The following is a 57,671-nucleotide window of genomic DNA, read 5'->3' as shown; positions in this document are numbered from 1 at the left end:
GATACCATAATAACAGACGACGATAAAATTTATTAATTTCCATATTTTTTATTAAAAAATAACAAAATTGATGAAAATACTATAAATCAATCGATTGATATATATGGAGCAGTTGATTTATAACACTTTCTCAATATTACTTGAGCACTAGTGGTAAAATATGTATAATATATACTTTCTGTATTTACAGAAATAGGTTAAATACATACTTTCCTTATTAGAGTATAATACTCATATTACTATTAATCATATAATAAGTAAATATCTACTTATAATATTAATAGTATTATGTCTATTAGTGCCTTAATATCTTATTTTATATATTTATATTATTTAAGTATAATATACGGAAATACAATTCCGACTACTGTAATATTACACTAACAGTAATTCCACTAAAAATAAAGAATAGGGGAACATGTTTTTTAATATAAAAGATTACTCAATGGCGAAATAGAAAAATAAGGTTTGATTTGGCAATGTTAAAAATATTATTAAAGTATCTTTATTTTTTCACCAAAACAATCCTTTATATCGTTTAAATTATTAAATTTTATTTTTCTTTTTAATAATTATAAATTTTACAGAAATTTATTTGAAATAATAATCCAAATATTAAATTTCATCAATTGTTGATTGTGATCACAGTACTGTTCAACCCTAAAACCCTGGAGTAATCAATTTTTTCTGCAATTTTATTTAAAACACTTATATTATCAAATTGAAGCTCAGCATTTTCGACAACTGGATTGAAGTCAATACCATTATCTTTTACTGCAATTAGAATATTATCCTCATTTTTTCTAACGATAACATCTATAGCATCAACACTTTCATTGATATTTATGATGTTTACAATCATTTCCTCAATAGCCAAACTAACTAAAGTGGCTGATTTATTGCCTTTCAGGTAATCCTGAACTTCACGTGACAAATTAATAGCCTCTTCAACATTGCCTTGAATGGTATGTTCAAATACTCTTGCATCATCGTTGTGTTTGTTGATGAAAAATCCTGTGTATTCCCCATTGGTCTTTTTGTTGAGAAGTCTTGAATAAATGAAGATGAAGAGTATTGTTAATGCTTCTGCAATTGCAAATGAAATCCAAATTCCATCTGCTCCAAACACATAGGTTAATATGATTGCAAGGGAAATTGGTAATACAAGACCTTCAAGAAACGAAATAATTGTGACAATTGATTTTTCTGAATGGCTTGAGCATAAAATGTATACATGAATGTAATTGCAGTTCCGAAATAGCTTATTGCGAATATCCTTAATGCATTCAATACGACAGGAATATGAGTTACATTTTTAACGCTATACAAGAACAATATTGCTTGAGGATAAACAATCAGCAAAACGGAAAGTGCCAAGCTTGAAACCAATACAATTTTCAATGATCTTTTAACTGAAGCTAAGCGCTGGAGCCTACCTTCTTTTGATGAAATTATTATCTGAGGAAAATATAGATAATCCCATATTTAAAACTGGAAAATATGGCAAGGCATACATATCTAATCATGAAAACATTTATTTTAACTTTAGCCATTGCGATAAATTGGTTTTATGTTCAATATCCGATAGGGAAGTAGGGGTTGATGTTGAATTTAATGACCCTGAAATCGATTTAGACATAGCTAAGAACTACTTCTACAACAGCGAATTCGAAAGCATCATGAATTCTCAAAATCCCTCAGACAAATTTTTCAGCTATTGGGTTTTAAAGGAAAGCTACATGAAATACACAGGATTGGGTTTCAATCTGAATCTTGATAGCTTTGAAATAATTATTGAAGATAAAATCAGACTGAAAAATGATGATAAAAACTTAAAATTCAATCTCTTCGATGTGGATGGTTATAAAGTTGGAATAGCCGACCATTATGATGTATCTGATTTGATTGAATATGATGTCAATGACTTGTTTTGAATGTATTTTTCTAATTAAATCATCACAGAACGCACTTTTTTTTGTTATTAAACAATTCAACTAACAATCGTTAGTTTTATATTTGTTGAAATCACTATATTAACTAACAAGCGTTAGTGTAATGATATTATGACCAAAAACAAAATTCTTGAAGTATCAATAGATCTTTTTTCAAAATATGGCTATGACGGCGTTTCAATAAGACAGATTGCAGGTGAAGTGGGAATAAGGGAAAGCTCGATTTACAACCATTATCCCAATAAGCAGGCCATATTGAACTCCATATTAAATTATTATGTTGAAGAGATGGTAAGCGATGAAATACCATTGCAGCAGGCAGATTTAAATCTGGATAGGGGATTTGACTATTTCTATAATGCTGGATGTGACGCGTTTTTATCCAAGCTTGAGGAAGACAGGATGATGAAGATTACAAGGCTCATGTTCATCGAATCATATCACAACGATGAAGTGAGAAATTTCCTTAAAGAACATATAATTGATGCTCCTGTTGCAGGCTGGATTGAATTGTTCAATCTGATGAAAAGCAAAGGAATGATTCAAAAGGACTGTGATGCAAGGCAGCTTTCAGAATCATTTTTCTATTATGGAATGTTTCTCTTGTATGAGCATTTCATTGTCAACTATCCGGAAGATGACGAGAAATTCCTCAATGACTTTTTAGAAAAAACAAAAAATCATGCGAAAATGATTTTCAATTCAGTTAGGGTGCAGGTGGTTTGATGTTTGAAATAAGGCCTGAAAATGAAAAAGACTATCTGGAAGTGGAAAACCTTGTTCGAAATTCATTCTGGAATATATATCGGCCTGGAGCTTATGAACATTTCATTGTACACAATTTAAGAGAGGATGAAAGCTTCATAAGCAAATTGGCATATGTCATAGAAAAGGATGATAAAATCATTGGCCATATCAATTATTCAACAGGAAAGATAGATTATGATGATTCATCAAAACCGGCAGTCATATTGGGGCCTCTTGCAATAGATAAGGATTTCCAGTCACAAGGATACGGTTCAAAATTGATTGAATGCACTCTCGATTTGGCAAAAAAGGAGAATATTCCCTTCGTTTTTGTTGTCGGTGATGAGGATTACTACTCAAGATTCGGATTTGAATCAGCATCAAAATATAAACTGTATCTTGAGGGAACAGATATTAAAGAGGAAAATCCTTTTTTCATGATTAAGATATTCAATGAAATTGAAATTACAGGAAAAATGGGAATATTCCACAATCCGGATGTGTTCGATGTGGATGAAGATGAAGTTGACGAATTTGACAGGAATTTTGATTATAAGGAAAAACTGGTATTAGAAGGACAATTGGGTGTTTAGATGAAATATGTTGTTATAAATGGGTCTCCAAGAAAGAAGAATACTTGGAAAGTGACCAAGCAGGCAATGAAAAATATGGACGGCGAGTTTGAAGAGATACACTTGTTGAAAAAAAAGATACCTATGTGTAACGGATGCTTCAAATGCATTATGGAAGGCGAAGACAAATGCCCTCACTTTGATAGGATTGGTCCGATTATGGAAAAGATTAAAAAAGCGGATGGAGTGATAATCACTTCGCCTGTATATGCAATGAACGTAAGCGGACTTTTGAAAAACTTCTTTGACCATACGGCTTACCTTTATCACCGCCCGGAATTTTTTACAAAAAAGGCATTAGTTATAGTTACAACTGCTGGGGCCGGACAAAAGGATGTGTCTAAATATATGGATGAAACATTAAGGCATTGGGGTGTTAATAAGGTATATAAAATATCAATGGCCTGTGGAGGAAAGGATTATCTTGAAACTAAAGATATTGACAAGACTTCAAAGCAATTCGCAAAGGATGTTGAATCCGGTAAACTGCACTCTCCAAAACTCAATGATTTGGTATTTTTCAATGTCTGGAAAGCCATGGCATTGTCAAAAGACCATATTGAAGCCGACAGAAAATATTGGTTTGACACAGGCCTTGTAAAAAACGATTTTGCTCCGGAAGTCAAGATTAACATTGCAAAAAAAGCATTCTCAAAGATAATGTTTAAATTTTTAAAGCTGGTAATAAAATAAAAAAAATAAGTGATTAGTTAAATAATTAACTAATCAGCTTTGTCTGTCTGTATTGAATGAATCCTTTGATTTGATTCCAACCAAGGAAGCGAATATTGCCAATACACAAGCTATGGTACAAATAAGACAGATTGTCTGTGAAGCCTGTACAATCATGCTTGCATATTGAGGTGCAAGCTCCAGACTGCCCATTACCCAAGCAAATACTAAGGTCAAGAGACCTAAACTCATGGTCTGGCCTATTGTTCTCATTGTTGCCTGTGAAGCGGATGCTGTCGGGGCGTCTTTTGGCGGAACTGAACTCATGATTGCATTCATGTTCGGGCTTGAGAAAAGACCCATGCCTATACCCTGCAGGACCATCGCTAAAATAACAATATAAATAGGTGTTTCCCCAGTAAGGAATGTCAATATTGCAAGGGCTACAGCGGCAATGCCTATTCCTAATGCTGCCAATTTCTGAGGATGAATCTTATCTGATAGCTTACCTGCATTTGGAGCCATAATTGCCATAATGATTGGTGTGATTATCAGTATCATACCTGACATTTGGGCATCCCATCCCCTTACGTATTGGAAATGGTAGTTAAGAATTGTTGTAACAACCATAATGGCCAAATAACTGCATAATGCCGCAATGTTGGATGATGTAAACTTCTTGTTTTTGAAAAGGTTCATATTGAATACCGGAGATTTCTGCCTAAGCTCATATGCTCCGAATACTATAAGTAAAACGATTCCTGCAAGTGTCAATATCTTACCTGTTGGTGTAATGAGTGTTGTAAATCCGTAGATGAACGCTAAAATTCCCAATGCGTATAATATTGAACCGACCTTATCGATCTTGTCATTTTCATATGTTTTCCACTCTTGAGGTATCTTTAAAACCATCAATACAATACACAATACCAAAAATGGAATCACAAAGTAAAACATTGATCTCCATCCAAGGTTATGAACCAGGAATCCGCAAATTACCGGTGAAAGAGAAGTCGCAAGATATACTCCTGTAACTGTAAAACCAAGTGCTTTTCCCCTGTTTTGAGGTTTTACTGCTTGAACTACCATTGCCATTGCAGACACGTTTAAGAATGCAACTCCTGCTCCCTGAATTACTCTAAACACTAAAAATGATTCTGTTGAAAATGCAAGGCAAGCTCCGATTGATCCTATAAGGAACACCAGAATTCCTGCCATCAATGATTTTTTAACTCCGAATTTCCCTGAAATCTGACCTGCCGGAACCGTAAATACGGCCACTACCAAGAAAAATATTGTAGGTATCCAATTCTGGATAACATTATTCATTGCAAAGTCTTGTGCTATTGCCGGAACACCAATGATTATTCCGTTTGAAAGAAAGACTGCAAAAAATGATGTTATGAATGATACAAACACTACATATGTTTCAAATTCTATCTTCATTTCATTTCCCTCTTTTAATTATTGAATGCATCTTTAGAACGAATACCTACTAAAGAAGCAAAGATTGCAATTATACATAAAATTGTGCATATTAAACTAATTAACTGTGAACTTTGAACTATTAAATTCGCATAAGCAGATGAAAGCTTTAAGCTGCCCATTATCCAAGCAAACACAAGTGTCAAAAGACCTAAACTCATTGTTTGTCCAATTGTCCTCATGGCGGATTGTGCTGCTGAGGCGTTAGGAGTTTCATTTGGAGGAACTGAACTCATGATTGCATTTGTATTTGGGGTTGTAAACAGTCCCATTCCAATACCCTGCAGAATCATAGCTATTACAATCAGATAAATAGGGGTTTGAGCATCCAAAAATACCAGAATAACTAATGGCACTGTTGCAATGCTCATTCCAATTGCCGCAAGTTTTTGTGGATGGATTTTATCTGAAAGTTTGCCAGCATTTGGGGCTAGTATCGCCATGATTATAGGAGTTATTATCAGCATTATCCTGGACATCTGTGCATTCCATCCCCTGACATACTGGAAGTGATAGTTAAGGATGGTTGTGATTGAAGCTATGGCAAGATAGCTGCATAATGCGGCAATGTTTGAAGAAGTGAACTTCATATTTTTAAACAGGTTCATGTTGAATGCTGGACTATCAATCCTGAGCTCATAATATCCGAAAATGATTAACATAATCAATCCAATAAAGAGCAATATGGCTCCAAAGCCATTCATAAGGTTGGTAATTCCGTATATGAAAAGTGAGATTCCAATTCCGTATAGAATATAGCCTGTTGCATCTATTTTACTTCCTTCATATGTTTTCCACTCTTGAGGTATTTTCAAAATCATCAATACAATACACAATATCAAAAACGGTATTACAAAGTAAAACATGGATCTCCATCCAAAGTTGTATACGAGAAATCCGCTTATTACTGGTGAAAGGGACCCTGCCAAATAGACTCCGGTTACTGTAAATCCCAATGATTTTCCTCTGTTTTCAGGTTTTACAGCCTGGACCACCATTGCAATCGCAGACACGTTTGAAAAGGCTATTCCTATTCCCTGCAATATTCTGAATATTAAAAATAGTTCTGCTGAAAATGACAAGCATGCACCGATTGAAGCCAAAAGATAGACTGAAACGCCGAATATCAATGATTGTTTTACCCCATATTTTCCTGAAATCTGGCCTGCAGGAAGGGTAAATATGGCTATTACAAGGGCAGTTAATGTTGTAATCCAATTTTGAATGACATTGTTCATTCCGAATTCTGCTGCGATTGCAGGAACTCCCAAAACTATACCAACTGATAAAAAGACAGCAAAAAATGATGTTATGAATGCAACAAACACTACATATGAATCAGAGTTTATTTCCATTACAATTCCTCCGTTAGATTCATTCCGTTTATTGCTATTTCCTTTATTCTTTTTCTTAATTCTACATCATCTTCGGTAATTCCAACTTCCCTTTCCCAATCCTTGGAAATTTGCCTTATCTTTGGAACTACATCATCACCTTTTGGTGTTGTTTTAAGCATGTACTTCCGTCTGTTTTTAGGGTTGACCTCCCTTTTTATGTAACCTTCGTCCTCCAGCTTTTTAAGTGATTTGGCTATGTTTGCCTTGCTTTGGCCGGACATATTTACAAGACCATCCTGTGAAATGTTCGGATTGTCGTAAATCATCATGATAAAACGCATTTCATGGCCCATGTCAATTTCAGCTATTCTTGAATTCAAATACTTGAATTGATTTTTGCTTATATTGTGAATCCAGGCAATGAACGGTGAATTATCATATATTCCTTCATAACTTTCTTCTTGCATAATGTTATTTTATCTTTCAAATATATTTAAATGTTTCTTTTGAAACAGTTAATTTTTAAACAATAAAAATTTTAAATAAAACAATTTACAAAATAAGGTTAATGTCACTTAATTTTATTTCCGTATTTCTGATAGCTGTTGCACTTGCAATGGACGCATTCAGCGTATCATTGACCAAAGGATTTACACAGCCGCAACTAAAAAAAGAGCAGATATTATATTACGGCCTGTTTTTCGGATTCTTCCAATTTATGATGCCAGTAATAGGATATTACTGTGTAAGCACAATCTCAAGCGCCATAGAATCTTTTGCATCAATAATCGGATTTGTATTGCTTTTAGCTATTGGATTGAACATGATTCGTGAAAGCTTATCATCCGATGATGGGGAAGTGACTGACGAATTTTCATTTAAGGAAGTGACTCTGCTTGCGATAGCTACAAGCATTGACGCATTTGCTGTTGGAATAACATTCGCACTCTTTAACGATCCTATATGGATATCATCAATAATAATCGGTATCATTGCATTCGCTTTCAGCATTGCAGGAATATTTCTAGGCAAAAAACTGGGAGACTACTTCGGTGACAAGTTCCAAATCCTCGGCGGTGTCATACTCATTTTGATAGGAATAAAAATACTTTTAGGATTATAAAAAAAGATAATTAAAAAAAATAAAAAAAAATTTAGAATTTGAAGAAATCATGAGCCCAACTGATGTTGCGTTTGAACTGTTGTGCTTTCATTTCGTATGAATCGTCCAAAGCACTGTATTCTTTTTCTAAAATTTCCTTTTTCTGATTAAGGTCTAGTGATGAATCCTTAAGTTTGTGGTATATTTCAATTTCATCTTCAATTTTTTTGAGTTCTGCTTCAAGTGATGCTTTTTCTGCATGTGCATCAGTAATCTTATTGTCTATATATGTATGACTGTAGTCTTTAAGATTGTCCTGTACATCATAAAGCATGTCGATAGCTTTTCCAACACTGATTCCATGGGCTTCCAACTGTTCTACTTTTTTCATTTGTTCCTCTGTTAATTCGATTGTTTTTTCCACCATGATAAAACCTCTGTATTTATTAATAGTATGTATTTAATAGGTTTAAAATATTGCTATTTTCACTCTTCAGAAAAGTTTCGTTGTATTGCCTGAACATTTCAATGAAATTGTTAATTTCATCTTCAATTTGGCTTAGGCTAACTATTGGTTTATGGTTTAAAAGAGTGTTTAGGGTAATTATCAATGGAATTGCTTCTCCTACATGTATGTTGTTGAAAGTCAAATCCTGATATGAAATCCTGAAGTTGCCGTTTACATGCTCATCTATTCTCAAGCCATTGGGGATTATGGAGATTTCCTCCCTTTCGATAAGCTCCTCCAAAACCTTGGTGTTTTCTAGGATATCCTCAAATTCAACCTTATCCTTTTCAAGAATAGGCTCAACAAAATCAAAGTTTATATTGTAGTCATATTTGCTGTAGCCTTGCCTGAAATAGCTGTCTACAATGAGATAGTTAATGAAAAGTTCATGGTTTTGAATGAGATATTTCCTGTTGTTGAGAATGAATTCCATAATAATAGTTAGTTAAAAATAGTATAAAAAATAGCCCCTAAGGACTATTTTGTGAAGGTTTATATTTTCTGATGGATATTTCCTTGAATTTTTTGATGAAGAATTTTGCCCAGATATAGCCAACGGTTCCTCCAACGAAGCATCCGAACACGACTCCTGCATAGATTCCGGTCAATCCCCCTCCGAAGATGAAGCAGAAGAGATATGCAAATACACTTTCAAGGATTAATGATCTGAGAAGTGTAATCAAAAGGGAATATGTTCCTTTCCCTACGCCCTGAAACATCATGGATGACATCATACCGTGTGGAATTGCAAGGACAAAGAGAGTCAGTACGCTCAATGCGTTTGCAATTTGAGGTGCCATTGCTGCACTTGCTGAAGTATATGCAAAGACAGTTGCAATCTGTTCGGAAAATATGAACATTATAGCCCCAAGGACAATTGATACTGCAAATCCAACCTTTATAGAATATGAATGGGCAGTCTTTAGGTTGTTGTAGTTATGAGCACCGTATGCAACTCCCGCAACTGTCAATACTGCGGTTCCAAGACCTATCAGAGGAATCATACATAGCTGAACGATTCTCATTGAAGCTGTATATACCGCTACGGCTGTTGTTCCTGAAGCCAATACCAGCATACTGTTGATGATTATTGCAAGTGCTGAAAATACGATGTTTTCCAATGTGGAAGGTATTGCAACCTGAAGGATGTCCAACATCAAATGACCGGAATATTCAAAGTTTTTCGGAGATAAGTCAAGGTATAAATCCTTTTTGCCCCATATCCAATAGCTCATTACAAGACAGGACAATGTAGCTGATAATACTGTTGCCCAAGCCGCTCCAGCTATTCCCAAATTCAATACATAGATGAATACTGGATCCAGAATGATGTTCATGATTGCAGTTACTGCAATTGCTATTGTTGCGCGTCTCATGTCTCCTTCAGACCTGAAAATAGCTGACGCCACTCCAGAATATACGAAGATGAACAGGAATCCGAAGATTATGTAGCTGTAGTCCATCGCATACTGGATAGTGCTTCCAGCACCCATGAACTGAAGGATAGGTACCATGAACCCTTCAATAAGGATTGTGAATATGACAGATATGATTATTGACAATAGGATTGCATGCAAACCTGCATTGTTTGCCTGCGCATAGTTCTTTGCTCCGATGTTTCTTGCAATCAGTGAATTTGCACCTGCACCTATTCCGTTTCCAAGTCCTATCAATACCATAAACAGCGGAGTGATGAAACCGATTGCAGCAAGTGCATCTGCACCAAGGCCTGCCACCCATATACTGTCTGCAAGGTTGTACAGCATTATCAGGAACATGGAAAGCATCATTGGAAGAGCCAATTTGATAATAGCCTTTTTAGGGTCACCTGTAATCATTTCAATATTTTTAGTTTTTTTAGCCATTTCAATTCTCCTTTTGATTCAGTTCCATGGTTTTAATTGCGATATCCTTTAAAACCTTTTGCAATAATTCCTTTTCAATGTATCCCTTTTCCAGAATTATCTCATCTTCCCAGCGGTCAATAATCTCAGCGGATTTCTCAAGAACCTCCTCACCCTCTTCAGTCAATGAGATAATATTCTGCCTTCTGTTGTTTTCATCAATTTTTCTAATGACCAGTCCTTTGTCTTCAAGCTTTTTAATGGATCTTGCGACTGCACCCTTATTTATGTTGCACAGTGAAGCTATTTGTTCCTGGTTCAAATTGGATTGATGTGAAATTTCAAAAAGCAAATGAAGCTGGGTAGTGTTGATGCCGAATTTTTCTATATGATGATTTACATACCTATAATATCCTTTAGCAATCATATAGAGAAGCTTTCCGACAGGAATGCTTTCAGCATCAATCTTTTCTAACTCCTCGCAGGACACCCGAAACACCTATTCCACAAATGAGTTTAATTTGTCTTCAAACAAGTCTTTTTTGACTTCTTTTGTTGTTAATGACAATGTCTTTTGAGGTTTGGTTGTAGCCTCTTCAAGCTGTTTTAGTGCGCCGTCAAATCCTTCGCCTCCTGCTGTGATGAAGAACTTGACATTGCTGAACTTGCCCTCGTTCTGTTTGATGTATGAGATTAATGGGTTTGCAGCTTTTCCTGCCCAAACCGGAGCTCCAAGGTATACCACATCATAGTCGGCAGGGTCATATTTCAAGTCTTCAAGGTCCACTATTTTTGCCTGAAGCGCATCCTTTCCACCACGTGCGAATCCTATTTTTCCTTGGTAGTTAACTTTAGGTTTTACTTCTTCAATGTCTGCATTAACGCTGTTTGCGATACTTTCTGCTAGTTTTTTTGTTGTATTTGTTCTTGAATAATAAGCTACTAATGATTTCATACTATCTTATTATGACTTCATCATATATAAATGTTGCATTGACAACTATTGCACTTGCAACATTTAATCGGAATGTTGACAAAAGAGTTAAATTATTCAAATAGTAAAAAGAAAAACAAGAACAATCCATATCCCATGAAATTTTTTTTATTTACAATAATGAAGATTTTAAAAAGGATGTAATTAATGATGAAAGTATAAATTTTTCAAGGTAGTATTATGGACAAATTAAAAATAGCTAAGGCAATATCAACATTTACAAACCCTCCAATCATATGCATTCCACTGTTCCTGATTATATCTATCGTATTGTCATTTGAAAACGGCCAGTTCAATTTTGCCAAATTCATTCTTTTGGAGTCAATCTCAATAGTATTTGCTTCAATACTGCCAATGGCAATTATCGTATTCTGGGCAAAAAAGCTTAACACAGACAGTGACATTTCAAATCGTGAAGATCGATTCACTCCATTGATTGTGGGTGTGGTTTCCTATTTCATTGGATTCCTGATATCATTTGTTTTAAATGCAGACAACTTTTTGACAGTTCTGCTTTTATGCTACAGCGTAAACACTTTCATCGTAATGCTCATTACAACCAAATGGAAAATCAGCGTACATACAACCGGTTTGAGCGGTCCGGTCGGAGCTTTGATATTGCTATTGGGACCAATCGGCGCACTTCTCGGCATACTTTATCCAATCCTGGTCTGGTCAAGGGTTCTTTTAAAAAAGCATACTCTGGCACAGGCAATCTGCGGAGCCGTTCAGGGATTCTTCCTTACAATATTCGAGATGTATCTTTTCATATACATATTAAGGTTTGATGTCGGAAATCTGGTAAGCCTATATCTTGCGTCACTCTTTGTTCTTGCAATAATTGCAACACCTGTCCTTCTTGGATTCTTGAGCTATATCCATGTGGGCAAATCAAAAATAGTATTTTATCTGTTTGAAATAATATTCCTTGTGATGTTTTTAACATTTGCGCCTTTGGATGTGACCATCATTTATATTCTGGTTTCAATCACATCAATTCTGATAAGCTACTTTGCAGGTGAAGAGTTTGTCTGGTTCAATGTCATAAATTCCTCATAGCTGTTTGACATTATTATGTCTTCAAAGAACTTTTTCTTTACTGGACCAAGATTTTCCAAAAAGTCAAAATAATATTCACTCATTTTAATTGCATCGTAGTCTTTTTTAATTAATTCATACATTGGTTTCTTACATTTTAATGGAAGGTCTCTTAAAGCAAAACGAGGACCATTAATTTTGTAAGCAATCAAATCGAATTTGTATGTATCATACCAATCATTTTTGATGAAAATGTCCATCAATATCTGTCCCGCACGCACTGTATCAAGGAACTTCTCGTCAACGACATGTGTTATTGACTGGTCATGCTTTCTTCTGTAATAGAGATACTGGCGTATTATCGAAATTCTTGTGGCCTTAAGATAAACATAATAGAAAAAGGGCATGTCCTCAAAGAATATTCCTTCCGGAAACTTGGCATCAATATCAATCAGAAATTTCCTATTGTATATCTTCTGGCAAACCCCTACAGACAAATCAAAAATTGATCCTTTGGTTTCCTGAGGCCCGAATACCCTATCGTCAAAGCTTGAATCAAAAGTTTTCAAATCAAACCAGTCATTCGGATATGTTTCATGGGTTACATCATCATAGTTAATCATTTGAAAAAAAGTTAAATCAGTGTCTTTTGATTTCGCTTCACCGTAAGCTATTTCAAATGCATCCCGGCAAAACCAGTCATCGCTGTCAAGATACATCACATATTCCCCACGGGCAATATCCAATGCTTTGTTTCGGGCATTGCCCGGACCGAGGTTTTCCTGATCAATCAGCATGATTCTTCTATCATCAAATCCGTTAATTATATCTAAAGTGGAATCTGTAGAGCCATCATTTATAATGATCAATTCAAAATCAGTCAGCGATTGTTCCAAAACAGAATCAACGGCTTTTTTAATATACTTTTCTCCATTATAAACAGGCAATATTACAGAAATTTTTGTCATCCTATCATCTGTCCAAATTGTTCTTGATTTCATCAATGTCCAAATCCAAAAACCACTTTATACAAGTATCTTTCCAATAATCCTCATTTTCCCTGAATTTATCCTGGTTCACCTTCCAGAAATTCAATGTTTGGGAATGAATTGCCCAACCGGCAATTCTTTTCTTATTGAAAATCACATCCTTGAAGTTCTTTTCAACCTGAAGCATAGTTTCATCATCTACGCTGAATCCATAATCATTAGGATTTTCCCCTAAAGCCATCAGGTACATATAGGTCCTTGCACATTTCTCACAGACATTGCAGTTGACTCCGGTCAAATCAGACCAGCATACATGCATGTTGAATCTGGCATCATGCTTATTTGAATAATCAACTATGTTGTCCAATTTTTCAGCACGGCTGAACTCACAGCCATCATGAATGACGCTGCAGCCTGAAAATCTGAACTCATTGTCTATGAATGGGGAAGAAGCGCATGGAACAATGTTTGTCTTATTCAAAAGGTCTTCCTTTGCATATGCATGAGTGGATGCAAAGAGTATCTTTTCCACCTTAAAAATATATGCCAATACCGTTGCCTGGCTCAATATGGCTATGCCATGCTGTACTGCATGCCACCAATTGCTGTCAGACTCCAGATATTGCCTGAAAGTATTATATAACCCGTTAACATTGATGAACTTTCTGAAATCTGATTTTACATAAAAATTGTCCAAATTAAAATCCCTTGCAAATTCGTCAATGTTATCTTTCATGGTATTCCATCCTTCATGATGGTCTAATGGAATGTCAGAACCCCAAAGAGTCAAAAGCATAGGCTTGCTATCAATATACTTAAGAACAGTATTTAATGAATCGACGCCGTTACTGAATAGCGCCAAATACTTGTTTTCATATTCATATTCATTGCTTTTTAAGGATTTGACAGATATTTCACCTTTGAACGGAGCTGTCCTGTACATGTACATATATCCCTGCTTCATATTTGGAATTGAATCATAATAATCCTTGTCCAATTCATTGACAATCAGTTTACAATCCAAAAGCCAAACGATTGGCAACAGATTGGAAATCAGAGGAATGACCAGAATGCTTTCAGGAACGGATTTCAGATCATCATTTCCAATGTTCATGTATTCGACAAACATCTCCTTTTTAATGAATACGTCATCCAGAAGAGGTGATGTCTCAAATTTATAGGATATCCTAGTGCCTTCAACATCAACATCTGTGATTTTTATAAATTCCTTGGATTTTAATTTTCCCTTAAGCTTATCTTGCACATCATACGAGACAATGACCTTAAGGTATTGAATCATAATGCTTCCAGTATTTTCGCTTTTATTGGCAGGATACTTCAGCCTAACTCCAAAATTAGGTGAGTTGACCTTAAATACGCTGAGATTGACGTCGAAGGATACGGCATTTTTTGTCAAATCATCAGTGATTGGATTTGCCTTTTTCATTTCAATACCTATTAGCTCAACTGTTGGGGCTGAAACATCGATATTTCCAGTTGATTTGTGAGCAAATTCCACAGTAATCCTTTTTATCTTTGAGTCATGAGGAATATTGAAATTAAAATGGTTTGCTTGAATCAGTGATGGTGTCTTGTGCTTTCCGCTTTTTGGTTCGATTTCACCGGTTTGGGCAAAGGTCGAATCGGAATTTTTGATGTTGTCCATTTCTCTGAATTGCCTATAACCAGTATTTTCCTCATTTGACTGGATTAATTTTGAAGGATACATTTCAGATGATTTCATACGAATCACAAAATAATCATTTTAAATTCTTTTTTATTTTTCTCATAGGTGCTGTAACTTTCCAGCTGTTTGAAGAAGTAATTTCATTTATAATCTTTTCCCTGCTTTTGATTTCATCATTTAAATCATCGACTTTAGCATTCAAGCTATCTATCTTTTTAGTGAGATTTGCGATTGTTTCACTTTGATTTTCATTTTTCAAAGCCATGTCCCTGATTTCTATTTTATAATCACGAATCATGCCAAGATATCTATCTGATCTAGTGATGCTTCTTCTATAATCATTAACTATAGTTTTCATGTAATTTCTAGTTTCAAAGGAAGTTTTAGACAATATTTTTGCATTATTTTCCAACAATTCCTGATAGGATATATCAATATAACATGAATCATTTACATGTCCTGTAAACTTTTCACATCTCTCAATCAGGTCTTTTCTTATTTTAAGATAATCCTTGGGATTTTCGCGGGGATTGTCAACATCAAAAATGGAATATTCATTGACATATCCGTCATATGATGAAACGTTCAAAAGTTCGCTGATTCCATCAAATCTCTCCTGCATACGCTCATCTTTGATTAGCAGCACCGGTGTTTTAAAAGCCAGACACGGTAAAGCGCAATGCAACCGGTCTGTGACGACGCAATATGCATTTTCATATATCCTCAACAGGTTTTCAGCCATGAACAGTTTCTCTTTATAGTCATATAATGAAGTCAGAGTATATACACCGCTCCCCATAGTTTCAGGAAAAGCCTTTTCATAGGAGGGTATCATGTCCTGATGTATTACATAAATCCTCCTGTCGGTTTTTTCCTTTAGGAAACTTAAAACCTCATCCGGATTATTGACATTGATGACAATATATCCATCATCATCTTCAGTTTTGATTTTATCGGCACCGGAATCCAAAGTTAAAGTCAAACAGCCGGTGAAGAAAGCATCAATGTCATTTTCTTTTAAAAAATCCACAGTATGCAAATCCCTGCATCCTACAGGACCATGTCTTTTGAAAAAATCTCTGCTTTCATCAGTCAGTATAGCTGCCTTTCGCTCCTCTGTCCTTGTCGTAAAATGCATTGAAATGAGTAACGGATCAATGTTTTCTGAAGGAGGCCATGCCTGCGGACAGTCAAGATACCATCCGTTCATTATCATCTTAACGTTGATATCCTCATCAAACCTTTCCAATTTTTCATGCTCTATATAGTAATCTACTTTAGGCAGGAATCTTCTTGCGGCAATGCTTTGAATTTCATTGCCCAAATTGGTTGTATAATCATAACACATTAATCCAAATTTCATTCAATCACACATTTTCTCTTTAATTGTATCAAGATACCTGTTCATGGTCTTATCAACACTTGAAATGTTTTTAACATCTTCCTGTGCCTTTTTTCTAATTTCAAATAACTTTTCATTTGATAATTTTGAAATCTCAATAATCTTATCCGCTAAAAGTTGAGGATTTTCCGGGTCGATGATAAATCCGTTGTCGTAATCGCTGATTATTTCAGGAATTGCCGAAACCTTGGTTGTTACAACCGGCAGGCCGTTTGCCATAGCTTCAAATATGACTGTTGGAAAACCGTCCCTATCACCATTTTCAGCTATTCTAACGGGGGATGCCAATAAATCGGAATTCAACAATATGTCTTTAACTTCAGAGGGTTTTAATTCGCCTTTGATAGAAATGTTAGTGCACTCCAAATCGTCGATTTGTTTTTGTAAATCTGATTGGAGTTTGCCGAAACCATATATCTCAAACACAAAATCTTCGCCTTCAAGCATTTTGGCGGCATCTATTAACACGTCCAAACCTTTCTTTTCAACAAATCTTGAAATTGAAATTATTCTTTTAATTTTGTTGGATTTAGGCTTTATATCTACAATTTCATATCCGGTAGCCTGTTTCGTGATGACTATCTTGCTTTCAGGGACATTGCGCTCAATGAGATAATTCTTATGATATTCACTTAATGTAAAAATGGCCAGGCAATATTTGGATCTGCTTACTTCAGCTATATTGTTAAGTTCATTGCTTCTTTCAGCAAATATGTCTACGGCATGGGCAAAGAACGTGAACGGAATGCATAGCTTTTCTGCAATTGGATATGTAATGTTATTGCAGATTGGAAATGCGTAATGGGTATGCATAATATCAATTTTATTGTCCACCAGCAGCTCTTCCAAATGCTCCATGGAATCGAATTTGATGATATCGACTTCAAAGTCTATTTCAACAAATTTCACGGCATCTGTTTTCATGAAGACCTTAACATTATATCCATTTTCAACAAGCCATTTTACTTCATTAACAATGAAGGTTTCTGAAACGTTAGGAAATGAATTTAATACATATGCAATGTTCAAATCTTTCAAATCAGTCTTATAAAACTCATTGGAATAATCCACCCTTTGTTTTAAAAGTTCAATGGACTTATTTAACTCAGATATCTTTTCATTAAGGCTGTCACATTCCTTTTTGCTTGAATCCAATTCTGATTTCAAAGATTTGATTGATTTTCCACTCTTTTCAAGCTCATCATTAAGAATCTTTTCATTGTTTTTCAGTTTCTCATAGTTTTCCTTATAAAACTTGAAGCTGTTGCTTTTGTTTAAAAACTTATCCTTAATACTCATTTAAATCATCCATTGGCATTTATGAAGTCCTCATGGCAATTTTTCATATGGGAAATATGTTAGATTGTGCTTTTCAATTTCATCAATGACCCTTTGCTTGTCTTCAGGATATTCCCTCAGATATCTGATCATGAAGCTGCACTGCCCAAGTGTTCTTAATTTCAAATAATCTATTTTGATTTCATCATCAGTATATTCGAATGCCCTGTTTATATCGTCAATGACCTGCAGCCTTTGAATTACATTAAAGTCAAAAGTCAATTTTTGCCTTGAAATTGACCCGGATCTGATGATTCTGTAATATGTGGCTTCTTCTTTTTTATCAATGAAGTAAAATTCAAAGTCAAATTTGGCATATAGCCTTGAATAGTATGATACGTCCACTCCACTTCTTAATGCCGTGTTGAATTCAACTTGCTTTGCGGCATATGTGGGAATGATTTTTGCAACTGTAACGTTGATTAGTGATTGAAAGTCAACATAAGCATTTTCAATCAATCCGTGCTGGCTGACGGAAAATGGAACTACTCTTGATTCTATCTTTTCACCAGTTTCCTCTATCACGTCCATAAAATTGGTCATGACTATTCTGTTTGGCTTGGAATACTGATAAAGCTTTTTCAAATAATTTGGACTTATAAAATCATCATCATCGACAAATGTGACAAATTCCCTTTTTGCAATTGAAAGACCCAGGTTCCTTGCATTTGAAACACCGCCAACACTGGTGAATGTAACAAGAACATTCAGTTCAGGATTTCTTTTCATGAAGTCCTCTAAAATGTAAATTGTTGAGTCAAGCTCACCGTTTAAAATAAAGATCAAGTCAAAACTTGACGGATTCAAGGTTTGCTTTTCTAGGGAATCCAAAAGGGGTTTTATATGATTTTGAGCCTTATATGAAGGTATGATGACGCTGATTCCATCTTCATATTCCCTGAAAGTTCCTTGTTTGCTTTCAGTATTTTTGTGGAATGAGATTTTATTTTTAATAGACATGATTTTCCCTTAAAATATTCATAATGACCAATAGCTTATATTTTCATTTTTTCTAATGTCTTCACTAAGGATAGATTTCAAGTCTATGACGATAGGCTTGTTTTTTGATAGATTTACAAGTTGCTCATAAGTAATTTCCTTATACCTGTCATGAGCCACCGCGATTATGACTGCATCATACTGTCCATCATAATCATTTTTCAAATCAATTCCATATATCTTTTTGACTTGATTTTCATCAGCAAAATAGTCTGAAACAGTAATATCTATTCCTAATTTATCCAATTCATTAATGACATTGATTATTTTGCTGTTTCTGATGTCATTGCAATTCTCCTTAAATGTTATGCCCAAAACCAAAACCTTGGACTTCTTAACAACAACATCATTTTCAATCATCTGATAAATGATATTCTTTATAATGAAATCGGATAGGTTTTCATTGATTTCCCTGCTCACTTCAATCAATTTAGGATTGAAATTCAATTTTTTGCTTTTGTATAGAAGATAATACGGGTCAATACCTATGCAGTGCCCTCCAACCAGGCCAGGATAATATTTTTGGAAGTTCCATTTGGTTCCTGCAGCTTCTATGACGTCCACAGTATTGATTCCCATCTTGTCAAAAATCATTGCAAATTCATTTACAAGTGCAATATTAACGTCACGAGTAATGTTTTCAACAATCTTGGCGGCTTCAGCAACTTTTATTGAATCGGCTTCATAAACTCCATTGTTCAAAACATTATCATAGACTTTAGAAATCACATCAAGGGATTCATCGTCGATTCCTGAAACGATTTTGGTAATGTTTTCAACCTTGTTTTTCTTATCGCCCGGATTGATCCTTTCAGGAGAATATCCTACCTTGAAATCATCAATGCATTTCAGATTAGATTCATTTTCCAGAATAGGAATGCATAAGTCTTCAGTCACACCGGGATATACGGTTGACTCATATACGACTATGGAATCCTTCTGCAGATTTCTTCCTACAACCTCTGATGCTGATATGACGAATCTGAAATCGGGATTGTTGTTGTCATTAATTGGGGTTGGAACAGATACTATGATGAATGATGCGGATTTCAGGTCATTTTCATCGGATGTGAATCTTATGCTTGAATTTTCTAAACTGCCTTCAGGCAGTTCACAGGTCATGTCAATTCCCCTTTTATATAACTCGATTTTTTCATCATCGATGTCGAAACCTATGACATCATATTTTTTGGAAAACAAAACGGCTAAAGGCAAACCTACATAACCTAATCCTACAATTGCAACTGTTTTATTTTTACTGCATAACTCTTCAAACATATTAACCACACCCCCTTATTTAATCTTTCTTTTAAGCTTTGCAAACTTCTGCCAAAGCCTATATGTTTTTGCGGATTTAATTTCATCCAGATTTTTTTTATACTTGTTTACCTCAAATGCCTGAGATTTCTGGATTTTTTTTCTGGTTTCTATTTCGTTTTTCAGTCTATTGTTTGAATTTCTAAGTGAATCAACTTTCCAGTTCAATTTACGATTATTATCTGATAATTCACTAATCTGTTTTTTGAATCTAACCTTGTGCCTATTCAATTGTTTGTTTTGATATCTTAAATCAGTCAGTTCATCAGTCAATACTTCAATACTGTTTCTTTTATCCAATACACGGTCTTCATTACCCTTTATTGTTTCTTCACTATTATTCAGATAGTTAGCTGCAAATTCCCATATGATGTCCAGAGTTTCTGGAGTCGGAAGGGGGTCATGTGCCTTCGGCACAGCAGGATCATGATAATAGATAACATTCAAGTAAACCGGATTTTCAAAATCATAATATTGCTTTATGAATGGGAATATTTGAGATTCCACATCATTGCATGATTTAATGTTAATATAAGCTGTTATAGGTGGAGCATAGTCCTCCCTTTTAAATAATTCAATTGAATCAAGCCTATATCTGATTTTGCTTATAATCTCCTCTCGAGAAATTCCTTCAAATTCTTTGCATAATAAGTTCATTAAGGTATCTACATGAGTTTTATAGTAATTCAATACAAACATCTGCGGATTGTTGACCAGTACCTTTGAATTCTTTACCAATGCGCCGAGCATCACTGAGGAAAATCCTCCTCCTGATGAACCGAAAAACATTATGTTATCATTCATAACCTCTTGGTTAATCGCCAATTTCTCTATGATTTCTGCAACGTCTTCCAGTGGCCAGTAATCCTTATTTCCGGCAAACCATGTAAGAGTGATGTCATCATCGTGAAACATTACCGGGTCTGCATATGCAATTACGGAATCATCAAAGTAGTTGTACCATTTCCATCTCACAAAGAACGGAGGATCAATGTCCTTTCCATCTTTGGTCTTCTTGTTTCTCGGATGGGCTCCGGGACCCATGCACATGAAATTCTTGTGTTTAGATGAAAATCTGATAATTAAGCAGTACAATTCATTGTGACGCTCTGTCATCAAACCGAATGGTACATCCTGCGGGAAATCATAGCTTTCAATGTCATCGAAATCGACCTTGATGACATTATCCACCAAATCACCCATTGATGCTGTTACTTTGTCTATAAGATCATCAGTTATATACATGCAAACACCCTTATCTATATGTAATATACCTCAATTTCTTTATTAAAGTTTTTAAACAATTTATTAGGTAACAGTTTGTTATATCCATCAGTTTCAACAGCCAATCTGAACTTATCGTCACTCATTCCTATAGCAATCCTTTTGTTAACGTATTGGTAATGCAAGAGTGCAAGATTGATGAATTCAGGGTCAATGTCATCATCAACAAATATCAGATAATCGGCATTTGTATGGCTTGCGATGGTCTTGTTGATGTCTTTTGTCTTGAAGTATATCCTGTCGATTTCACTGTATTGGTTATATGCCTTGTCAACATCATTGTTTGTGAAGCTGTCATCGTTGATTACCAGTTTCAGATATTTTTTATCATAATTGATATTTTTGAATTTAGCGATTGCCTTTTCTATATCATCGGCGCAGTCCACATAATAGACGCAGGCGACATTAATTGAGTCTTCCTTATATTTCATTCCGATGGTATCCAATATCTGTTTCCAGCGGATGGTGTATGTATGGTTTCTCAATACATTATACAGGTTATCCAGTTTCATTTCATCGTTATCATAATCGAAATCCGGCAGTTCATCCATTTTGTCGAAGAAAAATACGTTGTCACCGAAAATCTTTTCAACACCTACTGAATAGTTTGTTATGATGTATGTATAGCTCAAAGCCAATTCGAATACCCTTCTTGCAAACATTGTTTCTGAGTCTGTGATTGTATTGAAGTTCAATCCCCAGTTGGCGTTTCTGTATTCCACGGCAGTCTGCTCGTATGGAATCGGAGGATATGTGTATGGCTTGAACCTGTCAGGATAGTCTGCCCATGCCTCATAGTAGATTCTGTCGAATATCTTCAGCTTTCCGTCCCACTGGTCAATGATCTTATCGAAAATTACTTCCATAAGCGCTGACCTTTCAGGGTGGTTTGGATAATAGGAACCTGCAAAAACGACCCTTTCCTCTTCCTCGTCGGTCAGTTTCATTGGGTTGAATATGGTAGGCTGTCCTGCAAACATCAGGTTGTAGACGTGAGGATGATTGAAATCCTTTTTATATTGTTCTACACATTGCTGGGAAGTTGTAAATATGTAGTCGAAATGCCTTGCAGTATCAGCATAGGAAATCTTATCGTTTTTGTAATGGAATGGGTCCTCCTTGTTCCAGAATACGGTTGGAATGTTGTTTGCTTTACAGTATTTGAGTATGTCAAAAAGTTCATCTCTATTGCTCTGATCCTTTCTTGTATATACTTTAGGAACCTTATATCTCCAAGGATCCTTATTGATGCCGTCATAGCCTCTCCATGCGGATTCACAGAAGAATAAGTCAGGTTCCTCTTCAGCAAATACTTTCCTCCAGTTTTTAGGAGTGATAGGCAAAGGAGTGAATTCATGCCTGTAGCAGTTGAAGGTAAACTCATCGGCGATTATTGCTACCTTGATGTCCCTTAAATTCTTAACTTTAGGGCCTGATTTCTTGGTTTTCTTAATTTTTCCCTTGAATTCAGAGGATTTCATCCATGTGCTGTATGCCTTGCTGGATTTGAAATGAGCATTTTTATTTTTAAGCTCACTGTTTTCCTTTTCCAATGACTCGATTTTATCCTGTAGCTTATATATCTCCAGGAGTTCCTTCCAATTTCTTGACCTATCCATTATTTACACCAACAATTCCTATTAAAATAAATCTATAATATCGAAAACATTCGATAAATATCTTATATTATTTTAATTTCTATTATTCAATACTAATAAATATTATTAAAAAATATAAGTAAAAAAAAAGAGTTGATTGTTTATCTGAATTTATTTAAAATTCTATAGGATTTGGAAGATTTGATGCTTTCAAGCTCACTTTTCAATTTTGCAATTTCCCGGTTTTTGGATTCGAGTTCATCGTTGATGATTGAATCGTCGAAATGTCCTTTCGGGATAATGTTTCCATCATCGCCCTCATCGCCAGAATTATACAAATTATTATTGCAGAAAAGACGAATTATATCAAGGGTTTCATCTGTAGGCAACGGATTGTGAGGCCTTTCGATTTCAGGATCTTCATATAAAATAATCTTTAATGGGTTTACCCCGTATATGTCAAAATATCCGTCGACCAATGGTGGAAGCTGCAGCTTGATGTCGATTTTAGCCTTTGAGTTGATGTAATATGTTATCGGCGGAGTGTACTTTTCCCTTCTGAACAGTTCAAGAGCATCGATTCTGAATTTGTACTTTTCAATAATTTCCTCTCTTGAAAGTCCGTTGAATTCAACTTCCAAAAGTTCAAATATCCTGTCCACGAACTGCTTTCCGTAATTCATGACAAAGAATTGAGCATTATTGACAAGGACTTTTGAACCTTTTATCAATGTTCCAAGCATCACTGATGAAAAGCCGCCACCGGATGAGCCGAAAAAGAGTATGTTTTCATTAATTACCTTCTGGTTTTCAGCAAGCTTTTCAATGATTGCAGCAACATCCTCCATTTGCCAATGGTTTTCACCACCGGTAAACCAGGTAATCACTATTTCATCGCTGTGAAACATCATAGGGTCTGCATATGCAATAGTGGACTCTTCCAGGTGCTTATACCAGGACCAACGGACGAAAAATGGAGGTTTTTTCACGTTTCCATTCTTGTCCAGCACATCCCTGTTATGGGCTCCAGGACCCAAACAGATAAAATTCTTGTTTGTGGATGAAAACCTGATCATGAAGCAGTATATCTCATCATTATGGATTATCTGGAGTCCGAAAGGCTCATCCAACGGAAATTCATAATCATCAATCTCATCCATTTTAAGCTTGATGATGTTATCTACAAGACTGGACATTACATTGTCCACTGAGTCCTGCAGTTCTGCTGTCAGCTTGTATTTGCTCATGATAACAACCAAATGATTAGTTTAATTTGTATAGGTTTCCGAAGTTGTATAATGTTATGTCTTCAGGGACATCCTCAACAACGTTTTTGGTATCGAATATAATTGGTTTGGAAGATTTGTCCTTAATTAAATCGTAGTCCATTTTCTTGAACTCATCATGATCACATAGAACTAGAATCAAGTCCGCACCGTCAATCGCCTCATCAAAACCTACTAGATTTTCCTTGTCTATATGAGGGTCATGTACAGCTATTTCATAATCGTTGTCAAGCAAAGCGATTATCTCATATGCAGGACTTTCCCTGTCATCGTCAGTGTTTCCTTTGTATGATATTCCTAAAACTGCGATTTTTCCATCAGGAATAATCTTTCTGACGTTTTCAGCCACAAAGCCAGGCATTGATCTGTTGGTATCACGTGCCAACTTGATTATCTTTGCGGTTTCAGGGGCTTTTGCATATATGAAGTATGGATCGATTGCAAGGCAGTGTCCTCCAACACCAGGTCCCGGTGAGTGAAGGTTTACTCTAGGGTGCTTGTTTGCAACTTCAATAACGTCCAATGCGTTTACACCAATTTCAGCACAGATTTTGGTAAGCTCATTTACCAAAGCGATATTGACGTCACGGAAAGTATTTTCCATACATTTTGAAAGTTCCGCGGTTTTTGCTTCAGTAAGCATCAATTCACCTTTTACGAATTGGCCGTAAACTTCAGCGGCCTTTTTGGAACATTCAGGAGTGACTCCTCCAATAATACGGTTGTTGTTAACCAATTCATATATGATTTGACCTGGAAGCACCCTTTCAGGACAATGGGCAAGGTATAAATCCTCACCAATGGTAAAGCCGGCATTTTCAAATATAGGCTTTACGGTTTCATCAGTTGATAATGGAGCGATAGTGGATTCAACGATAATGGTGTTGCCCTTTTCAACAAACGGTAAAATTGATTCGCATGCGCTGATTACGTAACTCAAATCGCAGCTGTAGTTTTCGACTATGTATGGTGTTGGTACGGTAATGATAAATGCGTCAGCCTTTTCAGGAGTTAAGCTTGCCTTGTATACTCCCTTATCCAAAGCTGTCTTAATGATTTCGCCAAGTCCAGGCTCTTCGATGTGGATTTCACCTTTATTCAACATTTCAACAACGGATTCTATAACATCCACACCAACGACTTCGCAGTCATTTTTTGCAAACAATGCTGCAGTCGGCAATCCGATATATCCTTGACCTATAATACATACTTTCATAAAAATCACTCCCTTAAATTATTATATTATTTTTATCCCATGTAATTTAAATCTTTCTTAAATTTAATTATATTACTGTATATTTTTATTTTTCATCATATTTAACTACATTTATTATAAAATCGAAAAATAAACAAAATAATGTTTAATAATTCAAAAATAGCTATCTGTTTATCTTCATCTTGAGCGTGATCTATCGCAAAATATATGATTGATTTAGATATAATAAACATTGATTTCTCCATCTTCAATGAGATCATAATTTCTTAAAGGAATTACCTTGTTTTCAATGCCCTTTTCAGCGTTTAAGCTAAATTTATCGCTACCTTCTGCTATTGCAATGTCCTTGTCAAGATACTGGTAGTGCAAAATTGCCTTTCTGATAAAGTCATTATCGATGGCACCATCAATCAGGATTAGATATTGGGTGGAAATGTCTTTTTTAAGTTTATCCAAACTTGGATAGATTCCATCGATTGCGCCATATTTTTCCTTAAGACCTTTAAGGCTTTCATCAGCGATGATGTTGAGGGTCTTTTCAGGATAATCTATACTGTTGAAATCATTAATGATTGCATCCATTTCACTTTCATCATCCAGCCTGTATATGACTGCAATGTCTTCTGGGTCTTGCTTATATTCAAATCCGATTGTATCAAGGACCTGTTTCCATCTGTTCTTGTAGGTATGGTTTTCAAGAACATTGTATAGGTTATTCATTCTTTCTCTTTCATAGTCTTTGGTGAAGTCAGGTATTCCCTCCTCCCGGTCAAAGACAAAAATGTTATCATCGAATATTTTACATACTCCCAAAGAATAGTTTGTGATGATGTACACATTGCTTAAAGCTAATTCAAAAACCCTTCTTGCAAACATGGTTTCTGAGTCAGTAACTATGTTAAAATTAAGTCCCCATTTCATTTTCTTATAGATATCTGCAGTATCCTTATAATCAATAGGTGGTAGTGTATATGCCTGAAACCTTTCAGGATAGTTTCCCCAGTTTTTGAAATGCTGGCGGTCATAGATTCTCAAGTTAACGCCTTCGGCAATGAGCCTGTCGAAGATGTCATCCATAAGCCTTGCCCTTTCAGGCTTGTCCTCATAATATGAACCTGCAAAGACAACATCCTCTATTGTCTCTCCTGACATGTTTAATGGATTGAACAGCCTAGGCTGGCCTGCAAACATCAGGGAATATACATGAGGATGATTGAAGTCCTTTTTGTAATGCTTGATGCAGTTTGCAGAGGTTGTGAATATATAGTCGAACCTGCTTGCGGTGTCTGCATATGACAATCTGTGATCTTTATAATGTGGAGGGTCCTCCTTGTTCCAGAAAACTGTAGGAATTGAGTTTTTACGGCAGTACTCCAGGATTTCAAAAAGAATTGTCCTGTTTTCCTTTTCATTCAGCTTCTGATAAATCTTTTCTCTCCAAGGGCCGTAGAGACCTTCAAAGTTATGCCCGTCCCATGCTGATTCACAGAGGAATATGTCAGGCTTTTCAGTTTTGAATTTCTCCTTCCAGTCATCAGGGTTTATTGTTATTGCATTGAATTCATATTTATATGAGTCATAGGTGAACTGGTCTGCAATGAGGGCTACCTTAATGTCCCTCAAATTCTTTATCTTCTTTTCCCTTTTCAGTTTGCTTTTAATCTTATCAAGAATCATGTTATCAATTTCTAATTGTTATGGAGTAATCGCTTATATCAAAGCCATCATTTTCAGCTTCATCCATTAGTCTAACAGGATATTCATCACCTGACATCATTCTTTTAAATGAAATCTCCTTTTCATTTCCCAAAGTGATGGAATAGTAATATTTGTTCAATATGCATCTTCCCATTGAAATGGTTTCATCAACTGATTTGAAATCCAAATCATATTCATTGCCGTCAGCGGATGCCTTCAGGCCAAAATCAATAGGGTAAAATTCATAATAAAAGTCGATTCTCACATTATTTGAATCTTTTTTAATATCCGTAATGTGTATTGCGTAATTGGCGAGCCTGTCAAAGTCCCTGCTATTGATTTGCAGAATGTCATCTTTCACGTCAAAATCCTCATTGCCGTATTTTACGCTGAGCATGTGATATTTCAATGATTTCCTGTAGCTTTGTGATAGAATCACATCATCATCGATATACTGGAAAACGTCATGAATATGCTCATAGAAGTCTTCGGTTTCAGCATCATCAAGCACTCCGACTTCGCTATTTTGTGTAAGCATCCAGTAGAGATCATACAAAAGCACGTTTTGGATATATTTCAAGACCTTTCTATGCCTATTCTGTGATTCAAGTATCAGTTCATTGAAATACATCTCCATTCTTGGCGTGAAATATTCCTTTCTTGATTTTCTTGTATCAATTGTGGAGTCTTCATCTTCACGCTTCCTGTACATGTACCTTGAAGTGCCCACAACACCGAATCTGCATTTCTTAAGTATGATCTTGTTTAAAAAAAGTGAATCCTCTGATATCACCAAATCGCGGTTGAACTTATCCTCGATGGAGCTTGTCCTGATGAATGACGCACTCACTGAAACCTGAGGAAAGTCATATTCCTTCACTATGTCGACTACACGGCTTTCCATATATTTATCATAAAACTTCGCAGGTTCGCTAACACGGCCGAACGTGAATCTTGGAATTGAAATCACGTCAATTTTACTTCCCCATGACTTGAAATGCTGGTAAACATCCTTCAATGCATTAGTCTCCAATAAATCGTCGCTGTCCAAAAAGTTGACGAATTTTCCTTCAACATGGTTTAAGCCGTTGTTTCTTGCAACTGACTGTCCCTGGTTTTTCTGGTATAGGTATATGAAATTGTCCGGATATCTTTCCATATATCTGTTGCAGATATCCCCTGAGCCGTCTGTGGATCCGTCATCTACAAGAATGACCTGAACCTTATTGAACTTGAATGACTGTGACAATATTGACTGAATGGTTTCATCCAAATACTTTTCGGCATTATAGACGGCTATAATAATAGAAAATGTAAATCTGTATTTGCTTTTGAATTTATTGTTGATGATTTTACTTAAATTCATAATAAAACACTTATTCTTTGATTGTATCGATGAACCTGTTCATTGTCTTTTCAACGCTGGAGATGTTTTCCACATCTTCCTGGGCTTTCCTTATCACTTCAAAGAGTTCATCGCTGGATAATCTTGACACTTCAATGATTTTTTGAGCAAAGAGTTCAGGGCTTGCCGGCTCTGTTATAAAACCGTTCACGCCATCTTCAACTATTTCTGGAATTGCGGAAACCTTTGTGGTTACATATGGAAGGCCGCATGCCATGGCCTCAAAGATTACTGTCGGAAATCCATCCATATCCCCGTTTTTGGCTATCTTGCATGGGGCGGCCAACAGGTCTGCTTCCATCAGTTTATCCTGAACCTCATTAGGTTGGAGCTCTCCTTTAATGGAAATGTTTCTGCATCCCAATTCATCTATCTGGCTTTGCAGTTGATTGTGAAGGTCACCGAATCCATATATCTCAAAGGTGAAATCCTCATCTTCAAGAAGCTTGGCCGCATCGATTAAAACATCGAGACCCTTCTTTTCAACAAATCTTGAAATTGAAATGATGTTTTTGATTTTCCTATCCGTTCTGGCCAATGGGGCGAGTTCATAGCTTGTTGCCTGCTTTGTGATTACAATCTTATCTTCACGCACATTCCTTTCAAGCAGGTAATCTTTATGAAATTCGCTTAAGGTAAATATTGCCCTGCAGCACTCGGAATTGCTTATCTCATCAATCTTGTTTCGCTCATCATTGTCCTTTCTGAATATGTCATATGCATGGACGAACACTGTAAAAGGCATTTTAAGCCTTTCGCAAACCGGATATGTGAAGTTGGTGCACATGGGATAGATAAAATGAGTGTGTGCAATGTCTATGTCATGCTCTAAAAAGAGCGCTTCCAGTTGGGTGGTATTGGAGAACCTGTAATTTTCAACAGCAAAGTCAAGTTCAACCGGCTTGTCGGAATCCGCTTTGGTGAATATGACAACATTATATCCGTTTTCCACAAGCCATCTGACTTCATTTACAACGAATGTCTGGGAATGGATAGGAAACGCATACAGTACATATGCAATGTTTATATCCTTGGCATCCTTTTTCAGACCATCTGATTTGTCGAATCTTGTCTCAAAACTATGAATAAGAGCTTCATAATCCTTAATCTTGCTGTTTTTTGTTTTAAGCTGCTTTTTTAGGCGGCCATAGTTATCCTTGTAATAATTGTAACTGCCACTTTTTTCCAATATCCTATCCTTAAGAGACATGACTGCACCATAATCAAATAATTGTCTTTAAAAACTAAATTAAATTATATAGCTGAACTTATAAATAGCTATTGAAAAGAGGATTTAAAAAAATAAAAAAAAGTGTACTCAGCTAAAAGCTTTGAGTACCACTGGTTGGAGATAATGAAACGCTTTGTGTATCCAGAAGTTTGGAGTTGCTGTCGAATAAGTTGATTTCAGCAAAGTCCGGATAATATGCATATGCATCAGCACTGGATACATCAAGATAACCACTAGAATCAACAGTAACAGGAACCATATTTCCATGATTTAAGGTATTTCCATCTCTTGAATACCATATTTGAACGATAACGCTTTTGCCTGCATTTTCACGTCCTACATTAATATGTGCATAAGTCTTGTCTTCCAGTTCACTTCCGGTAGAAAAGGTTCCTCCCAAGATTTTCATGTTTGAAGAGGACTGTGACGGTTGGGAAGATGAGCTGGATTGTGTAGCCTGTGATGGCTGTGATGAATCTGCTGCATTGTTGTTGCTGATACTGGATGCGGCATTTTGCGCATCACTGGAATGCTGTGTTGACGCGCTGTTTCCTGAAGTCTGCAGATAAATGAATGCACCTGCCAAGACAACAGCTATAATGATTAATGCAGCTATAATGATTTTTGTGGTATTGTCAGACTTATCTCCGCTCATTGAATTAATCATTTTTTCATGACTAATTGTCTTCTTTAATGGAGCACCGCATTTTTTGCAAAACTTGGCGCCCTCTGCATTTTCACTTTTACAGTTGGGACATATCATATAACTAACAACCTCACGTAAATATTAGTTAATAATACTTTATCCACAATGTTAAATAAAGTTATTCAAAAAAAGAGTAAAAAGAAGATATATGAAATATATCTTAATCATAGAATTTTCCCAAAAAGTCTTTCATCCTTTGGTTATCTGATGAAAATACCTCTTCAGGAGTTCCTTTCTCTACAATAACTCCTCCATCCATGAAGATTATTGTATCGGCAACGTTACGTGCAAAAGCCATCTCGTGAGTAACGATGACCATTGTCATGTGCTCTGCGGCAAGTTCCTTGATTACTGTGAGGATTTCCCCGGTCAGTTCAGGATCAAGCGCTGATGTCGGCTCGTCAAAGAAAAGAATGTCCGGATTCATCGCAAGCGCACGTGCAATTGAAACCCTTTGCTGCTGTCCTCCGGAAAGCTCGCAAGGGTAAGCGTCTTCCTTATCCTCAAGACCCATTTTCCTTAAAAGGTCACGTGCATGTTCATAAACTTCATCCTTTTTTCTTTTCTGAACCCTGATAGGTGCATTGGTAATGTTCTTCATCACAGAATGGTGAGGGAACAGATTGAAATTCTGAAATACCAAACCGAATGTTCCTTCAAAATCGATTACTCCGCTGTCTTCATGTTCCAAGCCTGTAATGCATCTGAGCAATGTTGATTTTCCTGAACCTGACGGTCCGATGATACCTAGAACTTCACCTTTTTCAACATTAAGAGAAATATCCTTCAATACTACGTTGTCATCAAAACTTTTCTTAAGATTTTTAACTTCCAATAAACTCATAATATCCCTCTATTCATAATAATCCATTCTGTTTTCTAGGTGTTCCATTACAAATGCAACAAGCACGTTGAATACATAATAGAATATACCTGCAACCAACAATGCAGCGATTGAAGCATCGGCAGCCGCAATCTGTTTTGCCACTGTAAACATTTCCGGAATTGCAATAACAAATGAAAGTGATGTATCTTTTACGAGAGTTATAACTTCATTAGTTACTGAAGGAAGAATGATTTTGAATACTTGAGGCATGATTATAATGAAGAATGTTTCAAGCTTGCTGTAGCCTAAAACCTGTGCAGCTTCATATTGTCCGCTGTTGATTGACTCGATTCCTCCCCTGTAGATTTCAGCGAAATATGCGGCGTAGTTTATAGTGAATGCTATAATTACTGCAATGAATCTGTAATCACTGGAAAGGTTTATTCCGAACACATAATACGGTGCGAAAAATACTATAATCAACTGCAACATCAATGGTGTACCTCTCATTATAGAAATGTAGATCTTCATGAGCCATCTCAACGGGCCAAACTTACTCATTCTTCCTCCGGCCACAGCAAGGCCTAAAGGAAGGGAAAAAAGTAGAGTAAGCAAGAAAATTTCTATTGAGGTTACCATACCTTCAAGCAACTGTTGTATAACCATACTCAATATCATTACTACTTCTCCCTTCTAACTAAATATTTATGGTTGGATTAAAGCATCTTGGGAAATACCGTATTTTTCTGCGATTTTTACGACAGTACCATCTTTGAACATTTCATCTAATGTGGATTGTACTTTGTCTTTTAATGCATCATTTCCTTTTTTGAATCCGATACCGTATTTTTCGGTAGTGATTGATTCATTTAAGATGGAATAATCATCTGAGTTGTCTTTTTTATCGATGTCGTATTCTGCAACACCAATATCCATAGCTACAGCATCACATGCACCGGATTCTAAATCCATAAATGCGGTGTTATAGTCAGCAACTTCGGTTAAGGTTGCGAAAGTGCTTGCAATAGTTTTGTTGTCACCTTGAAGAGCAGCTAAAGCAGATGAATCTTTTTGTGTTTCTACGGTTTTACCTGATAAATCAGCGATTGTTTTGATGTTTGAATCATTTTTAACAACGAATATTTGTTTGTTGTCAAAGTAAGGATTTGACCAGGTGTAATCGTTTTCCCTACCATCGATTGTGAAACCGTTCCAGATACAGTCGATAGAACCTGATTCTAATTCAGCATCTTTAGCGTCCCAATCAATAGGTTGAGCTTTAAATGTCCAATTGTTTCTTTCACAAACTTCTTTTGCTAAGTCTAAGTCGAAACCGGTGTAGTTTCCACTGTCGTCCTTATATCCGTAAGGTGGGAATTCTGCATCGAAACCTACAATGAAAGTGTTTTCATCATTTGCTGTTTGATTGGCGTTGTTCCCTCCTAAAAAGTCAAAAAATCCTGCGCTTACAGTACCTAACATCACTAAGGATATTACGACTAAAGCTAAAATAAAACCTATCTTTTTATTCATATAAAACACCAAATAGTTATAACTATCTCAGTAGAATTTTTTCTACTATACTATTTTTTATTTTTCAATATATTTATGTATTTATATTCAAATTTACAAATAATCAAGATTCATATACTGAAAAATATCTATTCGAAAATGAGATTAATATTAATTCATTTAAAAATAATAAGAAAATAAGAAAAAAAGATTGGTGTTTAACAGCCAATTTGGTACAGTTCAAAACCCAAATCGATAATTTTCTTATCATAGATGTTCCTTCCGTCAAAGATAACCTTCTGGTTAAGTCTTTCGGATAGAATGCTGAAATCAGGGTTTCTGAACTCCTTCCATTCGGTAATGAGTATTAGAGCATCACAGCCGTCAAGGGCTCCATATCTGCTGTCTACAAATTCTATTGAATCAAGATATTCGTTGTCGACAGCCCTTCTGAACTCATCAATTGCATGTGAGTCATATGCCTTTATCGAAGCACCCTTTTCAATCAGTTGCCTTACCACAACAAGGGATGTGGCTTCACGGACATCATCGGTATATGGCTTGAATGAAAGACCCCAGATTGCAAAGCTCAAGCCTGATAGGTCCTCACCGAACCTGTCTATTACCTTGTTTACAAGAACCATCTTCTGCTCCCTGTTGACCTCTTCCACATCAGCCAGTATCCTAGGTTCGTATCCATGTTGCTTTGCGGTATTGATCAGGGACTGAACGTCCTTTGGAAAGCAGCTTCCCCCATATCCGCATCCGGCATAGATGAAATCATATCCTATTCTCTTGTCTGATCCTATTCCAAGTCTTACCTTCTGTATGTTTGCACCTGTGGCTTCACAGATGTGTGACATCTCGTTCATGAATGAAATCTTGGTTGCAAGCATTGCATTTGCAACATATTTGGTCATTTCAGAGCTTTTCACATCCATAAGGACAAACCTGTCATGGTTTTGAACGAATGATGAATATAAATCCTTTAACCTTTCAAATACTTCAGCCTTTTCAGCGCCGATTACAACTCTGTCAGGATGCATGCAGTCGTTTACGGCGTTACCTTCCTTAAGGAATTCTGGATTGGAGGCGATATCTATTTCCACATCACAGCCTCTTTTATTTAAAGCTGATTCAATCCTATCGCGAACATCAAAGCATGTTCCAACAGGAACTGTTGACTTGATTACAATCAGTGAATCGTGAGTGATGTTATCTGCAATATCATCTGCTGCAGCATAAATATAATCAAGATTGGCGCTTCCGTCTTCACCAAGAGGGGTTCCCACAGCGATGAACACAATATCAGTATCATCAAGAGCTTCCCTGATGCTTGTAGTGAATATCAAATCTCCCCTGTCATGGGAAGTCTTCACTATTGTATCCAGATTAGGTTCAAAAATAGGCAGGATATTATTGTTCAATCCGTTAATCTTTTCCTCATCAATGTCAACGCAATAAACCTTGTTTCCCATTTTTGAAAAGCATGCGCCGGTTACAAGTCCAACATAACCGGTTCCGATAACAGTAATCTTCATTGAATCACCTTAAATTTTTGATTTTCCTTAAAGGTTTGGTAATATTCCAACTTCTGGAATTTAGAATTTCCCTATTTTTCCTTCTTAATCTATTATTTTCTTTTTGTAACTTAATAACTTTCTTATTTAAATTATACTTTTCGGCCAAAAGCTTGAATTCCATGTCGCTTTCACAGGCCATCACTTCATGGAATACCTTTTCATAATTAGAATTCAAGTTGCTTTTAACATCATCTTTGCCGTCGATTTCAATCATCTTCAGGAAGTCCTGCTTCAATCTCCTTAAAAACATCGGCTTCAAATCATCCCTTATCTGGAAGAACTTACAGTGAAACGAGTCCATCTTCCAGTTGTACAGCCGATACTTGTATTTCTCATATTCCCCTTCATCAATAAATATGTCGAATATGGCATCGAATGCATCGAATATGTAAAGGATCTTTTCATCATCAGAGCTTTGAAGGGATTCGGAATGGATTCTTCTTGTATAAAGGCACTTGTTGTAAAAGATGATTTTTTCGGAATTTAGAAGTGCCCTCCAGAAGAACTTGTTGTCATGATACATTCCCCCTGCAAACTCCGCTTCGGATTTTAAAATAAGTTCACGTGAGTAGAGCTTTCCCCAGGGAGTGACGGAAAGCTTGAAAATCAAATCGCCCAAATCGGAGTAATGAAACGCCTCATTTCCAACGCTTTCATATATCTCATTCATGCTAAAATACTCGGTTTCGTAGTACCTCTTTTTATCATCATCAAAGTTTATGGCCTTAAACATTACAAAATCAGCATCAGTTTCAGTTATTAATTCATAGGTTTCATTTAAGGCAACCTCATCAAGGATATCATCGGCATCAACAAAGCAAATGAATCTGCCTGAGGTTTTTGAAAGCGCAAAATTCCTAGCTATTCCACCGCCCTTATTTTCCTGGTGGAACACTTTCATTCGACTTTCATCTTTTGCAAATTCCTCAAGAATGCTTAATGAGTTGTCTTTTGACCCGTCATCAACACAAATCAACTCAAAATCCGTGAAGGTCTGATTTAAAATAGAGCGGACTGATTCGTCCAGATAATTTTCGCAATTGTAGACGGGCATTATAACTGAAATTTCAACCATGATATTCCCCAATGTGGATTATAAAAAAATAGTATATTTAAGCTGTTTTTTAAAGCTTAAATACTATCCGTATCCGTCATAAATTTCCAAATCAGAAACAGTTTTGGATGAGGATAAAAATATTGTTCCATTGAAGTTGGCATGAACGGTGTAGTTTCCGTTTTCAAGACCTTCCAATGCAATGTTTGCCTGACCGCTGCTGTCTGTGGTTGCATTATACTTGTTTGCCCAACCGGAATCATCCAAGATTTTAACGTCAATTACTTGATTAGGGTATACGTTTCTGTATTGGTCCTTCAAGACCACGGTTACAAAGTCCCCGTTTTTTAAAGTGTGATTGCTTGTAACTTCCATTTTGGTGGCGTGTGAATTTGCAGAGATAAATACAAATGCGCCTATTGCCACAATCAAAATCAAAATTACCGCAATTATTATCTTTTTCATGTCTATCATTAAATACACCTATTTGTTATGCACTAGCAATACATCGATTTCAGCGTTTTTAAGAACTTCTTCTGTTACGCTTCCAAGAATAAACCTGTGGAGTCCGCTTTTTCCGGAAGATGAAATGATAATGAGGTCCGCTTCTTCATCTTCAGCAACCTTAATGATTGTTTCTGCAGGAAAACCTGGCTTTACGATGGTTCTGATATTGAGCTTTTCACCATCGAAGAGCTTTTTCATATACTTGACATTTTCCTGAGCCTCCTTAAGAAGTCCCTTGTTGATTTTTCTAACATTGGACCTTGACTGGAATGCAGAGGATGTCAATTTGCCTGCAACTGACAAAATGATTATTTCTCCGTCATCGGAAATCAATTTGGTTGCCCTTTCAACTTCTTCATCCGAATAACCGGATCCGTCGGTTGGAAGTAAAATCTTTTTATACATTATTTAACACCTTAAGAAATACAATTTTCAGTTTTCTAATTCTCCAATAAGTTTTTGGGCATTTTCCCAATCTGTATGGTCATCGATTTCTGTCCATTTCAATCCGTTGGTTAGGACAAAATCGATTGTTTTGATTCTGCTTAAATCCTTATAAGCAAAATCGTAGTAATTTTGAGGGTCTTCATCAATCAATCCGGAAAGGATCTGATTGAAATCTTTGATGTCCTCGCTTATCACTTTTGAAACTCCAATGAACTCTCCGCTTGAAGACGGAATGTCCAAGCCCTTTCCGATGGAGTGGATTTCACCGTTTGAAATGGACTTGTCCTCATTGAATGTTTCGTTATCTATAATCAATTTGAATGATTCCTCATTCAAATCCTTGTAATTGTCAATTATCATTCCTGTATTTTCACATTCAGCGATTCTTGAGATTATTTCAGGGTCAACAACATTGTCTCCGTTCACCAGAATGAAGTCTTCAGGATTTTCTTCTATGTATTTGCTTGCAAGATATGTGGAAACGGATGTGTTTGTAACCTCATATTTATCGTTTTCAATGCATTCTATTTCAATATCGTATTTTTCAGCTATTTTTGGACATAAGTCAATGACCTTGTCCTTGTTATATCCCACAATGACTATAAATTTTGATATTCCTGCATCAATGCAGTTTATAATCATTCTTTCAAGCAATGTGGTTTCGTTAATTTTCAATAAAGCTTTTGGAATTTCCTTGGTAAGTGGCATAAGTCTTGTGCCCATTCCAGCTGCCAATATTACACCTATCATATTTATCACTAGCTATTCAATATTCTCCCATAAGTCTCTAAATGCTATCTTTGGAGGTATCTGATTTACTATAACATCAAATACGAAGTTTACGATTACGCTTTTGATATTGTTATTATCGCAGATGTCCTTAATTGCCATGATTGAGTTCTTTCCCTCAAAGACAACTCCGCTTGCCTTCTCATCGACAATCAATCTTTGGCCGTAAAGCATTCCTAATGTGTGGTTTCTGCTTTCAAATGATGTTGATGTCAGGACCAGATCACCGAATCCGCAGTACTCCCCTGCAGTGGACTCCATGCCCCCGACACTTTTAATAATCTTGATTGTATCATCGAATCCTTTTGTCAGAACGCCATATCTTGCGTTTTCATTGACGTTCATTCCTTCACAGATCCCGTTTGCAATGGCGTTGATGTTCTTTATCACTCCGCAGATTTCAAGGCCAATCACATCATCTATTATCTTCACCTTATACTGGTCTGTTGAGAGAACCCTTTTGACTGTTTCGGCATTTTTCCTGTTTTTTGAAGCTATGTTTGAAACTGTCGGCTGGTTCAATACTATTTCAGATGCGAAATTAGGTCCGGAAAGGGCCACATACTGATCATCGAAATATTCCTCAACAAGATTTCCCATTGTCTTTAGTGAAGGATACTCGATACCCTTTGCTGTTGTAACAAGAATGGCATCATCTGAAACTACATCTTTCAGCTTTTCCAAAGTTGTTCTGAAAGCTGATGAGGGTATAGATAAAAATATTACTTTGCAGTCTTTCAAGTCATTCAAATCAGTTGTAGCAGTAATATTATCCAATAATCTTGTATTAGGATAATATTCTGTGTTGAAGCGAGTTTCATTAATTGCCTTTGCCAGATTTTCACGCCTCAATTGCAGACAAACCTCATCAACATTCTGTGCTATTGTTTGTGCCAGTGCAGTTCCCAAACTTCCGGCACCAATAACGCCTACTTTATCCATAATTTTCACCGATAAGTAACTCTTTCTTATTATTTTTATTATTATTAATTATTAAACTGTTCCATTTTTAAGTATTCATGGCATTATCTTTCTCAATACCTTGTTCAATATGCCTTCATTTCCATGCTTTTTCATCACTTCATCAAATATCTTTTCGGATGAGTTTTCGCATTCATACTGTATGAACTTCTCACAGAACCTGTCCATCAAATCTTTGGACTGGGCTTTGGTCTCTTCAATGTTCAATATAGCATCTTCAACCTCTTTTGATGTATATAGGATTGGTCCTGGAGTGTTGTCCTCAATGTCGACATATAATCCCCTGAGCTTTTCCCTATACTCAGCAAGGTCAAATGCGAAAAGGATTATTGGCCTGCCCAGTATCGCATAGTCGAACATGACTGAAGAGTAGTCTGTAATCATGATATCTGAAATAAGGTATATCTCCTCAACTGAATCGTAGTCTGTAAGGTCATATACGAAGTCATCCTCAGGCGGCTGCTTCCATCCTTCGGCCGAGAAATGGTGGAGCCTTAAAATCAGCACGTATTCATCTGAAAGTGACTTTTTAAGGGATTCCAAATCAAGCATCATGTCAAACTTGTTTTTCAATCTCCATGTAGGTGCATATAAAATGACCTTCTTGTCCATTGGAATGCCCATCTTTTCCTTTAATTTTTTAATGTCATCTTCATTGTTTTTTGTATAAAGGATATCAGTTCTAGGATATCCGTATTTTAAAAATTCCTTTTTAAAGAGGAAGCATCTTTCGGATATGTCTGCAACGAAATCACTTTGAACGGTGAGGTAATCCCAATGGCTGCATTTTTCTATGAACTCCTCTTCCCTTTTCTTGGTTGGGAAATCACCGGGAACGTCCAGTCCCAGGGTCTTTAAAGGTGTTCCATGCATGGTCTGGATTTCAATCTGGCCTGGCCTTTTGACGTAATGCTCATGGAAATTGACGTTGTTTACAAAGAACTTTGAAGTCGCAAGGTAATAGAAGTATTTCACGGAAAACCTTCTGACTCTCTTTCCTGATCCGTTGATTGGAATGTGCTCATCTCCCAAAACCCATATGCAATCCCAGTCAGGATAGTTCTCATTGATGAATTCATAGAGATATCTTGGATTGCAGCTGTATTTTGAACCCCACATGGATTCGAATATGATTCTTTTATTGTTGATAGGCAACTTGAGAAATGCCCTGTAGGTTAGTTTTGAATGCTTTAGCCTTTTTCCAGGAGTGTCCTCGTATATTGGCCAGTTCCTTATTGTATTAACCCTTAACCTGCTTTCATCTTCCCTGTGAACAATGTAATCATATAATCCTTTTTGATATGTCTCGTTATAATCGAATGCTATGTGCAGTGGAGTTTCAAAACCGTCATAGCCCACATACAGGTCATGCATTCCCTTGTAGAGGTTTTTGGTAACTCTCTTGTCTGAAAGGTCCAAATTGAACATGAGCGTATCGCCTGAAACTTTGGCGTCGCTTACATGGTATTTCTGCAGGTTCAATGCATCCTTGAAGTAAAGTTTTGCTGATTGCAAATCAGCTGATTGCTTTGACATGAGCCTGGCTGTTATTTCAAATCTGCCTCCGTTCTGCTTAACGTCTGATACCAAGGTAGTGTTTTCATACTTATAAATGTCCATGTAATAGTCCTTGGAAGGGTCAATTATTACCTGACCCTGCGGTGTGGCGAAAGCAAGGAGGTCCTTTGAAGTGTAAACGGCTGTTTCACCATCCTCATAGATTATCTTTCCCTTTATGTTCCTGAGCTGGTCGATTCCGATTGAATAAATGCTGTTCTCGCCATCCCAGTCAAACTTCATCTTGACTTCGCAGTTCAGGGAATCTTCAGGATAGTAAACAAAGAGGTCGCCATTAAATTGAGGTGAGTGTATGCACAGATTGCCGTTTTCTACTGTAACCTTATCGTAGCTTCTCTTCAATGGGAATATTTCAATGATTATCTCGTTTTTAAGTGTGTATTTGAATCTGAAATAGGTATTTTCATATATCCTAGCCTGCATGTTACTTGAATCGCGAACGTTTACCTTGGCTGATCCGGCAAAGAAGTTGTGATTGATGCCCTGTTGTGTAAATGAAACCATAATCCTGTTTTCTCCTGTAAAGTCAGGATTGTTGTAGAACTTGGAATATGGAATGTTTATCTTATAGCCTGCCTTTTTATAGGAGAACCTTCTTCCGAAACGTATGTCGAATGAAGTGAGGCTTCCGGTTTCGACATCCTCATATTCAAGAGGAATCCTTTTCCTGCTTTTTGCATTTACAAGCTCGAATGAATATTCTCTGTCAGAGTAATTGTCGATGTTCAAACCTGGAATTACACAGAATCCTCTGATTTCAACATTTTCCTCGCCGAACTTGACTTCCTGAAGGTATTTGAAATTGACGTTTTCCCTCACGTATCTGTCGATTGTGAATGGTGATTTCTTAAATAAATTCTTATCGGCGTCAAACATCACATGGCCACCTTTCTGATATACCTTTGTCACCTTCAATGTATCGAATTCGAAATTCAATACGTCATAGAGCTTCTTGAAGTCACCTTCCATAAGGTATTCGTATTCCAGTTCATCGAATTCGTTCAGGTTCTGGAACTCTTTTCTGTCAATGTTTTCATTGATGTATTCCTGAAGCATCCTGATGATTTCCTGTGATTCATCTTCCCTGAGGCTTTTGAGCTTGTTTATGAATATCTTCAAGTCTATTTTGAGCCATTTCATGGTCTTTACATGATGAAGATACTCATCAGCCACGTTTTCATCAAAGAACTTGTCAACCATTCTCATTACAGAGAGCCTGTCTGTAAGGTTCTTGGTTTCTGCTGTTGTCTGTGTGATGGATTTTGACTTTCCTTCCCTTATCCTCCACAAATAGCAGTTTTCATGTACTATTGAAACGTTATTTGCAAGAAAGTGCATAGGCATTGTTACAGGTATGTCCTCATATAATATTCCTTCAGGGAACTTGAAGCCGTGTTTGTCCCAGAAGCTGCGCTTTATTAACTTATTCCATGCTGTTGTATCATAAAAGAGTTCAGGAGATTCAGTGATGTGTGTAACTTCCTTTTTCACGTTGAATGCTGTCTGGTGGATGTTGCTCATCATTGTTCCCTTGGAGTTGAAACGCCATACGTTTCCTATGGTCATGTCGCTTCCGTTTTTAACCGCTGCTGTGTACATCCATTCGTATGCATTGGGTGAGATGACGTCATCTGAGTCAAGGAATATTATGTAGTCCCCGACTGCAAATTCGCATCCGTAGTTTCTTGCATGGCCCAATCCCTGGTTTTCCTCATAGTGATATTCTATGTTTTCGTATCTGTCCACATACCCCTTTGCAATGTCTGCGGTATCGTCAGTGGATCCGTCATCTATCAAAATGATTTGGAGGTTTCTTTCATAGCCGTCTGTAAGTTCCAAATCATTGATTGTCTGGGCCAATACGGAGTCTATGCACTCCTCTAAAAATTCATGAACATTATAAATTGGAATAATAACGCTTATTCTGGTTTTCATTTAAAAACTCCTGTAACTATACATTAATAAATATGGAAATTATTGTATTTAAAATTAGATAATTTGGGCACACTGCCTTGTCATTTTTCAAGTTGGCTTTTATTTTTCAAAAGAAAAAGGCGAAATCCCTGAATATATGCAAGCTTAAGCGGCAAATATCGAAAAATTAAAGCTCCGAATTTTCTATTTGATTAATTTTCTAAACTCTCTTAAGGGCTTTGTTATTTTCCAGCTGACTGTTGATTTAATCAGCTCATTTTCCTTTTTAGCTGAATCGAGTTCCATTTGAAGGGATTCAAGTTCTTCCTCTTTATCTTTCAATTCATGAAGGGACTGCCTTCTTTCGGCGGCCTTATTTTTGAAGTATTTTTCCTGGAAATCCAGGCAAATGCAAAACAGGTTATAGCATTCAATCGGATAATATTCCTTTACATATTCCCGGTAGCCGTCAAGGTTCAGGTTAGCCGGAAAGTTAAACCATTTTGAGCATAGGCTTCTGAAGACATCTTTAACCCCGTTTCGTGTGGTATCATCAACAATCAACGCTCCGATATTGGAGATTACATCAGTCTGCAAACTGTATTTTTCATTGGCGCTTATTGAAGAGTACAGCAATCCTGTGCAGTACATGGAGACCTCATTATCCCTGAACTTATTGTTCTTGATTTTTTTCATGTTCAAATGAATGTCATGGAAAACGACAACACATCCGTCCTTAAGCTGGGGAAGAGCAAGTATGTAAGTCAGAAATTCACCAGGCATGGCATGGACTGTGTCTATCACTATGAAATCGATGCCATCTCCAATCTCCTCATAAACATCAAGATAATCATATCCCCTGTATATCTTAAAGTTTTTCTTGTTTTCCACATCATCGGCCATGAATCCGGATAGCTTTGTGCTGTCCTTATACCAGTTTTCTGCAAGGTCAATGGAAAACAGCTGGGCATTGTCATCCTTCCAATTCAACAGGTTGACTGTGTTTCCTCCGGCAGAAATGCCGATTTCGACAATCTTTCTTGGATTATATTTTTCAATAAGATGCTTTATAAGCCAGATTTCCTCTTCGCTCATTTCCACATTTTCTGAATTGTCATTTTCGCTCAACTTTTCAGCTTTCAATTCGATTTCAGCCATATATCATCACGTAATGTATCATTATAATAAGGTTTAATGTTAATGGTACATAAATGTTATTCAAATCACATTGGAGAGCTCCAGCCAAAAGTGAATTTTCATAAATAAAGTTCGATTAATCGAATTAGATAAATCAAAGAGCATCTGAGTTAAATAATAACAAGTAAATCCTTTTAAAAATCTTGACTTAAAAGAGAATGTCTTCAATATTTTCGGATATTTTAATGTATTCATCAGAAATTTCCCTGACTTTTTTGGCCAGTTCGGATGAATCCGCCACAACTGTCCCGAATTTCGGCAATAGATTTTTCAAGACATTGGCGTTTGCCTTTTTAAATGTGTCCTCATGAATCCATATGACCGAATTGGAGTTGGATAATGCAAACATTGATGAAACGTTTGGATTGGTGGCGTCAAAGTCAATTATTGCCTTGAAATCAATGTTTTGGTATTGCTTGTCATAGGATCTTTTGAACAGTTTGTTTAATGAGTCCGGACATTCCATGTCACTTGATGCGAAATACCTATTGTAATCCTTCTTTTCGTCAAATGTAAGTGTCAGGTTGAATCTGAACGGCAGCAATTCAACATTTTCAGGAAGCCTTTCAATGATTTCGGCACAGTTTTCCTTGAAATATGCATCCCACTGGTTGTATGTGATGAATATATTGTACTTTTCACTTATTGTTTGTGCAAAGTTGATAAATGAATCTGTAATCTTTCCGGGATAAATAAGGATATTTTCTTTGGAGTTTTCGATTTCCCTTTCCTCACAGACCTTTTCATTGGTGAATATGTGCCTGCAAAGCCTTTCTGCGGCATCAATATTGTCGAAAATACAGAACTTTTTCAAAAAGTCATTATCATCATAATTTTTAGGTGTATTCAATTCGTTTATCAATGCATCAGCATCCTGAACCTTTGAAAACGGCAGTTCATCAAGCGGAATGTAGATGCCTCTTGAAGATAAATAATTTTCCTCATCATAATTATAGAGGATTATCTTTTTTCCCGTATTTGCAAAGTCAAAAAGTACGCTAGAATAATCTGTTATCAAAACGTCACAAACATTCAAAACATCATATGTCTCAAAGCCCTCAGGAAACGTAATCACATTATTGAAATTTGAATAGTCAATGTTAGATTCGTCATACGGATGCAGCTTAGCAATCAAAAGTTGATTTTCATCAAGCATTTCATCCATTTTGGCTAAAAACTCCACAATGAAATCCCTATTGTCATCGATTTTTTGAACTTCTCCCCTGTAGGTCGGCATGTATATGAAGACTTCCCTATCCTCAAATCCCAGTTTCTCTTTCACTTCTAAACGTCTTTTATCATCAAAAAACACGGCATTTCTCGGATATCCTTCAAGAATGATCTTTCCAGGATAGATTTTCTCAATCTGGTATGCCCTAAGCATGATGTCCATCATGTACTCATTCGGATATAGAAGATAATCAGAAGAAAGCAATGGGTGCTGGATATGGCCAATTGAAGCTATTTCTGAGGCATAATCGATTCCCATCAGCTTCAAAGGGGTTCCGTGCCACAGGTCAATGAAGACCTGGCCGTCCCTTTTGACATATTTGTACTGGATTCCGGAATCAGTGAAAATGTATTTGGCTTTCTCAAGAGTCTTTGAGGCTTCCTTTTCGGAGGTGATGATTCTGTCTATTTTAAGGTTGTAGTTTTTCTTGAACTCCTCAATCTTGAGCTTGACTGCAGGATTTGCAAAAACACAGATATTGAAGTCCCCATACCTTCCTGTGGAAATCTCTTCAATTATCCTTAAAATGTTTCCTGCAAAATCGCGTCCATTTCTGGATTCGAAATATATTAAACTTTCATCAATGTTTTCTTTGTAATATACATCATATATTGACGAATTGTCCTTACAATCCTTGATATTTCGAATCTTCTGTTTAAAACCCATGTTAATATGTAAGTATCTTTTAGTTAATATAATATTTCTTAGTGGAATCCTGAATATTTTCCTATATATGGAATCTTGCTAATCAGCATCACGACTATCCATAAGATGATGAAGATTGAAACTGTCAAAACGATTATCAGCAATAATGTCTGAGGGCCTGTGAAAGCATAGTTTTTAACGACTTCCCTTAAAGGCTCAATCAGAGTGTGGTGGAAAAGGTACATGCCGTAGCTTGCCATGCTGACAGAGAGGATGAACTTGCTTGTGAAGCTTCCATTCAAAAAGTTGCTTAAAGCCAGATAAAATCCGCTTTTGCTTTCATATACATATCTGAAGAAAACAAATACAGATGCGGCCTGAATGATCTGTGGAAGTCCCATGTCAATGTATGATGAGAGTATCATTGACCTTGTTGCCTCGTAGTTTTCAATTAGCTGCATCGGAACAGGCAGGATATGGCCTGACATCTTGAATAATGTTGTTAATATAAATAAAGCCAGAGCTATTGTAATGATTTTGTTTGTGCTTATCTTAAAGTCCTTGTTTGCAAGGTAATATCCTAAAACAAGATAAGCCATAGGGCTTACGAAGAGGTTCAAATCAATGTAATGCATTATTCCAAAAAGAAGAGTGATCTGATAGAATATGCAGCCAATAATTAGAACTGTGATGAAATATTCCAGTTCCCTGAATGATGAATGCCTGACGAACTTGGCCAAAATAGGAATTGCAAGATAGAGGCTTGCTATAGTCCAGAAGTACCAGTTGTAGTTCAATGGCAAATTGGAAAGCCAATGAACAAGGCCTGAAAATCCAGAAACAAAGCTCATCAATAAAAACAGAACCGCTGCATAAATAATCATGTATAAGATGAACGGATAAGTCAGCCTTGAAAACCTTCTTTTTAAAAACTCGTCTATCGGCATTTCCCTATTCAAAAGCAAAGCTCCGCTTATCATTAGAAATACCGGAACTGCAAACTCGAATATCTCAATAAAGCTCATCACATTGATGCTACCCAATGGTACATCTTTGAAGCTTTGAAACACGTGCAGGGCAACTACGCCGAAAATTGCCAAAAACCTTAAGGCATCAAAATACTTTATCCGCTGCATACTCTAAGATTTGTTCATTGACATATAAAAAATTTTAAAAAAAAAGTAATTATAAAAGAGCCTTGATGGCCTCTTTTACGTCACCCAAGTCTTCGGTAGGTTCGAACCTGCGAACGGCATTCCCTTCGCGGTCAACCAGAAACTTGGTGAAATTCCATTTGATGTCATTGTTGTCCTTGTAGTGCCTGTCGACGGCCTTCAAGACAAGTTTCAGTTTGGTTGCACCTTTTCCTGTAATGTCTGTAAAAGGCTGTTCGTTTTTAAGGTACTCGAACAATGGGTCTGCGTTTTCGCCGTTTACATCAATCTTTTCAAATATTGTGTATGGAACGAGCCATTTGGATCTGCAGACTTCAGTAATCTCTTCGGTTGTTCCAGGTGCCTGGCCTCCGAACTGGTTGCATGGGAAATCAAGGATTTCAAATCCTTCCTCGTTGAATTCATTGTAGATTTCATTCAATTCCGTATATTGTGGAGTGAAACCGCATTTGGTTGCTGAGTTGACTATCAAAAGTACTTTTCCTTCGTATTGGCTTAGGGAAACGTCGTTTCCGTCACCGTCTTTTACTGTAAAATCATATACTGACATGGTTATGCCTCCGTAATTGTATTTATTCAACTTTTGTATATTAATTTATCTATAATGTTAAACAATATTTAATCATGACACGTCAAGATAAAATTGTTAAAACAAGCATCATAGGAATCATCGTGAACCTTATTCTGGTTGCATTCAAGGCCACAATATGAATTCTGGTCAATTCCATCGCGATTACTTTGGATGCGGTCAACAACCTGACCGATGCACTGTCTTCAATCATAACAATCATCGGGACAAAGCTTGCAGGAAAGGCCCCGGACAAGGCCCACCCTTACGGATACGGAAGGATCGAATACTTTTCATCCGTAATAATCGCAGCCATCGTTCTCTGGGCAGGTATCACTGCGCTTATGGAGTCATGGCCTAAGATATTCAATCCCGACGTAACATCATATACAACAGTTTCACTCGTAATCATTGCTGTGGCGGTTGCAGTCAAGTTCGCCCTTGGAAAATACGTTAAAAATGTCGGTGAAAGCATCAACTCACAGGCCCTTGTGGCATCAGGAAGCGACGCATTTTTCGATGCAATACTTTCATTATCCACTCTGATTGCGGCAATAATCTCAATATTTTTTCACATATCACTTGAGGGAATATTGGGAGTCATCATTTCAATAGTAATCATCAAGGCAAGTATAGACATGCTTCGGGAAACCGTAGACAGCATGATAGGTGAAAGGGTAGACAGCGAGCTTTCAAGAAAAATAAAGGAATCAATCTGTGAAATTCCTGGCGTTTACGGAGCATATGACTTGACCCTTCACAATTACGGCCCTGAAAGCATGCAGGGGTCTGTTCATTTCGAGGTGGATGACAGCCTGAGCGCACTTGAAATCCACGCACTGACAAGACAGATTGCCGTAAAAATATATGAGGAGTTTTCCATTATCCTTACCGTGGGAATCTATGCAAGAAACGACAAATACTCATATATCAGAGACGAGCTTTACAACATCGCATCCGAATATGAGGAGATTCTTGAAATTCACGGATTTATAGTGTATGAGGATAAAAACCTGATTACCTTTGACATCATCGTCGACTTTGATGCCGACAGGGAAAAGGTCAAAAAAGAGGTCCTTTCTAAAATCAAGACCAAATATCCTGAATTCGAATATATCCTAATCGACGATTATGATGTTAGCGATTAAATACTTAAACTTACATAAATATTAGCAAGGTGAAAAAACAATGGAACTTAAAAATATCATTTTGGTTATCATTGCAATTCTCGTCATAGCTCTTGTTGGAGTCGGACTATATGTCCTTGACAATCAGGGAAATGACTTGAAAAACATCACTAACCTTAACGTTAGTTTGGATGATGCAAACAAAACCAATGTTACAAACGTAACCAACACTACCACAAACGCAACCAATGCAACCGTTGTTGGTGACAATACACCTAGAGCAAACGAAACTGCTATAAACAATACAACACATAAGGTATATAATCCTCAAACTGACTCATATGTGCCGGTTATCGGTGAAAAATTCGATGATGAAGTCAACAGATGGTATACCTACGACTCTGACGGTGTAAGATATTACAATACAAGAATTAACTGATGTTAATTCTTCTTTTTTTATTTTTTTCATTCAAGAAAAACTGCATTTACAAGGTTATCTCTATATGTGGTTTCATCCTTTAGGGATTCTATATGGTGAATGACGTCAAGCTTCAAATCCTCAAGCTTTATTCTGGTTTCTAGGTCATTGAAGTCAACTTCAAAGTGGATTAGACATTTCAGAATCATGTCATAGTCATAAATTGCCCAGTGGGGACCGTTTATGTCAATAAGCTGGATGGCCCACCTTGACATGATGCTGTTTATTATTTCTGATACGTTTTCCACGTCAAAGTCCTTGTCAAAAAATATTTCCTTCATTGGTACAGGCTCTCAGGTTCTATCTGATTAAAGAAGTTGCTGTTTTCAGCCAGGTTGTTTTCGTTTACAATGCCGAAGCTTACTATTTCATCCTTTCTAAGCGCCATAATCTGGCTTTCAAGGGTATCATCAGGCGGAAGTATCAGGAATGTGACCCATTCATCATCCTCTGATATGTATTTGCATGGCTCGAAAATCTGGAACTTGAAGATGAATGTAACCAGCAGATCTTCAATGTTTTCCTTCGGGCTTCTTGATGCTTCCTTTGCAAATTCCTTTTCCATTTCTAAAAATCTTTCCTTGTAATTCATGATATAACCTTAATATTCAATTTGAAATTCATTCCTGTACCTTTCCAAAAGCTCCAAATCCGGATTTATGAAACCCTCGGACAATATTAGCTGAACCGCCTGCAGGAGACCCTCATCGGTCAGCTTGTTGCAGCTTTCGAAGGCAAGCTGCCTGTAATCTGGCCTTTCTATTGTGTCTTTTAAAAACTGTTCCTTAATTTCCTCCCTCAAATCCCAGTCAAGAAAGCTTTCAAGAATGTCCTTGACTGAATTTGCAAAGGTATTTCCTATTGTTTTAGCTATTTCAACATGCTCTTCAGGCACCTGGCCTTGCAGGGATACGAATGATGAGTAGTCCTGATAGCCGAATATGGTGAATCTTCCCTCAACGGTATGGGCCGCATATTCATCGACCAGCCGGTTCAAGGGCGAGTCCGACAATATATATGTAACGAAGGATTCAGTGTACCCGTTTTTGGTGGTATCCAGTATGATGCACAGCGCACGTGTCAAAATCTCCTTTATTAAAAAGTGTGTGAGCTCATGGATCAGTGTTGTAATCTGAAGGGACTTGCGCTGACGGTCGTCAACGAATATTCTATTGTATTCAAAGTATCCCAGTGTTCCCCCGTATGACTTGAAATCAACTTCGACAAATGATTTGGCATAGAGAATTACCTTGTCGAGGATTTCCAGGTCGTCTAATTCAATATCATTTTCCTGAACCAAAATATCCAGGTTCTTGAAGGACTGCCTTTTTATGTTTCTTACAAGCGAATCGTAATCCCCACTATCGAAATCGAATCGGGATACAGATTCGGCGTTTTCCTTACAAAGAAGCCCATCAAAACTTTCATAATCGGTTGAACCTATAAACTCAAATTCCGGCTTTGATTCAATGTATTTGACGTCCACATAATCGGTTATGACTTTAAGCTTTACAAGACAATCAGGACAGTGGATATTATCAACACTGAACTTGCGGCCGCATTCCGGACATTGCTTATGGACATCCCTAACAATATCATCCAAAGGAAAACGTTCACATATAACATGGAATTCATTAACATCCTTCCTTTCAATGAACATGTCCTTAACGATTTCCTGTTTAAGAACATGTTCCTCTTCGCCTTTTGAATAGAGAACATCCTCTTCAAAATCATAGTCTGCCTTATCCGAAATAAGGTTTCCCAATGCCTGCCTTTTGTCCTCATCAAGGCGAGTGAACTTCCTTAATCTGTTGAAATCAGCCATATTATCTCATTATGAAAATGAAGTTAAGAATCCATACTACAATTGCAACAATGATTACGTATTTACCGTGTCTTTTGGCCTTTTCCTCATCACGTGTCATGAGGTAAACACCGATAATAAGTCCGATTATAGGCACCAATATTGCTGCGATATAACCTATAACGATAGCAATGGTATGGCTTTTTTCAGCCACTTGGGGAGTGTACTGGCCTGAAGCAGGGGCAAAGTCATTTTCCTTTTTATTTTCCAAATCATATCCGCACTTTTTACAAAATCTGGCGTTTTCAACTAATTCTTCTCCACAGTTTGGGCAAAATTTTGACATGTTAATCACCTATTGATAATATTTCTGATTTAATAACTAAATAATCTTACTGTTTAATTGGAAACATATAAAAGATTGACATTGACAGCTTCTCATTGTTTGCAAACCTTTCAAAGCCTAAAGAGTATTTCAAAAGGTTCAGTCGTGTAATAAGCACGTTGTCGCTTTCGGGATTTATGACAATGCCGTCCAAATCTTCTGTTAAAACGAAATTGACCAGCGTAGCAAGGTTAATTATCTGAGAATATTTGTGTTTTGTGGTATTTACAGCTCCCATTTTCTCTTCTGAAGTGAAAATTGTAGCGTATTTCCCGCCGATTCTGTCCACATGCATTGATGCCTGAGGTCCTATTTCCTGCATATCCACAATGCCGTTTTCAGGGTTCAAATCCAAATCTGAAAGCATCAAAGTCAAAAATGTGGCATTGCTCATCTTTTCAAAGAGCAGCTCATTGTTTCCGATATTTGCAGAATCAGCAATGAACTCTTCTAAGGATGTATTGTCGATTGAATCCTTCAAATCCTTCAGTTCCTCTTTGGTGTATGGATTAGAAGAGTAGAAGTTGGTTTTCGGAATGTGCTTTATGCTTAATATGAATTCCTTTTTAAAAAGATACTTTTCTGAAGATGGATTCAATATATACCCTTCAATGTTTGAAGTCTTGAGGATGTTCTGGTAAAGCTCAAATGAGTTCTGGATTACCTGGATGTCCTCATCCTTAAAGAACTTGTGAAACTCATCCAGATCAGTAAAAAGCGGTGTTATCTTTCCGTCCTCATCCTCGTAGATGATGAAGTTAAGTGTTCCGTTTGCCCTTTTGGCCGGAATGTAGAGATTTGAATATCTGAATTCATTAATCAGTTTGAATGTCAGCTCTTCTGTAAGCTGATTGCCGTTTGAATAGATGTCCTCTATTACATTTCTCAGGTGTTTGTGATTAGTCATTGGTCTTATTTTGTTTTAGATGATATTTATTGATTGCTGATGACTTCTAATTAGAAATCATCATCGTCATCTAAAAAGTCATCATCGAAATCGCCGCCAGTCCAGTCCTCTGAATCGGACAGGTCAGATCCGCATTCAATGCAGACTGCATTTGATGAATCGTTAAGACATCCGCATACGTTGCATGTTATCATTTTATCCCTCCATCAAGAACATGTGAAATATTGCTGAGTTGAGCCTTGAATCGTTGCAGGTCTTCTCCAGAATGTTTGAATACTCCAAAAGCACATCCCGTGTAAGCATGACGTTTTCCGAATTCGGGTTTATTATGATGCCGTCCATGTCGTCATTCAGGATGAAATTGGTCATCTGGGAGAAGTTGACAATCTGCGAGTACTTCCTCAAGGGGGTTGAGACATTTTCAATCTTTTCTTCAGATGTATAGACTGTAGCATAGTTTCCGCCGACATCATCAATGTACAGGAATCCCAAAGGTCCTGTCTCAAGCATTGATATCACACCGTCTGTTGCCATTGAAGTCAAGTCATCGGCTGAAAGCATGAGCGTCAGCAATGTTGATGAGGAAATCTCACAGAAGAGCTCTTCATACTTACCAATATTATCGGGATTTCTTATAAACTCTTCCAATGAGTCATTGTTAATTGAATCTTTCACCCTTTTTAACTCGCTTGAGCTATATGCATTGTCAGGTGAATATGTGTTTTGCGGTAACTCATCAATTAAATACAAAAGGTCTTTTGTTAAAACCATGAATTCACTTTCAACATTGATAATATAGCTCAACATATCTGATTTGCTTAACTGGTCAATATAATGTGCGAATGGAAATTCGCGAGCCTGCAAGTCAAAGCCCGGAAAGACTTTTTGAAGCTCATCCATGTCTGTGAAAAGCATTCCGAAATCTCCCTTATCAGTCTTCACGGTCATGATGTTCATGTTGTCGCCATTAATCTCGCCTGCAACAAGAAGGCAGGAGTGTGTGAGCTCCCTTATGAACCTTTCAACGGTTTCATCGGGAATTTCCTCCTGCATTGTTTCAATCTCTTCCATTGCCTTTCTTAAGTATTCATGTTTGATGGTTGGTTTTCTCATGGTATCACCTTGGTGTCAGTTATCTAAAAAATATTTATCCAGGAATTTTCTTCCTATAGCACATGTCTCAGAGCCCAGATTTATCAAAAAGCCCTCAAAGTCATCATCCAGCAGATCTAATATCATATTGAATGGATTTGTTCTGGGCTTGATATCCTCCTTAACATAGTTTTCATATGCCTCTTTGTCTGTAAATAAAAGAATGAAGTCATGTTTTCCATCCGAAACTGTCATTATCGAGAGACGGTTATCTATGACGTCAAGAGGAATCAAAAGGGATGAATTCATCAGTTCAACTGCAAAAAGGGATTCCTCAATGCCAATCCTTTTATGTTCCAATTGTAATTCCTCTATTTTTACAAACAGTTTTCTCATCTCGTCATGCCTGATTGAATCAATCATCTCATAATAATCAATTCCACACTTATCACAGTTTTCATCGACGTGGATTATTCCACCGCATTTAGGACAAATCATCTAGATTCCTCCCGGAATTTGACGCTTGAATTGTTTGTTTTGAATTAAATATGGTCATGGTTTTACTCCTAAAAATTCTTTGGTGTTTGAAATATTGTGTGCAAGTGGTAAATAAAGTTTTGTTTTTTTTTAGAAAATTTATAACCTATTTGCGATTTCTTTTTTCAATTCTTTAACCAATTCCTCATCGTCAACATCTTCTTCATTTTCTAATTCTTCTTTAGCTTCCAACATGAACCCATTTTTAACCCAAAAATCATAATCTTCTCGACTGAAATGTTTTCTACTTCTTTTTAAAATGTAATTGAGTGGAATATCCTCATTTAAAGCTTTTTGAACAATACGGGATCCTGGATTAACATAACCCTCATAGTACAATTCTGCAAAATCCTTGAATTTTTCATCACCGGACCTTCCTTTTAAAAACCAGTCATAAACATCATTTACACTTACATTTGCCTTATTTGCAGCTTGCTTGGTTGTCATGTCCTGTTTTAATGATTTGATGACTATCTCAAATTTTTCATCAAATATGATTTCATCGATATCATTTGGAAGTTCGTTCTCATCCAATCCTGAATTCTTTAATGCCTTGGACTGAGTTCTGCCTTTGATTATCTCTTTGACATATCTTTCCAGTTTTTTATCATAATAGTTATTATAGAACTCTGAAAACCTATCATCACCATTTTTACCCAATTCATAACATTCAGCCAATTCTTCTTTAGTTAAATCAGCATTTCTTAAAGCTTTTGACTGGTCTTTACCCTTATTTATATTGTTCATGAAAATGTCAATTTTTATGGCGTAATAAGACTGATAGAATTCCTTAAATCTGACATTACCCTCAATGCCCAGTTGACAACAATAGTCAAGTTCCTCTTGAGACAGTTCAGACATTTCTAAAGCCTTTTTAAGGGGCTTGTGCTTAAGTTCATCCAGAAATATTTCAAGTTGTCTTGGAAGAGTTTCAGTTTCATAATAATCATATAATCTTTTATAATCCCCGTAACCCCGTTTTCCAAGATCTAAATAGGTGTTAATACGGTTTATACTGACATCGGCTGTTTTGGAAATCTCCTTTTTGGATTGTTTGTTTTTAAATCCAGCATATATTAAATCAACAATGACAAGGATATGTTTGTTTTTAAAGTTTTCACATATGTCCAAAGTCCTGTTAAACCAGCGTTCAACATGCTCATATTCAAGTCCTATTGCTGATGCTGCTTCCACTTTTGTTTTTCCTTTCCTTCTTTGGTTCAGGAAATTATGCATCAATATTTCGGTAGACTTCAAATAGAATTCGGAAGACATATCCTTTCCATACCATAGATAAAAATCATCAACGGATACCTTAGCAAGCTTGCATGATGTTTCAACATCATTTGTCTTCAAATACTCTATCAGATGTTGTTTTCTTTGCTCGAGTTCCTGATTTCTGATTTTTGAAAAATCATCCCCCTTGAATTCGGAAACTTTAACTAGATCATTATATTCCTTAGAGGTCAATCCGGCAATTTCAATAGCTTCATCCCTTGTTTTACCTTCACTGATTGCTTTTATAAGCAAATCCTTTTTAATGGCGTCGAGATTTTCCAAGAAATCATTATCTGTTTTGGACCAGAAATCAAAGATGGACTCATCTACATTAAGTTCTTTTCGTATGTCACTTTCAAGAAGACCCTTTCGTTTTAGTTCAAGATAATCTTCCTGAAGCAAATCGTTAAAGACAACAAAAGATTCGATTATTTCACCCTTCTGATACTGGCCCATTTTAATCATGTACCATCTTTGAAGTTCGCTTTCAGTGATTGTTGTATATTCAATGCTCTTTTGTATATCTTCAGTCGTTAAGATGTCCTTTTCAAATTTATCCAATATTTCATGATTGATAACTTTGTAAAATTGATAAAATGGACTTATTTTATGACTTCCTTGCTTATATTCTTTGGTCTGTTTGATTTCTGATGGTGAAATCTTATCCTCCCTGAATTTTGTAATGAGCTCTCCGATTGACAAATATTTGTTAATCTTATCCATGTATTTGTCAATGTTCATGTTGTTAAATGTGATGTCCCTTCCCTTCACAATCAATAGATTCTGTCTGGAAAGATATGTTATGAGCTGATTGGCATAGGCTTCAGCAATTCCAAACTCAATCAAATCCTCTTTTGAGAATTTGGAGTCCTTTCCAAAAGCATTTCTCATGGAAATGAAATTGTTTGCATTGTCAAGCTCGCGGTTGCACTCCTCACAACAAAGTGAATAGCTATAATGGTTAGGGTTGCCGCATATTACGCAATAATCATATTTTATGTCAATAATCTCATTGAAATCAGGTACCTTCAACTGCTCAAGCTCATCATCAGACAAATCCAATTCCAATGGTTTGAAATCAGGAATTCCTTTATATCTGTCATATTTTCCACTATAATCCCGATAGAATTTCTTTGCAATATAATATAGCTTTTCGTGCAGGTTTATTGCATCCTGGTACTCATGCTTTTCTATTTCATCAAAATCATCATGAATCTTTTTTCTGTAATTGTATGCACTTCTGATCTTTTCCCTGTATGTATTGGACATTTTCAAATCAGATCTGAATACCGCGTCTACCTGTTCGGTGAATGGTTTTCTAGAGTTGTATTTTAACCCAGCTAAGGTGAGTAGCTTTTTTAATATGTGTTCTAGAAATGTTGTAGCATCTGCCTTTACACCGGAAGGGGATGTATTAACCTGCGCCTCAATACGATTTCCAAGTTTCCATAATGTATTGTCATAATCCTTTAAAAAATCAAAGTTAGACACTAATAACACCTCTGTACTAATATTGTGTCAATATAATATTTAAATAGTTTGAAAATAAAAATAAGAATAAGGTGAAACAATGGATAAAGCCCTTAAGGATTTTCATGACACATTGATAGAAAATTTAGAAACATATACAGGAGAATATGAATCCTTCATCGATTACGGACCGCTCTTATTTAAGCTTTTATGCGATTTACTGAATTCCGATATTGACTCCTCTTTGAGACTGCCAATTTGCGGTGCAATTGCGTATTATGTGACTCCTGATGACGTGATTCCTGAAAACATCTACGGCCCTTACGGATACATCGATGACATTTACCTATCAAGCCACGTTTTGAAAATGGTCGGCGATATTCATGGATATGAGTTCATTCAGGAAATCAGCTCAAATGAAAATATTGAAAGTATTCTGAATGAATGTGAAAGCAAGTCCGTTGAAATACTAAATGATGATGAAATCAGAAATATTCTGGATTATATTGGTCTTTAAACTTCATCATCATTCAAGTTTTATCAATTATATAATCAAAAATTTAATCCATTTAAATATCCAATAATCTCTCTAAATCTTCAATAGAAATGTTATATCGTCTTAAAATAGTATCAGTATATTCTTTTTTAATGTGTTCATCATCAAAAATTATTCTTTTTGTAAATTTAATTGATTTAAATCCAATTCCTGAAATTTTAAAATTACATTTTTTATTGTTAACTAAAACTGAAATATCAGAATTTATAATGTTTTTTTTCATTTTTAAAGATTTATTTTTCAATTTTGATTTATTTCCTTTATTAAAACCTATTAATTTTTTAAAAGCCTTTTCCAAGGGGTCATTATATTTCAACAAATATTCGTACCATATATATAACTCCAATTCTATTTCATTAAAAAATCCATCATCCCTTATTTTAAAATAATAATCAATGTCTTCAATTGGTATTGGAATTGAATTAGAATACCAATATTTGTAATCATTTCCACAATAAAAATGATTAAATTCATTTAAGCCAATTAAATCTTCAGAATTAATTTTATAGTGTGAATCATCTAATTTAAAGTCTTTTTTTAATTCTTTAATGAAAACAGAATAATTATTCTTTGGATAAATTAAGTAAACATTTTTACGGGTTCTTGTTAATGCCACATATAATAACCTGCGTTCTTCTGCAAATAAATAATCTTCTTTTTCTTTAATAAAATTAAGAACAGAATCATCATCCACTTGATTTGGAAAACCATAGTCATAATTTTCAAAATTAAGTACAATTACTTCATCCTTTTCCAATCCTTTAGATTTATGAATTGACATGAAATAAATCGTTATATTAGCATTTTTAGAATATTCTATTTCTTTATAGTTTTTATCTCCATAAACTTGTTTAAATAATCGATTATTAATTAAAAAATTAATATCTTTATTTTTACGACCTAATAAAAGAATTTCTAAATTTTTTTTAGGATTAGATTCAATTATTTCTTGAATTACTTTCTCAATATATAATATTTTATTTTCTTTTTTATCATATGGTACAAGTTTAATCGGATCTATATTAATAGGATTCTCGTTTTTGTAATATTCTAACTCCTTTTTTTCTTGATTTTCATTTCTACGGATAAAAGTACTAGAAATATCAATTAAAGCCTGGCAATTACGGCGATTTTCACTTATTTTAATAGTCTCTGAATTTGGAAAATACTTATCAAAATCAACAAACAACTTTACTTCAGACCCATTAAATCCATAAATTGATTGCCAATCATCTCCAACCACAAAAAGCTTTGAATTATTGATTTTTTGAAGTTCCTGTAATAATTTACATCTAACATAATTAATATCTTGATACTCATCTATGAAAATATATTCATAATATTCTTTAAACTCACCATTTTCAATTGAATTGAAAGCATTTGTGACTTCACGATTGTAATACAAACCACCATCCTGATTCCATAAGTCATAATCTTCGTAAATCTCTTTTATAATATTTAAAAAAATGTCATGCTTTCTTTTAAGGTATAGATTTTTTTGTGAACAATTTTCTTTTTTAAAATCATCTACAGCTCTATATATGGAATCAAACAAATTCTTTT

The 57,671-nt window shown here is 36.1% G+C and carries 59 protein-coding genes (1 of these 59 running past the window's edge); 10 read left to right on the top strand and 49 right to left on the bottom strand.

Annotated features, from left to right (window positions below; translation table 11 throughout):
* On the top strand, nucleotides 1-26 hold the 3' end of the coding sequence (locus Q0W25_RS02180; RefSeq protein WP_298518369.1) for a hypothetical protein. It extends 955 nt beyond the left edge of the window; 26 of the gene's 981 nt are visible here — the last part of the coding sequence; its start codon lies beyond the left edge, outside the window; its stop codon occupies nucleotides 24-26.
* Between the two features lie 599 nt (nucleotides 27-625).
* Here Q0W25_RS02180 and Q0W25_RS02175 read toward each other — a convergent pair.
* The gene (locus Q0W25_RS02175) at nucleotides 626-1,129 is read right to left on the bottom strand and encodes a hypothetical protein (RefSeq protein ID WP_298518366.1); all 504 of its coding nucleotides are present in this window, start codon (nucleotides 1,127-1,129) and stop codon (nucleotides 626-628) included.
* Between the two features lie 5 nt (nucleotides 1,130-1,134).
* Nucleotides 1,135-1,401, bottom strand: coding sequence for a hypothetical protein (locus tag Q0W25_RS02170; protein WP_298518364.1), 267 nt, complete (start codon nucleotides 1,399-1,401; stop codon nucleotides 1,135-1,137).
* 44 nt (nucleotides 1,402-1,445) lie between these two features.
* Here Q0W25_RS02170 and Q0W25_RS02165 point away from each other — a divergent pair, with 44 nt between their 5' ends.
* The 4 genes from Q0W25_RS02165 to Q0W25_RS02150 all read left to right on the top strand — a co-directional run bounded on the left by Q0W25_RS02165 (nucleotide 1,446) and on the right by Q0W25_RS02150 (nucleotide 4,024).
* The gene (locus Q0W25_RS02165; protein WP_298518362.1) at nucleotides 1,446-1,934 is read left to right on the top strand and encodes a 4'-phosphopantetheinyl transferase superfamily protein; all 489 of its coding nucleotides are present in this window, start codon (nucleotides 1,446-1,448) and stop codon (nucleotides 1,932-1,934) included.
* Nucleotides 1,935-2,063: 129 nt separating this feature from the next.
* Nucleotides 2,064-2,678, top strand: a complete 615-nt coding sequence (locus tag Q0W25_RS02160) for a TetR/AcrR family transcriptional regulator (protein WP_297824938.1) — start codon at nucleotides 2,064-2,066, stop codon at nucleotides 2,676-2,678.
* A complete protein-coding gene (locus Q0W25_RS02155) occupies nucleotides 2,678-3,292 on the top strand; it encodes a GNAT family N-acetyltransferase (protein WP_298518358.1) in 615 nt (204 codons plus the stop codon). The genes Q0W25_RS02160 and Q0W25_RS02155 overlap by 1 nt, the downstream gene beginning before the upstream one ends.
* On the top strand, nucleotides 3,293-4,024 hold the full coding sequence (locus tag Q0W25_RS02150) for a flavodoxin family protein (RefSeq protein ID WP_298518355.1): 732 nt from the start codon (nucleotides 3,293-3,295) through the stop codon (nucleotides 4,022-4,024).
* Nucleotides 4,025-4,057: 33 nt separating this feature from the next.
* Here Q0W25_RS02150 and Q0W25_RS02145 read toward each other — a convergent pair whose 3' ends face one another.
* The 3 genes from Q0W25_RS02145 to Q0W25_RS02135 are packed head-to-tail and all read right to left on the bottom strand — an operon-like array spanning nucleotide 4,058 to nucleotide 7,292.
* Nucleotides 4,058-5,449 (bottom strand): MFS transporter, encoded by a 1,392-nt coding sequence (locus Q0W25_RS02145; protein ID WP_298518353.1) that lies wholly within the window; start codon nucleotides 5,447-5,449, stop codon nucleotides 4,058-4,060.
* Nucleotides 5,450-5,463: 14 nt separating this feature from the next.
* The gene (locus Q0W25_RS02140; protein ID WP_298518351.1) at nucleotides 5,464-6,843 is read right to left on the bottom strand and encodes an MFS transporter; all 1,380 of its coding nucleotides are present in this window, start codon (nucleotides 6,841-6,843) and stop codon (nucleotides 5,464-5,466) included.
* The gene (locus tag Q0W25_RS02135; RefSeq protein WP_298518349.1) at nucleotides 6,843-7,292 is read right to left on the bottom strand and encodes a MarR family winged helix-turn-helix transcriptional regulator; all 450 of its coding nucleotides are present in this window, start codon (nucleotides 7,290-7,292) and stop codon (nucleotides 6,843-6,845) included. Before Q0W25_RS02135 ends, Q0W25_RS02140 begins: the two co-directional genes overlap by 1 nt.
* A gap of 101 nt (nucleotides 7,293-7,393) precedes the next feature.
* Here Q0W25_RS02135 and Q0W25_RS02130 point away from each other — a divergent pair, with 101 nt between their 5' ends.
* Nucleotides 7,394-7,948, top strand: coding sequence for a manganese efflux pump MntP family protein (locus Q0W25_RS02130; protein WP_297824921.1), 555 nt, complete (start codon nucleotides 7,394-7,396; stop codon nucleotides 7,946-7,948).
* Between the two features lie 31 nt (nucleotides 7,949-7,979).
* Here Q0W25_RS02130 and Q0W25_RS02125 read toward each other — a convergent pair whose 3' ends face one another.
* Genes Q0W25_RS02125 through Q0W25_RS02105 form a run of 5 tightly spaced genes read right to left on the bottom strand, consistent with a single transcriptional unit; the run spans nucleotide 7,980 to nucleotide 11,234 of the window.
* On the bottom strand, nucleotides 7,980-8,354 hold the full coding sequence (locus Q0W25_RS02125) for a hypothetical protein (RefSeq protein ID WP_298518347.1): 375 nt from the start codon (nucleotides 8,352-8,354) through the stop codon (nucleotides 7,980-7,982).
* Between the two features lie 19 nt (nucleotides 8,355-8,373).
* The gene (locus Q0W25_RS02120; RefSeq protein WP_298518346.1) at nucleotides 8,374-8,868 is read right to left on the bottom strand and encodes a hypothetical protein; all 495 of its coding nucleotides are present in this window, start codon (nucleotides 8,866-8,868) and stop codon (nucleotides 8,374-8,376) included.
* Between the two features lie 37 nt (nucleotides 8,869-8,905).
* A complete protein-coding gene (locus Q0W25_RS02115) occupies nucleotides 8,906-10,300 on the bottom strand; it encodes an MATE family efflux transporter (protein ID WP_298518344.1) in 1,395 nt (464 codons plus the stop codon).
* A gap of 1 nt (nucleotide 10,301) precedes the next feature.
* Nucleotides 10,302-10,769 carry a MarR family winged helix-turn-helix transcriptional regulator gene (locus tag Q0W25_RS02110; protein ID WP_298518342.1) on the bottom strand — a complete coding sequence of 156 codons (468 nt, stop codon included), beginning with the start codon at nucleotides 10,767-10,769 and terminating at the stop codon, nucleotides 10,302-10,304.
* Nucleotides 10,770-10,778: 9 nt separating this feature from the next.
* Nucleotides 10,779-11,234 (bottom strand): flavodoxin, encoded by a 456-nt coding sequence (locus tag Q0W25_RS02105; protein WP_297824908.1) that lies wholly within the window; start codon nucleotides 11,232-11,234, stop codon nucleotides 10,779-10,781.
* Between the two features lie 219 nt (nucleotides 11,235-11,453).
* Here Q0W25_RS02105 and Q0W25_RS02100 point away from each other — a divergent pair, with 219 nt between their 5' ends.
* The gene (locus Q0W25_RS02100) at nucleotides 11,454-12,332 is read left to right on the top strand and encodes a hypothetical protein (protein ID WP_298518340.1); all 879 of its coding nucleotides are present in this window, start codon (nucleotides 11,454-11,456) and stop codon (nucleotides 12,330-12,332) included.
* Here the strand turns inward: Q0W25_RS02100 and Q0W25_RS02095 are convergent.
* The 29 genes from Q0W25_RS02095 to Q0W25_RS01955 all read right to left on the bottom strand — a co-directional run bounded on the left by Q0W25_RS02095 (nucleotide 12,281) and on the right by Q0W25_RS01955 (nucleotide 46,688).
* Nucleotides 12,281-13,312 (bottom strand): glycosyltransferase family 2 protein, encoded by a 1,032-nt coding sequence (locus tag Q0W25_RS02095; protein WP_298518338.1) that lies wholly within the window; start codon nucleotides 13,310-13,312, stop codon nucleotides 12,281-12,283. The genes Q0W25_RS02100 and Q0W25_RS02095 overlap by 52 nt on opposite strands.
* On the bottom strand, nucleotides 13,284-15,044 hold the full coding sequence (locus Q0W25_RS02090) for a hypothetical protein (RefSeq protein ID WP_298518335.1): 1,761 nt from the start codon (nucleotides 15,042-15,044) through the stop codon (nucleotides 13,284-13,286). The genes Q0W25_RS02095 and Q0W25_RS02090 overlap by 29 nt, the downstream gene beginning before the upstream one ends.
* A 16-nt stretch (nucleotides 15,045-15,060) precedes the next feature.
* Entirely contained in the window at nucleotides 15,061-16,350 is a 1,290-nt protein-coding gene (locus Q0W25_RS02085; protein ID WP_298518334.1) for a polysaccharide pyruvyl transferase family protein, read from the bottom strand.
* Entirely contained in the window at nucleotides 16,351-17,688 is a 1,338-nt protein-coding gene (locus Q0W25_RS02080) for a glycosyltransferase (RefSeq protein ID WP_298518331.1), read from the bottom strand.
* Nucleotides 17,689-17,718: 30 nt separating this feature from the next.
* Nucleotides 17,719-18,687, bottom strand: coding sequence for a glycosyltransferase family 2 protein (locus tag Q0W25_RS02075; RefSeq protein ID WP_298518329.1), 969 nt, complete (start codon nucleotides 18,685-18,687; stop codon nucleotides 17,719-17,721).
* A gap of 18 nt (nucleotides 18,688-18,705) precedes the next feature.
* A complete protein-coding gene (locus tag Q0W25_RS02070) occupies nucleotides 18,706-20,004 on the bottom strand; it encodes a nucleotide sugar dehydrogenase (RefSeq protein WP_298518327.1) in 1,299 nt (432 codons plus the stop codon).
* 15 nt (nucleotides 20,005-20,019) lie between these two features.
* Nucleotides 20,020-21,288 (bottom strand): hypothetical protein, encoded by a 1,269-nt coding sequence (locus Q0W25_RS02065; protein WP_298518325.1) that lies wholly within the window; start codon nucleotides 21,286-21,288, stop codon nucleotides 20,020-20,022.
* A 14-nt stretch (nucleotides 21,289-21,302) separates the two neighbouring features.
* Entirely contained in the window at nucleotides 21,303-22,946 is a 1,644-nt protein-coding gene (locus tag Q0W25_RS02060; RefSeq protein ID WP_298518323.1) for a DUF3880 domain-containing protein, read from the bottom strand.
* Nucleotides 22,947-23,086: 140 nt separating this feature from the next.
* Nucleotides 23,087-24,172 carry a hypothetical protein gene (locus tag Q0W25_RS02055; RefSeq protein ID WP_298518321.1) on the bottom strand — a complete coding sequence of 362 codons (1,086 nt, stop codon included), beginning with the start codon at nucleotides 24,170-24,172 and terminating at the stop codon, nucleotides 23,087-23,089.
* Nucleotides 24,173-24,188: 16 nt separating this feature from the next.
* Complete coding sequence (locus tag Q0W25_RS02050) at nucleotides 24,189-25,427, bottom strand: nucleotide sugar dehydrogenase (RefSeq protein ID WP_298518319.1); 1,239 nt, start codon at nucleotides 25,425-25,427, stop codon at nucleotides 24,189-24,191.
* Nucleotides 25,428-25,643: 216 nt separating this feature from the next.
* Entirely contained in the window at nucleotides 25,644-27,104 is a 1,461-nt protein-coding gene (locus tag Q0W25_RS02045) for a glycosyltransferase (RefSeq protein WP_298518317.1), read from the bottom strand.
* A 4-nt stretch (nucleotides 27,105-27,108) separates the two neighbouring features.
* Complete coding sequence (locus Q0W25_RS02040; RefSeq protein WP_298518315.1) at nucleotides 27,109-28,491, bottom strand: glycosyltransferase family 2 protein; 1,383 nt, start codon at nucleotides 28,489-28,491, stop codon at nucleotides 27,109-27,111.
* A gap of 10 nt (nucleotides 28,492-28,501) precedes the next feature.
* On the bottom strand, nucleotides 28,502-29,740 hold the full coding sequence (locus tag Q0W25_RS02035) for a glycosyltransferase family 4 protein (protein ID WP_298518313.1): 1,239 nt from the start codon (nucleotides 29,738-29,740) through the stop codon (nucleotides 28,502-28,504).
* A 112-nt stretch (nucleotides 29,741-29,852) separates the two neighbouring features.
* The gene (locus Q0W25_RS02030; protein WP_298518311.1) at nucleotides 29,853-30,524 is read right to left on the bottom strand and encodes a zinc ribbon domain-containing protein; all 672 of its coding nucleotides are present in this window, start codon (nucleotides 30,522-30,524) and stop codon (nucleotides 29,853-29,855) included.
* Nucleotides 30,525-30,627: 103 nt separating this feature from the next.
* Nucleotides 30,628-31,311 (bottom strand): amino acid ABC transporter ATP-binding protein, encoded by a 684-nt coding sequence (locus Q0W25_RS02025; protein WP_298518309.1) that lies wholly within the window; start codon nucleotides 31,309-31,311, stop codon nucleotides 30,628-30,630.
* 9 nt (nucleotides 31,312-31,320) lie between these two features.
* Nucleotides 31,321-31,971: an amino acid ABC transporter permease gene (locus tag Q0W25_RS02020; protein ID WP_297824859.1), complete on the bottom strand. Its 651-nt coding sequence runs from the start codon at nucleotides 31,969-31,971 to the stop codon at nucleotides 31,321-31,323.
* A gap of 27 nt (nucleotides 31,972-31,998) precedes the next feature.
* Nucleotides 31,999-32,826, bottom strand: coding sequence for an amino acid ABC transporter substrate-binding protein (locus tag Q0W25_RS02015; RefSeq protein ID WP_297824857.1), 828 nt, complete (start codon nucleotides 32,824-32,826; stop codon nucleotides 31,999-32,001).
* Between the two features lie 197 nt (nucleotides 32,827-33,023).
* A complete protein-coding gene (locus Q0W25_RS02010) occupies nucleotides 33,024-34,346 on the bottom strand; it encodes a UDP-glucose/GDP-mannose dehydrogenase family protein (RefSeq protein ID WP_298518306.1) in 1,323 nt (440 codons plus the stop codon).
* 4 nt (nucleotides 34,347-34,350) lie between these two features.
* Nucleotides 34,351-35,463: a glycosyltransferase family 2 protein gene (locus Q0W25_RS02005; RefSeq protein WP_298518304.1), complete on the bottom strand. Its 1,113-nt coding sequence runs from the start codon at nucleotides 35,461-35,463 to the stop codon at nucleotides 34,351-34,353.
* Between the two features lie 63 nt (nucleotides 35,464-35,526).
* Complete coding sequence (locus Q0W25_RS02000; RefSeq protein WP_298518302.1) at nucleotides 35,527-35,916, bottom strand: hypothetical protein; 390 nt, start codon at nucleotides 35,914-35,916, stop codon at nucleotides 35,527-35,529.
* Between the two features lie 9 nt (nucleotides 35,917-35,925).
* Complete coding sequence (locus Q0W25_RS01995; protein WP_297824846.1) at nucleotides 35,926-36,354, bottom strand: universal stress protein; 429 nt, start codon at nucleotides 36,352-36,354, stop codon at nucleotides 35,926-35,928.
* A 27-nt stretch (nucleotides 36,355-36,381) separates the two neighbouring features.
* Nucleotides 36,382-37,146 carry a phosphocholine cytidylyltransferase family protein gene (locus tag Q0W25_RS01990; protein ID WP_298518299.1) on the bottom strand — a complete coding sequence of 255 codons (765 nt, stop codon included), beginning with the start codon at nucleotides 37,144-37,146 and terminating at the stop codon, nucleotides 36,382-36,384.
* 12 nt (nucleotides 37,147-37,158) lie between these two features.
* On the bottom strand, nucleotides 37,159-38,127 hold the full coding sequence (locus tag Q0W25_RS01985; protein WP_298518297.1) for an NAD(P)H-dependent glycerol-3-phosphate dehydrogenase: 969 nt from the start codon (nucleotides 38,125-38,127) through the stop codon (nucleotides 37,159-37,161).
* Nucleotides 38,128-38,202: 75 nt separating this feature from the next.
* A complete protein-coding gene (locus Q0W25_RS01980) occupies nucleotides 38,203-41,679 on the bottom strand; it encodes a bifunctional glycosyltransferase/CDP-glycerol:glycerophosphate glycerophosphotransferase (RefSeq protein WP_298518295.1) in 3,477 nt (1,158 codons plus the stop codon).
* Between the two features lie 183 nt (nucleotides 41,680-41,862).
* On the bottom strand, nucleotides 41,863-42,816 hold the full coding sequence (locus tag Q0W25_RS01975; RefSeq protein WP_298518291.1) for a class I SAM-dependent methyltransferase: 954 nt from the start codon (nucleotides 42,814-42,816) through the stop codon (nucleotides 41,863-41,865).
* Nucleotides 42,817-43,003: 187 nt separating this feature from the next.
* Nucleotides 43,004-44,752, bottom strand: coding sequence for a CDP-glycerol glycerophosphotransferase family protein (locus Q0W25_RS01970; protein WP_298518278.1), 1,749 nt, complete (start codon nucleotides 44,750-44,752; stop codon nucleotides 43,004-43,006).
* Nucleotides 44,753-44,790: 38 nt separating this feature from the next.
* The gene (locus tag Q0W25_RS01965; protein ID WP_298518277.1) at nucleotides 44,791-45,867 is read right to left on the bottom strand and encodes an acyltransferase; all 1,077 of its coding nucleotides are present in this window, start codon (nucleotides 45,865-45,867) and stop codon (nucleotides 44,791-44,793) included.
* A 49-nt stretch (nucleotides 45,868-45,916) separates the two neighbouring features.
* Complete coding sequence (locus tag Q0W25_RS01960; RefSeq protein ID WP_298518275.1) at nucleotides 45,917-46,456, bottom strand: glutathione peroxidase; 540 nt, start codon at nucleotides 46,454-46,456, stop codon at nucleotides 45,917-45,919.
* Between the two features lie 82 nt (nucleotides 46,457-46,538).
* Complete coding sequence (locus Q0W25_RS01955) at nucleotides 46,539-46,688, bottom strand: hypothetical protein (protein WP_298518274.1); 150 nt, start codon at nucleotides 46,686-46,688, stop codon at nucleotides 46,539-46,541.
* Here Q0W25_RS01955 and Q0W25_RS01950 point away from each other — a divergent pair.
* Both Q0W25_RS01950 and Q0W25_RS01945 read left to right on the top strand, forming a co-directional pair.
* A complete protein-coding gene (locus tag Q0W25_RS01950; RefSeq protein WP_298518273.1) occupies nucleotides 46,645-47,622 on the top strand; it encodes a cation diffusion facilitator family transporter in 978 nt (325 codons plus the stop codon). The two genes, Q0W25_RS01955 and Q0W25_RS01950, sit on opposite strands and share 44 nt — an antisense overlap.
* A 40-nt stretch (nucleotides 47,623-47,662) precedes the next feature.
* The gene (locus Q0W25_RS01945) at nucleotides 47,663-48,040 is read left to right on the top strand and encodes a hypothetical protein (RefSeq protein WP_298518272.1); all 378 of its coding nucleotides are present in this window, start codon (nucleotides 47,663-47,665) and stop codon (nucleotides 48,038-48,040) included.
* Nucleotides 48,041-48,066: 26 nt separating this feature from the next.
* On the opposite strand, the gene Q0W25_RS01940 is transcribed toward Q0W25_RS01945, so the two are convergent.
* From Q0W25_RS01940 to Q0W25_RS01900, 9 genes are all read right to left on the bottom strand, one after another.
* The gene (locus Q0W25_RS01940) at nucleotides 48,067-48,360 is read right to left on the bottom strand and encodes a hypothetical protein (RefSeq protein ID WP_297824816.1); all 294 of its coding nucleotides are present in this window, start codon (nucleotides 48,358-48,360) and stop codon (nucleotides 48,067-48,069) included.
* Complete coding sequence (locus Q0W25_RS01935; protein WP_298518271.1) at nucleotides 48,357-48,671, bottom strand: hypothetical protein; 315 nt, start codon at nucleotides 48,669-48,671, stop codon at nucleotides 48,357-48,359. Before Q0W25_RS01935 ends, Q0W25_RS01940 begins: the two co-directional genes overlap by 4 nt.
* Before the next feature lie 9 nt (nucleotides 48,672-48,680).
* Complete coding sequence (locus Q0W25_RS01930; protein WP_298518270.1) at nucleotides 48,681-49,904, bottom strand: hypothetical protein; 1,224 nt, start codon at nucleotides 49,902-49,904, stop codon at nucleotides 48,681-48,683.
* A gap of 1 nt (nucleotide 49,905) precedes the next feature.
* Entirely contained in the window at nucleotides 49,906-50,229 is a 324-nt protein-coding gene (locus Q0W25_RS01925; RefSeq protein ID WP_298518269.1) for a zinc-ribbon domain-containing protein, read from the bottom strand.
* A gap of 46 nt (nucleotides 50,230-50,275) precedes the next feature.
* The gene (locus Q0W25_RS01920; RefSeq protein ID WP_298518267.1) at nucleotides 50,276-51,175 is read right to left on the bottom strand and encodes an SseB family protein; all 900 of its coding nucleotides are present in this window, start codon (nucleotides 51,173-51,175) and stop codon (nucleotides 50,276-50,278) included.
* 50 nt (nucleotides 51,176-51,225) lie between these two features.
* Nucleotides 51,226-51,369, bottom strand: coding sequence for a hypothetical protein (locus tag Q0W25_RS01915; RefSeq protein WP_298518263.1), 144 nt, complete (start codon nucleotides 51,367-51,369; stop codon nucleotides 51,226-51,228).
* Nucleotide 51,370: 1 nt separating this feature from the next.
* A complete protein-coding gene (locus Q0W25_RS01910; protein ID WP_298518260.1) occupies nucleotides 51,371-52,288 on the bottom strand; it encodes an SseB family protein in 918 nt (305 codons plus the stop codon).
* 15 nt (nucleotides 52,289-52,303) lie between these two features.
* Nucleotides 52,304-52,765 carry an SseB family protein gene (locus Q0W25_RS01905; RefSeq protein WP_298518258.1) on the bottom strand — a complete coding sequence of 154 codons (462 nt, stop codon included), beginning with the start codon at nucleotides 52,763-52,765 and terminating at the stop codon, nucleotides 52,304-52,306.
* Between the two features lie 138 nt (nucleotides 52,766-52,903).
* Nucleotides 52,904-55,573 carry a hypothetical protein gene (locus tag Q0W25_RS01900; protein ID WP_298518251.1) on the bottom strand — a complete coding sequence of 890 codons (2,670 nt, stop codon included), beginning with the start codon at nucleotides 55,571-55,573 and terminating at the stop codon, nucleotides 52,904-52,906.
* Between the two features lie 79 nt (nucleotides 55,574-55,652).
* On the opposite strand from Q0W25_RS01900, the gene Q0W25_RS01895 reads away from it, so the two are divergent.
* Nucleotides 55,653-56,069 carry a DUF1232 domain-containing protein gene (locus Q0W25_RS01895; protein ID WP_298518249.1) on the top strand — a complete coding sequence of 139 codons (417 nt, stop codon included), beginning with the start codon at nucleotides 55,653-55,655 and terminating at the stop codon, nucleotides 56,067-56,069.
* Between the two features lie 52 nt (nucleotides 56,070-56,121).
* On the opposite strand, the gene Q0W25_RS01890 is transcribed toward Q0W25_RS01895, so the two are convergent.
* Nucleotides 56,122-57,671, bottom strand: a 1,550-nt coding sequence (locus Q0W25_RS01890; protein ID WP_298518247.1) for a 3'-5' exonuclease, incomplete at its 5' end; no start/stop codon positions are given.

It is taken from the genome of uncultured Methanobrevibacter sp. (genome assembly GCF_947166415.1).
Classification (GTDB): domain Archaea; phylum Methanobacteriota; class Methanobacteria; order Methanobacteriales; family Methanobacteriaceae; genus Methanocatella.
Note: the sequence above shows the minus strand (reverse complement) of the source record. Positions and strands in the feature narration are given on the sequence as shown.

Excerpts from the sequence above, each read along its gene's own strand:
- Q0W25_RS02090 (WP_298518335.1), bottom strand. The coding sequence starts at position 15,044 with ATGAAATCATCTGAAATGTATCCTTCAAAATTAATCCAGTCAAATGAG.
- Q0W25_RS01920 (WP_298518267.1), bottom strand. The coding sequence starts at position 51,175 with ATGACTAATCACAAACACCTGAGAAATGTAATAGAGGACATCTATTCA.
- Q0W25_RS02125 (WP_298518347.1), bottom strand. The coding sequence starts at position 8,354 with ATGGTGGAAAAAACAATCGAATTAACAGAGGAACAAATGAAAAAAGTA.
- Q0W25_RS01915 (WP_298518263.1), bottom strand. The coding sequence starts at position 51,369 with ATGATAACATGCAACGTATGCGGATGTCTTAACGATTCATCAAATGCA.
- Q0W25_RS01975 (WP_298518291.1), bottom strand. The coding sequence starts at position 42,816 with ATGGCTGAAATCGAATTGAAAGCTGAAAAGTTGAGCGAAAATGACAAT.
- Q0W25_RS01940 (WP_297824816.1), bottom strand. The coding sequence starts at position 48,360 with ATGAAGGAAATATTTTTTGACAAGGACTTTGACGTGGAAAACGTATCA.
- Q0W25_RS02010 (WP_298518306.1), bottom strand. The coding sequence starts at position 34,346 with ATGAAGATTACTGTTATCGGAACCGGTTATGTTGGACTTGTAACCGGC.
- Q0W25_RS02145 (WP_298518353.1), bottom strand. The coding sequence starts at position 5,449 with ATGAAGATAGAATTTGAAACATATGTAGTGTTTGTATCATTCATAACA.
- Q0W25_RS02105 (WP_297824908.1), bottom strand. The coding sequence starts at position 11,234 with ATGAAATCATTAGTAGCTTATTATTCAAGAACAAATACAACAAAAAAA.
- Q0W25_RS01960 (WP_298518275.1), bottom strand. The coding sequence starts at position 46,456 with ATGTCAGTATATGATTTTACAGTAAAAGACGGTGACGGAAACGACGTT.
- Q0W25_RS02025 (WP_298518309.1), bottom strand. The coding sequence starts at position 31,311 with ATGAGTTTATTGGAAGTTAAAAATCTTAAGAAAAGTTTTGATGACAAC.
- Q0W25_RS02100 (WP_298518340.1), top strand. The coding sequence starts at position 11,454 with ATGGACAAATTAAAAATAGCTAAGGCAATATCAACATTTACAAACCCT.
- Q0W25_RS01930 (WP_298518270.1), bottom strand. The coding sequence starts at position 49,904 with ATGGCTGATTTCAACAGATTAAGGAAGTTCACTCGCCTTGATGAGGAC.
- Q0W25_RS01935 (WP_298518271.1), bottom strand. The coding sequence starts at position 48,671 with ATGAATTACAAGGAAAGATTTTTAGAAATGGAAAAGGAATTTGCAAAG.
- Q0W25_RS02055 (WP_298518321.1), bottom strand. The coding sequence starts at position 24,172 with ATGAGCAAATACAAGCTGACAGCAGAACTGCAGGACTCAGTGGACAAT.
- Q0W25_RS01990 (WP_298518299.1), bottom strand. The coding sequence starts at position 37,146 with ATGATAGGTGTAATATTGGCAGCTGGAATGGGCACAAGACTTATGCCA.
- Q0W25_RS02075 (WP_298518329.1), bottom strand. The coding sequence starts at position 18,687 with ATGTCTATTAAAAATAAAATCTCATTCCACAAAAATACTGAAAGCAAA.
- Q0W25_RS02005 (WP_298518304.1), bottom strand. The coding sequence starts at position 35,463 with ATGGTTGAAATTTCAGTTATAATGCCCGTCTACAATTGCGAAAATTAT.
- Q0W25_RS02000 (WP_298518302.1), bottom strand. The coding sequence starts at position 35,916 with ATGATAGACATGAAAAAGATAATAATTGCGGTAATTTTGATTTTGATT.
- Q0W25_RS01910 (WP_298518260.1), bottom strand. The coding sequence starts at position 52,288 with ATGAGAAAACCAACCATCAAACATGAATACTTAAGAAAGGCAATGGAA.
- Q0W25_RS02070 (WP_298518327.1), bottom strand. The coding sequence starts at position 20,004 with ATGTTTGAAGAGTTATGCAGTAAAAATAAAACAGTTGCAATTGTAGGA.
- Q0W25_RS01925 (WP_298518269.1), bottom strand. The coding sequence starts at position 50,229 with ATGTCAAAATTTTGCCCAAACTGTGGAGAAGAATTAGTTGAAAACGCC.
- Q0W25_RS02020 (WP_297824859.1), bottom strand. The coding sequence starts at position 31,971 with ATGATATTGAGTATGGTTATACAACAGTTGCTTGAAGGTATGGTAACC.
- Q0W25_RS01955 (WP_298518274.1), bottom strand. The coding sequence starts at position 46,688 with ATGATTGAAGACAGTGCATCGGTCAGGTTGTTGACCGCATCCAAAGTA.
- Q0W25_RS02120 (WP_298518346.1), bottom strand. The coding sequence starts at position 8,868 with ATGGAATTCATTCTCAACAACAGGAAATATCTCATTCAAAACCATGAA.
- Q0W25_RS01985 (WP_298518297.1), bottom strand. The coding sequence starts at position 38,127 with ATGGATAAAGTAGGCGTTATTGGTGCCGGAAGTTTGGGAACTGCACTG.
- Q0W25_RS02155 (WP_298518358.1), top strand. The coding sequence starts at position 2,678 with ATGTTTGAAATAAGGCCTGAAAATGAAAAAGACTATCTGGAAGTGGAA.
- Q0W25_RS01995 (WP_297824846.1), bottom strand. The coding sequence starts at position 36,354 with ATGTATAAAAAGATTTTACTTCCAACCGACGGATCCGGTTATTCGGAT.
- Q0W25_RS02040 (WP_298518315.1), bottom strand. The coding sequence starts at position 28,491 with ATGAATTTAAGTAAAATCATCAACAATAAATTCAAAAGCAAATACAGA.
- Q0W25_RS02130 (WP_297824921.1), top strand. The coding sequence starts at position 7,394 with ATGTCACTTAATTTTATTTCCGTATTTCTGATAGCTGTTGCACTTGCA.
- Q0W25_RS01970 (WP_298518278.1), bottom strand. The coding sequence starts at position 44,752 with ATGGGTTTTAAACAGAAGATTCGAAATATCAAGGATTGTAAGGACAAT.
- Q0W25_RS02030 (WP_298518311.1), bottom strand. The coding sequence starts at position 30,524 with ATGATATGTCCCAACTGTAAAAGTGAAAATGCAGAGGGCGCCAAGTTT.
- Q0W25_RS01965 (WP_298518277.1), bottom strand. The coding sequence starts at position 45,867 with ATGCAGCGGATAAAGTATTTTGATGCCTTAAGGTTTTTGGCAATTTTC.
- Q0W25_RS02160 (WP_297824938.1), top strand. The coding sequence starts at position 2,064 with ATGACCAAAAACAAAATTCTTGAAGTATCAATAGATCTTTTTTCAAAA.
- Q0W25_RS02115 (WP_298518344.1), bottom strand. The coding sequence starts at position 10,300 with ATGGCTAAAAAAACTAAAAATATTGAAATGATTACAGGTGACCCTAAA.
- Q0W25_RS01905 (WP_298518258.1), bottom strand. The coding sequence starts at position 52,765 with ATGATTTGTCCTAAATGCGGTGGAATAATCCACGTCGATGAAAACTGT.
- Q0W25_RS02135 (WP_298518349.1), bottom strand. The coding sequence starts at position 7,292 with ATGCAAGAAGAAAGTTATGAAGGAATATATGATAATTCACCGTTCATT.
- Q0W25_RS01945 (WP_298518272.1), top strand. The coding sequence starts at position 47,663 with ATGGAACTTAAAAATATCATTTTGGTTATCATTGCAATTCTCGTCATA.
- Q0W25_RS02080 (WP_298518331.1), bottom strand. The coding sequence starts at position 17,688 with ATGAGTATTAAGGATAAGTTTTTAAACAAAAGCAACAGCTTCAAGTTT.
- Q0W25_RS02140 (WP_298518351.1), bottom strand. The coding sequence starts at position 6,843 with ATGGAAATAAACTCTGATTCATATGTAGTGTTTGTTGCATTCATAACA.
- Q0W25_RS02065 (WP_298518325.1), bottom strand. The coding sequence starts at position 21,288 with ATGTATATAACTGATGATCTTATAGACAAAGTAACAGCATCAATGGGT.
- Q0W25_RS02165 (WP_298518362.1), top strand. The coding sequence starts at position 1,446 with ATGAAATTATTATCTGAGGAAAATATAGATAATCCCATATTTAAAACT.
- Q0W25_RS02095 (WP_298518338.1), bottom strand. The coding sequence starts at position 13,312 with ATGAAATCAAGAACAATTTGGACAGATGATAGGATGACAAAAATTTCT.
- Q0W25_RS02035 (WP_298518313.1), bottom strand. The coding sequence starts at position 29,740 with ATGTCTCTTAAGGATAGGATATTGGAAAAAAGTGGCAGTTACAATTAT.
- Q0W25_RS02015 (WP_297824857.1), bottom strand. The coding sequence starts at position 32,826 with ATGAATAAAAAGATAGGTTTTATTTTAGCTTTAGTCGTAATATCCTTA.
- Q0W25_RS01980 (WP_298518295.1), bottom strand. The coding sequence starts at position 41,679 with ATGAAAACCAGAATAAGCGTTATTATTCCAATTTATAATGTTCATGAA.
- Q0W25_RS02150 (WP_298518355.1), top strand. The coding sequence starts at position 3,293 with ATGAAATATGTTGTTATAAATGGGTCTCCAAGAAAGAAGAATACTTGG.
- Q0W25_RS01895 (WP_298518249.1), top strand. The coding sequence starts at position 55,653 with ATGGATAAAGCCCTTAAGGATTTTCATGACACATTGATAGAAAATTTA.
- Q0W25_RS02060 (WP_298518323.1), bottom strand. The coding sequence starts at position 22,946 with ATGGATAGGTCAAGAAATTGGAAGGAACTCCTGGAGATATATAAGCTA.
- Q0W25_RS02045 (WP_298518317.1), bottom strand. The coding sequence starts at position 27,104 with ATGATTCTTGATAAGATTAAAAGCAAACTGAAAAGGGAAAAGAAGATA.
- Q0W25_RS02050 (WP_298518319.1), bottom strand. The coding sequence starts at position 25,427 with ATGAAAGTATGTATTATAGGTCAAGGATATATCGGATTGCCGACTGCA.
- Q0W25_RS02085 (WP_298518334.1), bottom strand. The coding sequence starts at position 16,350 with ATGAAATTTGGATTAATGTGTTATGATTATACAACCAATTTGGGCAAT.